The organism is Ancylomarina euxina, assembly GCF_003863355.1.
Taxonomy (GTDB): Bacteria; Bacteroidota; Bacteroidia; order Bacteroidales; family Marinifilaceae; genus Ancylomarina; species Ancylomarina euxinus.
The window spans coordinates 115,343-173,013 of sequence record NZ_QQWG01000009.1 but is presented as its reverse complement, the minus strand read 5'-3'; the positions used below and the strand labels follow the sequence as shown (position 1 = coordinate 173,013).

Sequence of the window (57,671 nt, the reverse complement as noted above, 5' to 3'; positions counted from 1 at the left end):
CCTACGAAGACGAAGTCAGCGGAGTTACAGTCCGCCCCAGTTGGCCACTTTGGTATCTCCCCAATATATTTACAATAAAATTGAGCGGGAAACGAGACTCAAACTCGCGACCCTCAGCTTGGAAGGCTGATGCTCTATCAACTGAGCTATTCCCGCAGATCTTTAGCAATTCATCGATCGTTATCGAATAAATTTTGTTGCTTCAGAATGTTGTGGGAAGAGCAGGATTCGAACCTACGAAGACGAAGTCAGCGGAGTTACAGTCCGCCCCAGTTGGCCACTTTGGTATCTTCCCCAATCACAATGTTTATTGGGTGATCGTTATCTCCCTATTGCGATGCAAATATAGATGCTTTCCCCGAATATACAAGTCTCCTGGAAATATTTTTTTGATAAAAAAGTGTCAATTTTATGTAAGTGTTTGATTCCCTAGAGACTATTTTTTGAACTTTTTTTTGAAAAAAATGAAATTGTATCTCTTTACTTAATTGATAAGGCTTATTTCAGCTATAATTGATGGGATAAGCTCGTTTATTTTTCAATAATTTATTTTTTTTTAAGTTTCAATTTATAAAGCATCATGAGAACTCAAGGCAAATTCAAATTGAAAACTTACTTTAGCGGATATTGACCGACTTAAAAAAACGATACTATGAATTATAAAAGACTTGTCCTGATCCTAGCATTGATTTCATTTACCCCATGTTTATGGGCACAGGATATGAATTATGCACGAAAAGTAATCAAAGAGCTGAGTTCTGATGATTACTTTGGACGTGGATACATTAATAAAGGTGATAGTATTGCAGCAGCCTATTTATCTGCAGAGATGAAAGAGCTTAAATTAAAAAACTTTGAATCGAATTATTATCAAACTTACTCAACACCTATAAATACCCTTCCTGAAGATCCAATTCTGAAGCTTGGTAAAAATAAGCTTGAATCTGCTAAGGATTTTATTGTCTACCCAGATTCACCATCCTGCGAAGGAACTTTTGATGTGCTCTGGTTGAATACAGAAATTCTAACTAAGAATAAGATTCGCGAGGAATTTCTTAAGAAGGATTTATCTCAAACATTTTTGGCCATAGATTCAGTAGGTTTGAATAATAAGGAACTATACAATTTTGCGTCAGATCTTGTTTCTGCTAATCTCTTTGGAGCCAAAGGTGTAATGTTGAGAAAGAATAAATTGAAATATACAGCAAGAACCTTCTTAAAGGAATTCCCGACACTTATCGTAAAAAACTCTAAGCTTGATACGACAACAAGTAAAATTACCGTTAAAATAAAGAATCAATTTATCGACAATTATAAAACTCAGAATTTATTGGGCTACATTCAAGGTAAGACGGATACTTGTCTTGTTTACTGTGCACATTACGATCACTTAGGGATGATGGGATCAAAAATTTATCCGGGAGCTAACGATAATGCAAGTGGTGTGGCTATGGTATTGAATTTAGCCAAGCATTATAAGAACGCTAGAAAGAAACCTCACTACACTCAAGTGTTCTTATTGTTTAGTGGGGAAGAGGCTGGTTTGTTAGGATCAAAACACTATGTAGATCATCCATTGTTTCCCCTTGAAAAAACTAGAATGGTCATGAATTTCGATATGATTGGAACAGGATCTCAAGGGATTTATATTTTTAATGGGAAAGCATTCCCCGTAGAGTTGGCTCTTTACGAGAAAATTAATAAGAAACACGAGTATGTTTCTAATATGAGAGGAACTCAACCTGTACCATCGTCTGATCATGCGAGTTTCTATAATAAAGATGTAAAGGCTGTTTTCTTTTATGCTGATGGAGACAATGCCGATTATCATGAAACAACGGATACTTATGAGAATTTGAAAATCGGTCAGTTTGAAGGCGTATTTAAATTGGTTCGTGATTTCTCGGATCAATTAAAATAAAGACCTTAAATAGATATAATGAAAAAGCCGCAATCCATAAGATTGCGGCTTCAATGTTTTTTATTTTAGTCCTTTAAGAGAATTCAAGAAAGTTTTGCATTGACCCAAGGTAGTAATCTTTCCAACCTTCAACAATTTCATCATAGGCTTCATCAGGAATATTTGTGTGTGACAACTCTATCGATGTATTCTTTCCTGCTTTCTTAAGAGTAAAACTTACTATCGATGGGTTTTCTGTTTCCCCGAAAAACCATTCTTGCACCAATTTGTAATCTTTCACAACCTGAATATTACAACCTGAAATATCACCTTCCCATAAGGAGAAAACAGTCCCAACTTGATCGTCCATAGTAGCAGGATAACCCGTCCATAATTCAATTTGGAAAGAATTGGTCAGCGCATTAAATACTTCTTCTTGATTAGCTGAAATCTCCAGAGTATAATTAAAATCTTTCATGATGCTTTGTTTTATTTAGTGCAAAAATAATTTGAATAATAGATTTCACTAATTATTTGAGCATATATTTTTAAAATAGGCTATAGAGTCTGATTATCACGCCTTTTTTCGCTAATAAATATTCTTTAGTTTGTTAGAAGGGGAATTGTAAATTGCTGGTAATCAATAGTCTCTTGATTTTTGTTATCTGGAGATTGCAGAAAACTTAAATTTTAAGGAGTCTAAATAAAAATAAATAATATATTTGTTTTATTATTTATATCGATTCTAACTAATAATCAAAGAATATATGTCAAGTTTTGAAATTCTAATGCCCAAGTTGGGAGAGAGTGTTCAGGAGGCAACCATCACCAAAATGTTTGTAAATCTTAACGATGTCATCGAAGAGGATGATATGCTTTTTGAGATCGCAACCGATAAGGTGGACTCTGAAATTCCTTCTCCTGTATCTGGTAAAGTTATTGAGATTCGCTTCAAAGAGGATGATGTGGTACCCGTAGGAGAGGTCGTTGCTATTATTAATATGAGCGAGGATGCTGCGGATGCTGAATCCGTATCTCAGATAAAAGAGGAAGTAGCTGTTGAAGTTGTTGAAGAGAAAGTCGTGAACGAAGCTTCTGAAATTAAATCTGATTCAGATCGGTTTTATTCTCCTTTAGTTAAGGCCATTGCTCAGAAGGAAAACATTTTACAAGCAGAGTTAGATGCTATTGTGGGACATGGCAAAGATGGACGTGTTCAGAAAGAAGATGTTTTGAAGTTTGTAGCTGAAAGAGGAGCTTCTTCGCAAGTACAATCAGCATCAGTCAGTGCTACTAAAGTTGAAAAAGCTTTAACTAGCACTCAAAAACCAAAAGTGTCTATGTCAGTTGGTGCAAATGACCAGATTATTGAAATGGATCGTATGCGTCGAATTATTGCTGATCATATGGTGATGTCTAAGCAAACTTCGCCTCACGTTACTGCAATGGTTGAGGCTGATGTAACCGATATGGTGAATTGGAGAAATAAGGTGAAAGATGAATTCTTTGCAAAAGAGAAAACTAAAATCACTTTTATGCCTATTATCATTGAAGCCGTTTCAAAAGCTTTACGCGAATTCCCAATGATCAATTCATCGGTTGATGATTATAAGATTATTGTGAAAAAGGATATCAATATTGGTGTGGCAGTTGCTTTGCCATCAGGTAATTTGATTGTTCCGGTTATTAAAAATGCAGACCAAAAGAATCTATTAGGTTTGACTGTTGGTATGAATATCTTGGCTGATAAGGCTAGAAACAACAAATTGGACGCAGATGATATTCAAGGTGGAACTTTCACAATATCAAATTTTGGATCGTTTAAAAATGTAATGGGAACACCGATTATCAATCAGCCTCAGGTTGCTATTTTAGCAGTGGGTACTATTGAAAAGAAACCTGCTGTATTGGAAACACCTGATGGTGATGTTATTGTTCCACGTCAGAAAATGTTCTTATCTCTTTCTTACGACCACCGTGTGGTTGATGGGGCTTTGGGTGGTGCTTTCTTGAGAAAGATCGCTGACTATCTGGAGGAGTTTGATCTTAACAGAGCATTTTAATTGCCTGTCTTAAGACAGGCATTTGAAGACGGATTATTAATATATTAATGACTTTAACAATGACAAATAAGAAAAAATATAGCATAAAAGAGACTCCTAAAGAAAGGCTTGCTGAGTGGTTTAACTTAATGACTTTAGGACGTGCTCTTGATGAAAAAGCACCCAATTATTTGAAACAAGCAATTGGTTGGTCGTACCATGCACCTTATGCAGGACACGATGGTATTCAGCTGGCTATTGGACAAACTTTTGATAGAAAAACAGACCATTTATTTCCTTACTATCGTGATATGTTGACTTCATTATCAGCTGGACTGACAGCTGAAGAGGTTATTTTTAATGGGATATCAAAGGATACTGATGTTGCAGGTGGTGGACGCCACATGTCGAATCACTTTGCAAAACCAGAGTGGAATATTCACAATGTATCTTCATGTACGGGTAATCACACTTTGCATGCAGTTGGTATTGCACGAGCATTGAAGCATTATAAAGGTAAAGGTGTTGCCATTAGTTCTCAAGGTGAGTCTTCGGTTTCTGAAGGTTACGTTTACGAAGCGATTAATGGTGCTTCAAAAGAACAGCTTCCTGTCATCTTTGTATTCCAGGATAATGGTTACGGTATTTCTGTTCCTAAAAAGGATCAAACTGCTAACCGTAAGGTTGCCGATAACTTTAAGGGACTAAAATACCTGAAAATTTTCCATTGTAATGGTAAGGATGTATTCGATTCGATGAATACAATGGCTGAGGCGAAAGCTTATGCGACCGAAAATCAGATGCCAGCTATCGTTCAAGCGAACTGTGTTCGAATGGGATCTCACTCAAATTCAGATAAACATGAATTGTATCGCGATAATGCTGAATTGAATTACGTGCAGAAATACGACCCATTGGCTAAATTTCGCCGATTGTTAATTCGTTACAAGCGTTTTACTGAGGAGGAATTGCAAGCAATTGAAGCAGATGTGAAATTGCAAGTTAAAAAGGCGCACCGTGCTGGTTTAACTGCTCCGGATCCGGATCCAAATTCGGTTCACGACTTTGTCATTCCAGGTGCTTATCCGGCAGCTAAATATCCAGAAGGACTTCATACCGAAACGGGAGAACCAAAGAAATTAATCGAAGGATTAAATGAGACCCTGAAGGCTGAGTTCCGTCATAATCCAGATACGTTTATTTGGGGACAGGATATTGCTAATAAAGATAAGGGTGGTATTTTCAATGTGTCGAAAGGCATGCAGCAGGAGTTTGGTATTGAACGGGTGTTTAATGCACCTATTGCCGAAGACTTCATTATGGGAACTGCCAATGGAATGAGTCGTTTTAACGACAAAATTCGTATTGTTGTTGAAGGTGCTGAGTTCGCTGATTATTTTTGGCCAGCTATGGAGCAGTTTGTAGAAACAACTCACGAATATTGGCGTACAAAAGGTCAATATTCACCTAATATTACTGTGAGACTAGCTTCTGGTGGTTATATTGGTGGTGGTTTGTATCACTCTCAAAATATTGAAGGTGCTTTGGCAACTTTCCCAGGGGTTCGTATTGTTTATCCATCTTACGCGGATGATGCGGCAGGATTACTACGTACTTCTATTCGTTCTAAGGGTATGACCGTATTTATGGAGCCAAAGGCTTTATATAACGATCCTAAAGCGCAAGCTGTTGTTCCTGATGATTTCGAGGTGCCATTTGGTAAAGCTCGTGTTCGTCGTGAAGGTACAGACTTGACAATCGTTACTTATGGTAACACAACACATATGTGTGTTGAGGTCGCTGATCAAATTGCTAAGGATTTTGGAAAAAATATTGAGGTGATTGACCTTCGTACACTAGTGCCTTTAGACAAGGAAACTATTATTAAGTCGGTTGCTAAGACCAATAAGGTTTTGGTTGTGCATGAAGATAAGGTGTTCGCTGGGTTTGGGGGTGAAATTGCTGCGACTATTACAGAGGAAGCTTTTAAACATTTGGATGCTCCAGTAAGACGTGTTGGATCGACCTTTACTCCAGTAGGGTTCAATCGAATTTTGGAAAAGGCAACTCTTCCAAACACTGAGAAGATTTATGCTGCTGCTAAAGATTTGTTAGACTACTAAAATTAAGATGATGACTAAAATTGGATTAATATATAGCTTCAATACCATTAAGACTTCGAAGAATGCTGAGAAGGTGAAGAAAGCTTTCGGTAAGGATTTCGATATTGAAATGGTAAATGCTGAGGAGATTGATGAGGACTCTTTCTTGTCTTATGAAAATATGGTATTAGGTGTCCCAACTTGGTTCGATGGCGAATTACCAAACTATTGGGATGAGTTTATGCCAGCTATCGATGATATGAAGCTTAAGGGAAAAAAAATCGCTTTTTTCGGATTAGGCGATCAGGTAGGTTATCCTGAAAATTTTGTTGATGCGATTGGTTTATTGGCAATAGCATTGGAAGATAGAGGAGCTAAGTTGATTGGTTTAACTAGTCCTGAAGGTTATACATTTGAGCGTTCTGTTGCTTTGCGCGATGGTAAATTCTTAGGTTTGGCCTTGGATATTGAAAATCAGGCTGCTTTAACTGATGAGCGCATTAAGGCTTGGGTGGAGCAACTGAAGAAGGAATTCTAAGCTTATCGTCTTTTCTTTTAGAGAGAATTAAGCCCAAGGGGCTTTAATTTTAATAGCCCGGGGTAAAGTCACCTAGTGACTGCAACCTCGGGTTATTAGCATCATTTCAATCCGTCGTACATCTAGTCGTTGATCAAAGAACTTGTTTTCTTCAAGACGGAATATATCTATAACAAGGGTAGAGTAATTGAGAATGAATTTTAAGCTGTCAATATTGCCATAAACGAAAAAAGATGATTCAATTCAGAACCATCTTTTTATATGTTGAAATCTAATTTCTTAGATCTCTTATTTCAGCTCTAATTTAAAGCATTTGCATATCATTAAGCTTCTTGTATGTTCCATCAAGCTTAATCAGCTCATCGTGTTTACCACGTTCAACAATCTCACCTTCGTGGAAAACACAGATGAGATCTGCATTCTTAACGGTAGATAAACGGTGAGCAATCACAACAGAAGTTCTGTTTTGCATTAACTTATCTAAAGCATCCTGTACCAAACGTTCCGATTCTGTATCCAAAGCAGAAGTCGCTTCATCCAAAATCATAATTGGAGGATTCTTAAGGACAGCACGGGCAATACTCAATCGCTGACGCTGACCACCAGAAAGTTTACCACCACGGTCACCAATGTTGGTATAATACCCCTCTTCAGTAGCTGTAATAAAGTCGTGGGCATTGGCAATTTTTGCAGCTGCTTCAACTTCTTCTAATGTGGCATTTTCCACACCAAAAGCAATATTGTTGAAAATCGTATCATTAAATAGGATAGATTCCTGATTCACATTACCCATTAGGTTACGCATGTCCGCAATTTTGAGATCGCGAATATCCTCGCCATCAACAAAAATCCCTCCTTCCTTCACATCGTAAAAGCGAGGCAATAGATCAACAAAAGTTGTTTTACCAGAACCTGATTGACCAACTAAAGCGATGGTTTTTCCCTTTGGAATTTCGAGGTTAATATTCTTAAGGACTTGCTTCTCCCCATTATAAGAGAACCCTACATTACGGTATTCAATTGCTTTTTCAAATTTATCAACCGACTTCGCATTAGCCTTATCAACGATTGTTGACTCAGCGCCTAAAATCTGATCAATACGTTCCATAGCAGCTAAACCTTTTTGAATACTGTATAGGGCTTTTGAGAATGCTTTAGCTGGATTGATGATGGAGTAAAAAACAACCAAGTAAGCAATGAAACCAGCTCCATTTAAGCCACTTTCACCATTAAGTATTAAACGACCTCCATACCAAAGAACAATCACGATAACAATGGTTCCCAGGAATTCACTTACAGGATGTGCTAATATTCGTCTACGCATCAGGCTATTCATGATACGACGGTAATCATTATTTTCTGCTGCAAAATGCTCTTTCACTTTTTCTTCAGCAGTAAAGGCTTTAATAATGCGAAGACCAGAAAGGGTTTCTTCAATGGTTGATAAAAGATCGCCCATTTTATTTTGTCCCAATCGTGATGTCTTTTTCAAACTACGACCAATTCTACCAATAATAAAACCAGCGATAGGTAGAAGAATAAAAGAAAAGAGTGTCAACTGAGGACTCATGATAATCATAGTCGTCAGATAAACAATAATAAGAATAGGGTTCTTGATGAACATGTCCATCGAATTCATTACGGAATTCTCAACTTCTTGTACATCACCTGTTGATCGTGCAATAATATCACCTTTCTTTTCTTCTGTGAAGAAAGGAATTGGCAAGCTTACAATCTTATCGTAGATCTGCTTTCTCATATCTCGAACTACAGAATTTCTAATTCCGACAGTATGATATGAACCCAAATATGTAAAAGTCACCTTAAATAATGCAGTTATTACTAATACAACACCTACAAATAGGAGAGCAGAATCAGCTCCATATTCTGCTTTCATTTGAGTTGTGTAGTAATAAAAATTGTGTTTTACTGCATCTATACTAGCTTCCCATGGTACAAGCTCTTTTATAGGTTTTGCCATTTCGAAAAGAATTTCGAGTACCGGTTGCATCATGACAAAGGAGAATACTCCAAAGACAGCTGCAAGTAAATTGTACACAAAACTCATGATTAAATCACTCTTGTATGGAGGGAGGAATCGTCTTAATATCTGAATGAAATCTTTCATTTATGCTTTTAAATAGTTTCTAGTTTGAATTGATTTTATTTTGTTTTTCAGAACTGAAGTAAAACAAAATAGCTGGTAAAAATACGATTCTTACAGCTATTTACAAAGATTTAACAATATTTAGTGGCAGTTGTTATGGGAGCGATATTCAAAATGAAAGGCCACAGAAGTTATACTCCTGCAGCCTTTCAATTAAATGTATTTTGATATTAAACTCCTGTATAGTTAGATGGAGTAATAGTCTTCAATTCAGCTTTTAGGCTGTCTGAAATTTCAAGTGTATCGATAAAATCAGAAATACTGCTTTGAGTAACTGTTGTGTTTGTGCGGGTTAAAGCTTTCAATGCCTCGTATGGGTTTGGATAAGCTTCTCTACGTAAAATAGTCTGGATTGCTTCAGCTACAACAGCCCAGTTTGCTTCTAAATCTGCTTCGAAAGCATCAGGAGAAAGAATCAATTTGTCTAAGCCTTTTAATACCGATTTAAAGGCAATGATCGAGTGAGCAAAAGGAACTCCAATATTTCTTAATACAGTTGAATCTGTAAGGTCGCGCTGTAAACGAGAGATAGGCAATTTGGCTGATAAATGCTCGTAGGTTGCATTCGCTAATCCCAGATTACCTTCCGAATTTTCGAAATCGATAGGGTTCACCTTATGAGGCATAGCTGAAGAACCAACTTCACCTTCTTTAATTCTTTGCTTGAAGTAATTCATGGAAATATAAGTCCAGAAATCACGGTTCATATCAATTAAAATGGTGTTGATTCGCTTGAAATTATCGAAGATCGCACCCATATTATCGTAGTTCGAAATTTGAGTGGTGTATTCTTCACGCTCAAGTTTTAACGACTCGTTTACGAATTTGTTACCAAATTCTTTCCAATCGATTTGTGGGTAAGCCACATGATGCGCATTGAAATTACCTGTAGCTCCACCAAACTTAGCTGAACAAGGAACTGATTTCAATAGGTCTAATTGCTTCTTAAGACGGTAAACGTAAACCATCACTTCTTTACCCAAACGAGTTGGAGAAGCAGGCTGTCCGTGAGTACGAGCAAGAAGAGCAATGCCATCCCAGTCCTTAGCTAAACTCTCAAGCTTAGCGATCAATTCTTCCAAAACAGGGTAATACACATCGTGTACTGCATCTCTTAGAGAATATGGAGTTGCTGTGTTGTTAATATCCTGAGAAGTCAATCCGAAGTGGATGAATTCTTTATATTGTTGTAGGTTTAGAGCGTCGAATTTCTCTTTGATGAAGTATTCAACTGCTTTGACATCGTGATTGGTTACAGCCTCAATGTCTTTAACTTTCTGTGCATCTTCAACAGTAAAGTCAAGGTATAAACTGCGTAGTTCATCAAAATTGTTGGTATCGAAATCGGCCAGCTGAGGAAGTGGGTGCTCGCAAAGCGAAATAAAATATTCTACCTCTACCAATACTCGGTAACGAATAAGCGCATACTCCGAAAAATACTCTCCCAATACGTCAACCTTATCACGGTAACGTCCATCGATAGGCGAAATAGCTGTTAAACTGTGCATTCTATAAAAATTAAGTTGTAAAATGATTATTTAGTTTTGCAAAGATACAATATTAAGTGAATGGGCATAAAGGTAATTTTACGAATCTCTTTTAAGATTCAGAATTTATTACGGAACCTCAGACACAAAAAAAGACACCCCTTTGGGATGTCTTTAAAATCTTATCGTTTCATAGTGGCGATAAAGGTGTCGGAATCTAAAAAGAAATCTAATGCATCGATAATCGATGGCATAATTACATCGACATGATCGATAATATCTTTGTGAATGCCTTCTGCCTGAAGCGTAGCAATCGAAACTTTTGATTGAACAAAAAGGCCAATATCTGTTCTAGCATTACCAATGGAAGCTATATTTTTACTTCCCAGTGAAAGAAGGATATCTTCTTTTTCGCGTGCATTGCTTGCTTCGTAGTAGGTCATGCCACTAACACGTGCTAGATGGTTAGCAGTACCACGTTGATCAGCTGATACCATTACTACATTAACACCATGTGATTGCAACTGATGAATTTTCTCGATAACGCCAGGAACAATTTCTCCTTTAATTGAGATAGTTCCATTTGAGTCGACAATTAAGGTGTCAATCTCAATTACTCCTACTCCTGAAACATCGTAAATCATACTCATAATCTGAATTTATTAGTTTTTAATTCAATATCTTATAATTATGGGTCGAGTTCCGTGTATAGAACTCATTTTTTTAAAATTGATATCTAACTCCTACTGCCAGGTTCTCCTTAAACTGAATCTTCGATCCAGTATCATCATCAGAAATGAGATAGGTCGATATGGTAGTTGTGAGGTATTGGTTGATGGGAAGGTTAAGAATAAATTGCCAGTCAATATCAACATTTTTGGGTGTGTTGGTATAACTGGAATAGAATTCTAACTTGTTTTCCATGCTTATATCTTTTGTAATTTTCCATTTATGTAAAAGCTTCATATAGGCTCCGACCTCTTTTTTAACTTTCTTATCAGCATCAATACCAAAGGCGGTTTGATCAATATTCGCCGTATCGCTTACGATGGTATATTTAGCTGTAAATGGCGAAAGCAGAATAGAAAAATCTTTTTTAGGCTTATAGTCCAAACCCATAGAACCTAGGATATAGGCTGGAGCAAAAAAGGTTGAAATCAGTTTGCGATCTTCATTAGCAGGATAATTGTAACCTCTAACAAATTGAGTTCTCAGGTTAAACATGGAGGTGTAATACCATTTCCCGAAAGCCAAATGTCCAAACTTGGTATTGAGCTCTAACTTATCCTGATTTTTTCTAAACTCATTGTCACCCGATTTTAAAAGGCCATATTGCATATCAATGGTACTTTCCCAAGTGGTTTTGTTTTTTTGATATTTGGCAAAAGATTTAACACCAGCTAAGGCAGATATAGAACTTTCTCCTCCTTCAGCCCAACCTTTACTCACATGACCTTGGTTGAAATCTAATTTAATGATGGTTCCAAACTTCCATATATCCACATAACGTCTATATTTTTTCAACTTTGCAAGCTTGAATCCATCGGGGGATAATCTTTCTTCTAGGCGAACTTTTGCTCCTTTTCGTTTGGTGTTTTTAACAGACTCTTGATAGATATCATCATCATATAAAATCCGGATACCCTTACTTGGTGTATTTTGAAGCCAGATACCTATGGAATCTCGCTTGTTCTTTTTTAACCAAAAACGTTTAAAATCTGATTTGCCATTATTAATCCAAAAGGCCAAAGAATCATTCATGGCATTTTTAACAGCAAACGAAACTGAATCGCGACTAATTTCTCTGATCCATTGATGTACCGAATCTTTCTCTATATAATTAAATAGGTCAGTATATTTTCTTGCATCATCTTCCAATTCGAATTTCTCATCTTTCGAAAGGCTATCAATTTGTGCAGTCCTCAGGTTTTCCAGCTCTATTTTCTTAGTTAGTTCTCTTAATGCATCTTCAGTTTGACGATGTTCGATATAGGATTTTAAGTAATTTACCATATTCCTAATGCTGTCATTCTTAACATAGTCGAGCAGTGTGTTTACGGCTTTATCTACATTTTTATCCTCTTTGCTTTTTGCTTCAATTTCGAGCTCCCCAAGCAAATATTTGAAGCTAATATTATCAATATGTCCTAAAGGATCATTAAATTTTGTAGTTTTTATTGAAAAATTAAAATAGCGATTCAGATCAGATTGATTGTGGGCAATACTATAATAATATTTTGGAAAAGTCTTCGCTTTAATTTGGATAGAATCCCGTTCAATTGTTTTGGACGATGTTGCTGGCGTACTGTTGAATGCACCCAAATCTTGATGATCTATGTACAGTGAGTCGTTGACTTGATGAAAGATAGGTTCGGCCTTACTTTCCGATGTAAATATGAATGTTGATTGTAGTAATAAGAATAAGAGGAAAAGGTTGCGGTTCATCCTTGTAGTTTTGTCTTTTGGTTTCGTATAAGTTGTAAGTGATAATTGGCTAATTAGATCTGAACGTTTTTGATCTAAATTTTAATTACCTATAGAACAAAAATGAGAATAAATTTCATTAAAAAAAGCAAAAAGCCCGTATAAATAACTTCAATCGTTTGCGAAAAATTGTGTCAGTTCTTTTTTTAGAATTTAAAAAAACTTATTTTTGGAGCAATGGTAAAAATTGAGACTATGAAAATGCATAATCAACCATCGACACCTACACAGAACATCTTTCTTAATATTAAGAACCGCGACGGATACCACTATTAGTCGTTAGGACAATTATTGTCCAAATACCAGGCTTAGTTAAGCTTTCCCAAAATTAATTTTAATTACATTATTTTTTTACAGAACAAGCTGTAGATATTTGTTTTGGGTACCTGCTATTTGCGAGGGGTTTATTTCAATATCTGTAGTTTAATTCTTTAATCACAAGTCACTTACTTATTTGTAAGAGGATAAATGTGATACTTATTTTAAAAATATAAAAAGCATATAATCATGGAATTACCTTTTTCAGAATCATTTAAAATTAAGATGGTTGAAACCATCAGAAAAAGTACTAGAGAAGAAAGAGAAGAGTGGCTTAAAAAAGCAAACTATAACCTATTCAACCTTAAAAGTGATTACGTATTTATTGACTTGTTGACTGATTCAGGAACAGGTGCGATGAGTGATAAACAGTGGTCAGAATTGATGTTGGGTGACGAATCATATGCAGGAGCAAGATCGTATTATAAGATGAAAGAGGCTATCCAAAACATCTTAGGTTTCGATCATTTCTTACCAACTCACCAAGGACGTGCGGCTGAGAATGTCTTGTTTTCTGTTCTTGTAAAAGAGGGTGATATCGTTCCTGGAAACTCACATTTCGATACAACCAAAGGGCATATCGAATTTAGAAAAGCTAAAGCAGTTGATTGTACAATTGATGAAGCTTTTGATACATTAATCGATCATCCATTTAAGGGAAACCTAGATCTTGTAAAACTAGAGGCGGTTCTTTCAACTTATCCAAAGGAGCAAATCCCGATGATTATTGTTACTGTAACTTGTAACACATCAGGTGGACAGCCTGTTTCTATGGCGAATATGAAAGCGGTTAAGGAGTTAGCCAATAAGTATGATATACCTGTATGTTACGATTCGGCTCGTTTTGCTGAAAATGCTTATTTCATTAAGATTCGTGAAGAAGGATATCAGGATAAAACAATCAAAGAGATTGTTGCAGAAATGTACTCATATGCTGATATGGCTACAATGAGTTCTAAGAAGGACGCTATTGTTAATATGGGTGGTTTCATTGCGATGAGAGACGAAAAGCTTTGGAAAGCAGCTTCTACCTATAATATCATGTTCGAAGGGTATGTTACTTATGGTGGAATGTCAGGTCGTGATATGAATGCTTTGGCTCAAGGTCTTGATGAAGGAACTGAGTTTGATACTTTGGAAACCAGAATCAAGCAAGTTGAATACTTAGGAGAAAAGCTATTGAGTTTTGGTATTCCTATTCAAATGCCAATTGGTGGACACGCTATTTTTGTAGACGCTAAAAAATTCTTAAGCCATATTCCAAAAGAGGAATTTCAAGCTCAGACTTTAGGTTGCGAATTGTATCTTGAAGCAGGTATTCGTGGTGTTGAGATTGGCGCAATCTTAGCTGATAGGGATCCTGAAACTCGTGAGAATCGTTACCCTAAATTAGAGCTGTTGCGTTTAGCAATTCCTCGTCGTACTTATACTAATAACCATATGGATGTTGTTGCTGTAGCACTTAAAAATGTTTGGGACAGACGTATGGATATCAAACACGGTCTTAGTATTGTGGATGAAGCTCCAATTATGCGTCACTTTACTGTTCAACTTGAAAAAGTGGAGTAAGGTCTGAATTATCATATTTTTATTGAGCCCCTTTTTAGGGGCTTTTTTGTGCTTAAATAGTCCGTTTTCTTAATTTACAGCGAATTTAAATAATTGTAGTTTTCAGTGATGATAGGGCATAAGAGCTGTGTTTTTCAACAATTTATTATGCTCTACCTCGTCATGAGTTATATATCAGTATTTATATCTAAATATATTTATATATTGAGACGTCCAAATATTTACTATTTATTTAAATCGACCCAAAATGAAGAAAATTAGTCTTGTTTACATCTTTTGCCTTATTGCCAGTATGGCTTTTGCTCAAGATGGAAAACTATCTCCCTTTTACAAATTAAATACCACGCAAAGTTTTGATTTGGAACAAGCCAAAACCGATGTTGAAAATGCTTTTGTTGGAAAATCCTTTGATTTAATTGGTGACTATCACCCTGAGAATAACGAAGGCTTCAGTGTGCTTTGTTTTACTCGCAAAGATCTTTCAGAATTGTGTTTAAAATCGAAAGATCGTGGTGCTTTGGCATCGGTTATTCGTGTTGGAATCTCTAAAAAAAAAGACGCTGTTAATTTAAGCCTCCTGAATCCACAATATGTGTTTTGTGCATATTTGTCGAATTACGAGAGTGATAAATCAGGCTTGATGGCAATTGCTAATGAGGCTAAAGAAGCCCTTACTAGCTTAGGTGGTAATCTTGAGGATTTCGGTGGTGTTTTAACTGAAAAGAGCTTAAAGAAATACCATTATAAAATGATGATGCCTTATTTCAGCGATCCTGTTGAGTTGAATACGTTTACTTCATTTGAGGATGGTTTGGCGAAAATTCGTAAGAATTTAAACAGTGGAAAAGGCAATACCACTTTGGTTTATGAGCAAGTTTTTACTGATGAAAAAGTCGCTGTTTTTGGAGTTGGACTAATGGATACTGAAGATGGAGAAGGGCATTTTCTTCCTATAATTGGCCAAGATCATATTGCAGCTATGCCTTATGAGATTATTCTTCAGGGGAATGAGGCGACTATGCTACATGGTAAGTATCGCTTTGCATTATATTGGCCAGAGTTGACCATGGGAACATTCATGAAAATTATGAGTACGCCTGGTGATGTTGAAGAATTTTTAGAGGGAATTACCCAATAAAAAAATAGCATAAAAAAAAGCGAAGATCATTGATCTTCGCTTTTTTTATATCTGAATGACTTGATTACTTCAAGTTCAATTTTGCACGAGTAATGTATTTTTCAATGTCACGAGCTTCTGAAGACTTTTTAAAATCTTTCTCAATTGTTTCGTAAGCAGCTAATGCATCTTTGTAGTTACCTGTCAACTCATAAGCAATACCTGCTTTTTGAAGATAGATAGGAGTTGTAAAGTCATTTGTGTTAAAAGTGCTTGCAGACATATAGTTTGAAGCAGCTTTCTCGTTATTACCAAGCTCCATATAAGCATCACCAATAGCAGCTTTTGCTAAAGTAGAAAGAATGAAATCTGAAGAAGAAAAATCTTCTAAATAGTTGATTGCATTTTGATACTCACCTAAGTGAAGGTATGAAATACCTGTATAGTAAGATGCTAAATTACCAGCTTCGGTTGATCCAAAGTTATCAATGATATCAAGAAAACCATCATAGTTACCGTCGCCGTTGATAGCAAGGTTAAATGAGTCTACTTCGAAGTAACGTTGTGCCTGAAACATTTCAGCTTGAGCGTTCAACTCACGAGGAGCTTTATAGTATTTCTGGTATGCGAAGATACCAACTGCTACTATGATAATAGCTAAAGCGATAAAAGTTAATTTCTTTTGGTTTTTCTCGATATATTGTTCGGTTCTACCTAAAGCTTCTTCTAAATTTTCAAAATTATCTTCGTGAGCCTGATCGTTTTTGTTTGTAGACATATTAGAAATATTTAATGTTTTATTTTTTGCTAACGCAAATGTAATTTTTTTTGTGAATATTACGACAACTTTTGATTAAAAAGTGAATGCACTTCACCTTTGATTAATGTGTGAATTTAAGTCTGTATCTGAATTTATTCGTATTTTTGATGCGGAATTAAAAATCTGAACATAAATTTAGATTGTTTAGTCCTTAAAGCAAAAATAAAATATATGCATTTAGAGCGTTTGTCCCTTATAAATTACAAGAACATAAAAGAGTTGGAAATAGAACTTTCGCCTAAGATCAATTGTTTTATTGGTAATAATGGAATGGGGAAAACCAATTTACTTGATGCGGTTTATTATTTGAGTTTTTGCAAAAGCTACTTTCACTCTACCGATCAGTTAAACATTAAACACGAAGAATTGTTTATGGTTCTCGAAGGCAACTACAAGCGTCAAGGTATGGACGAGCTGATTTATTGCGGTGTGAAACGTGGACAGAAAAAAAATTTCAAGCGAAATAAGAAAGAATACAAAAAGCTTTCGGAGCATATAGGACTTTTACCCATTGTGATGGTTTCGCCAGCTGATGTGCGATTGATTACGGATGGGAGTGAGGAGCGACGTAAGTATATGGACAGTGTGATATCGCAATACGATAGGAAGTATTTGGATGATTTGATACGATACAATCGTGTGATTTTACAACGTAACAAGTTGCTAAAGGATTTTGCTCGCCGAGGTAAGTTCGAAGAGGATAGTTTGAGTATTTGGGATGAGCAGATGATTATTCTTTCGGCGTCGATACACGAAAAACGTAAAGATTTTTTGAATAAGCTCATGCCAGTTTTTCAAGAGTATTATAATGTCATTTCTCAAGGGAATGAACTTGTGAATCTGGAGTATAAATCTCAATTGAACGATCACGAAATGAGAGATTTGTTGCGCCATGCCCGTTTAAAAGATCAGGTGATGCAATACACAACTGTTGGTATTCATAAGGATGACTTAACCCTTTCATTGGGTGACTATCCCATAAAAAAGATGGGCTCTCAAGGCCAGCAAAAAACTTACTTGATTGCCCTTAAGTTGGCACAATTTGAATTCATCAAGAAATTATCGGATTACAATCCGATCCTGCTGTTGGATGACATCTTCGATAAATTAGATGCCGAGCGTGTCGAGCAAATTGTTCATTTAGTTTCTGAGGACCGATTTGGACAGATCTTTATTTCAGATACCAATCGCGATCATTTGGATCAAATTTTATCTTCGTCGAACTTAACCTATAAGCTCTTTGGCTTGGATGGAGGCTCTATAACCAACTTGTAAGTTCAACTACTTATCAACCTTATCCTTTTTCCCTTTAACTTCATTACTTTTAAGCTTTATATGCGCCGATCGAAAACACAGAAAATAGAAGAACTTGTTAAGCTTGTTTTAAAAGAACAGGGCTTGGATGTGAAATTAAAAGAATTGGAGTTGATTAAGGCTTGGGAGAATGTGATTGGGAAGAATGTGGCAAATGCGACTACAGATCTCTATATCAAGAATCGAAAGCTGTTTGTGCATGTACGTTCATCTATTGTTCGCAGTGAGTTGATGCTGATTAAAGCAGGTTTAATTCAGGCTTTAAATAAAGAAGTCAAGGATAAAATTATTGATGATATTGTGATAAGATAAAAGGTTCAAAAAGTTGTGGTCCTTTTTGAACCTTTCAATTTCTTTTTCTGATGAATGCTTAATAAATCTCGCAACCTGAAAAGTGGAATGCACCTTCGATACAAGCATTCTCGTCGCTATCAGAACCGTGAACGGCATTTTTTGACATCGACTCAGCAAACTGCTTACGAATAGTTCCTTCTTCAGCCTCAGCAGGATTGGTTGCACCAATTAATTTTCTAAAATCAGCCACTGCATTTTCTTTTTCGAGAATAGCAGCTACAATTGGTCCTGAACTCATGAATTCAGTCAGCTCTCCATAAAATGGTCTGTCCTTGTGAACTTCGTAAAATACTTCAGCTTGTTTCTTGCTGATATGAGTATATTTCATAGCTGCGATTCTAAAGCCACCCTTGGTAATTGCGGCTAAAATATCACCAATATATCCATTGGCTACAGCATCTGGTTTTATCATTGTAAAAGTTCTATCACTTCTCATAATTCTTCTATTTTGGTTAGTGAAACAAATTTAATCAATCTAAATAAAAATGCAAGAAAAATGAGACTGATCTTCTAATGGTCTGGCAGAGTACTGCATTAGATGCTTTGATTGATTGTTGTATCATTCAAAACAAGCTGATGAATTGCCAAATTTCAAGGCATTTACGACTTGTCTTATGTCTACTTCACTCAAGTGAAATTTATTCCAGATTCTTTTAAAATAATGAGTAATTTAGCAAACTTGAATCAAAAGAGAGAAAAAATAGGATCATGCAAAACAGAATAAACTTAGAATTGAGCTTATCAGCCAAAGAATACATCCAAAAAGCAACACAAATTGTAATCGTTCCTCACGCGGGGCCAGATGGTGATGCAATAGGGTCGTCATTAGCATTAATGCGTTATTTGAAAAAGCTGGGCAAGCAAGTGAAGGCGATTTGTCCCAATGCCTATCCTGAGTTTTTGACTTGGCTGCATGGCGAAGAGGAGCTGGATGTTTTCGAAAAAGCAGAAGAAGCTTGTATAACTTATATCGAGGAGTCTGATTTGATTTTTATTCTCGATCACAATTCGTTTAAGCGTTCTGGTGATGTAGGAAAGCTATTAGAGAAGCATACAGCTACTAAAATCATGATCGATCATCACCCAATGCCTGAGGATATTGCAGATATCACTCTTTCGGATACGGCAATGTGTTCGACCTGCGAAATGATTTATGAATTTATTGACGCTCTGGATGGGAATAATCAAATAGACCAGGGAATTGCTGAATGTCTTTACACAGGAATCATTACCGATACGGGAGGATTAAGCTACAATTCCTCGAATAAGCGTATCTATCAAATTGTAGGTGATTTGATGGATAAGGGAATTGATAAGGCCAAGGTTCATGGCAAGATTTACGATAATTTTTCGGCTAATCGCATGAAACTTTTGGGCTATTGCTTGAATGAGGGAATGGAACTTGTGCCTGAGTATGAGGCCGCTATTATTCACTTGACTAAAGAAACCTTGGAGGCCTTTGAATATCAGGATGGCGATACCGAAGGATTTGTCAATTACCCTTTATCAATAAAAGGAATCAATATTTCTGTCATTTTTATGGAAAAGGACGATTCGGTAAAGATCTCTTTCCGATCGAAAGGTGATATTCCAATTAACCAAATGGCTCGTGACTTCTTTAACGGTGGAGGTCATATTAACGCAGCAGGTGGTCGTACTTACGAAAGCTTGCCAAAAGCTATTGAAAAGTTTAAGAAAGAATTACCTGCCTTTTATAAGAGTATGTAAGCACTGAATTGATATAAACAACAAGCCCACTCTTGTAATAGGAGTGGGCTCATCTTGTATTTAATTAGGCCTGATTTTCTTTTGAAATTCCGTCCCTTATTCCTTTAATTAGTGGCAACCAAATAGGAATGATAAATAAGAATACAATTGGCGCAGATAATACATTAGCAGCTATATTAGCACCGATTATTATTCCCGTTCCAAAGCATCCCAGTATGATGTGCAGAATAGCCTTTTTTGAAATAATATAGTGACCTATCTTAATTGTCATAAATAATTGTATTTAAAATATTTGTGCTTTTTTTTGAAAAATCCATGTAATTTGTATTTTATCTCTTGATTGTGCTTTTATAACTTTTAAGCGAGGTGAAATCATGACTGTTAGAAAGGCTGTAATTCCTGTAATATAAGCTCTATTAATTGAATCTATAAAATAGAGTAAAGGAAAATACAAACACATATAAATAAAAAGGAAAAATAAGAAATGTAAGCCTTTAGCTTTTATTTGATTTTTCATAAACGAATTTTTATTGATTAGTAAATATAGTAGTTGTTTACATACTATTCTAATTTGAGAAACAAAAAAAGCTGCCAATTGTCTTGACAGCTTTCTGTAAATTCGTTTTTAAATAGCTTTACTTATCCTTATGCAAAAGGAAGATGGTAGGTCGTTTGTGTAATTCTGGCATTTGATTTTTCCACTGTTTTGCAGGAAGGGTTTTGATAAATTCCGTTTCCAAAGTGATATCCACCGCCACACATATTTTAGTCCCCGCACTACATTCTTTGGCTAAATCTTCCAGTAGTTTCATGTTCCGGTAAGGCGCCTCGATGAAAATCTGAGTTTGGTTTTCGCCAACAGAGCGATTCTCCATTTGTTTGATTCTTTTTACTCGCTCGCCATCCTTAATGGGTATGTAGCCATTAAAAGCAAAACTTTGTCCGTTGAAACCCGAAGCCATCAGCGAAAGCAAAATAGACGAAGGTCCAACTAAAGGGATAATTCGGATGTTTTTATCGTGAGCTAATTTTACCACATCGGCCCCAGGGTCGGCAACTCCAGGGCAACCAGCCTCTGATATAATGCCCATATCGTGATCTTTTATGGCCTTTAAATAATCTGAAATAGCATCAGGCGAACTGTGTTTGTTTAGCTCATAAAAACTCAGTTCTTCGATATTGATGCTGCGATCAACTTGTTTCAGGTAACGACGAGCCGTTCTGATATTTTCAACAATAAAGTGTTTGATTGTTGGAATTAATTCTTGAATATCTTTTGGAATAACAGCATCAAGGCGCGAATCGCCAAGAGTGGTTGGTATTAAATATAGTTTACCTTTCATATGTTTATGAATTTATATTTTTGCCATATGGAAGTCGCCCTTGGACATTTCCTGTGAGAGAAAAGGTTTAAGCAGGGCTCGTTTCATATGCTTTGTGATGGAATGTGCGAACTTGCTCTATTAATTTTGTTGGGCAAATGTACGAATATTTAAGTATTACTTGCTCCGTACGACTCATCCTATTTATAGATCTATATTTGAATGCTTCCGTTCGCCATTTTACCTGTTCAGTTTGCAAACTGAAGGGTATCTACCCCGAACTGAACACCTCCCTATACGAACTGAAGGACTAAATCTCCGAACTGAGAGGTTCCCTAGGCGAACGGAGCACCTCCCATCACGAACGGAAGGACTCAATTTCCGAACGGAACACCTCCCATGGCTAACGGAACACGTTTTTGCTATATATAATCGATATTATCAGTCAAATGCTATAAATTTGTGAGATGGAAAAAATAAAGGCAGAACAGGAAAAGGAATTTATATCGCGAATCTTTATCGATGAGATTGGTCGATTACAGAAAGAAGGCTTTTATTTCTTTTCGTTTATCTTGATGGGGCAAGCGATTGAAGCCCTAGGTTGCTTTCTCGACAATAAGCCAATGAAGGCAAAAGCTCAATCGTCCAAACGGTTCTCAAAAGCATTAAATATATTGATGGGTAATAAATATCGTGTTGTTAATAACGACCATTGGTTGTACGATAGATTAAGAAATCAACTGACCCATTCTTTCGTACCAAGCAAGTCGCTTCATTTGCTTTCGCGCGATAAACAAACGGATGAGTTGCAACATTTGCAGTGGCATGACGATCGTTTGGTTTTGGTCGCTGAGGATATGTACGACGATTTAAAGGGAGCTTGCAAGCATTTGTTTTCGATGATAGATAAGGGAAAAGTACCTTTGAAAAATATTGCAGCTTCGCCTGAAGATTTACTTTTACAAGGTTAATCTAAATGATAAAATATCGTAAATGATTAAAAATATTGTATTTATTGGTGCCGGAAATCTGGCAACACATTTGGCTTTGGCTTTAAAACAAGCGAGCTATAATATTCTTCAGATTTATAGTAGAACACGGCTTTCTGCTGATATTTTGGCTAAGCAGGTTGATGCGGATTCTTGTTCTGATTATGCTGAGGTGAGGCGTGATGCCGATTTGTATGTTTTCGCTTTAAGTGATAAGGCTTTACCTTCTGCATTAGAGGCTTTGAAACTGAAAAATAAACGACTTGTACATACGGCTGGCAGTTTGCCGATGTCTGTATTCGAAGGCTATTCCTCTTGTTATGGGGTGTTTTATCCTTTGCAAACTTTCTCAAAAGCTCGTGAGGTTGATTTTTCAAAGATACCTCTATGTATTGAGGCTATAAGTATTGATCTGGAATCAGAACTGTTGCTTATGGGGAATAAAATTTCGAACTCAGTTCAATTACTATCATCCAATCAGCGTAAGCAACTGCATTTGGCAGCAGTGTTTACTTGTAACTTCACCAATCATATGTATCATATTGGCCAGGAATTGCTTCAGGAAGAGGGGATGGATTTTGATCTATTAAAGCCACTGATTTTAGAGACGGCTGAAAAGGTTCAGGAAATGCCAGCCCAAGCTGCCCAAACTGGACCAGCTGTTCGGTTTGACGAAGATGTTATAAAAACACACGAGGAAAGCCTTAATATGCATCCTGATTTTCAAAAATTGTATAGATTTGTCAGTGAAAGTATTTATCACTTGCATTCTAAAAAAAAATAAAAAGTTAATGAATGATTGGGAATTGATTTAATGTGTAAAACTGATATCAAGTCTCAAATCTAATATCTCAATATTAAATATATATGGCCTTTTTTAAAGAAGATTTAATGAAAGTTAAGGCTTTCGTTTTCGATGTGGACGGGGTATTGTCTACTGAGTGTATTACCATCGATTCTGATGGGGAATTGTTGAGAACAGCGAATACAAAGGATGGCTATGCTATTCAGTATGCTGTGAAAAAAGGTTATCCTGTTGCGATTATTACTGGAGGAACATCAGATGCCGTTGAGAAACGTTACCGTGGTTTAGGTGTTCAGGATATCTATATGTCATCGAAAGATAAAATTGCCGATTTCGAAGATTTTCTATCAAAGCACAATATTGAGGAAGATAATATCATGTATATGGGTGATGATTTGCCTGATTACGAGGTGATGATGCGAGTAGGTGTGCCAACCTGTCCAAAGAATGCAGTGACTCAGATCAAAGAAATTTCATCTTATATTTCAGATATGAATGGTGGTTGTGCATGTGTTCGCGATGTAATGGAGCAGGTGCTTCGTGCTCATGGCAATTGGTATGCAACTGATACTAAGATTCAAAGTATTTAAGGTTCTCGGTTATCAGTTTTTTGTTGACGAATAAAACCACTTCTTTACTTTAACCTTTTCACTTTAACCTTATTTGTAATGCTCAGCTTTTTAAAATTGATTCGCTTACCCAATCTGATTATTATTGCTCTAACACAATATGTGATGCGATATTTTATTATTCAGCCTATTTTGGCGATTAATAGAATTCACCTGCAACTGAGCGATATTGATTTTTCAATTTTGGTGATAGCAACGCTTTTTATAGCAGCTGGGGGTTATATTATTAACGATTATTTCGATTGCAAAGCCGATCGTTTAAACAAGCGTGAGGTGATAGTAGGAAGACGAATTAGTCGTCGTATTTCACTTATGTTGCATCAGGTTTTTAGTTTTATTGGTCTTGTATTGGGTGGCTATGTGTCATACAAAGTAGGGCATTGGCAATTTGTCTTGATCTTTTTTATGGCAGGCGGCTTGTTGTGGTTTTACTCAACTTCATATAAGAACCATTTTATACTTGGGAATTTAGTCTTAGCTTTTATATGTGCAGCTATTCCATTTTTGGTGGTTATCTTCGAGATTCCACCTTTAAACAAAACTTATGCTGAAGTTCTGGTAGCTTCAAAAACAAACTTCGATTACCTCTTATATTGGGTAGGCGCTTTTTCATTTTTCTCCTTTTTTGCAGTGCTGATTCATCAGTTTATTCGAGATTTAGTTTCAGTAAAAGGTGATAAGGAAATAGGACGAAAAAGTTTACCTTCTATCATTGGTTTTAAATGGACTAAAACAGTTATTGTCGGTTTGATTTTGTTTTTAAGTGTGTCAGTTTTTGGTGTTTGGTACCAATTTCTAAATGCACCAATGGACAAGATTACCCCCTGGTATTTTTGTCTGTTAATTATCGCCCCACTGCTTTTGCTGGCCTATTTAGTTATTAAACTGAAAAAGGATGAAAGCTTGAAATTCGGGGTGTTTTTATTACGAATGGCTATACTAGCAGGTATTTCATATGCTTTTGTAGTCAATCATATCTTGGGAAAATTATGAATTATAATTTATAAGTGATGAATGAAAATACGATTAAGACAAAGTCGTTTCAATTCGCTATACGTATAGTTCATTTGTACAAATATCTATGCGATGAGAAACGGGAGTATGTACTTAGCAAACAAATATTAAGATCCGGAACATCTATAGGAGCTAATGTTAGAGAAAGTCAAAATGCAGAGAGTAAAGCCGACTTTATTCACAAACTTGGAATAGCACAGAAGGAAACAGATGAAACACTTTATTGGCTTGAATTGCTTGAAGCTACAAGTTATCTTGATGAAGAGGCATTTTTATCAATGCATAAAGATGCTAATGAGATTTTAAAATTAGTTCGTAGTATAATTATTACAAGTAAGAAGAATAAGGATTAGAAAAGGAATCTAATTTATCATTTATAATTCATCATTAAAAAAAACATGCTGAATAATTTAAAAAACTATCATATCATATTGGCTTCTCAGTCGCCTCGACGTCACCAGATGTTGAAAGAATTGGGCCTCGATTTTAAAATTCAAACTAAAGATGTTGAGGAAGTTTATCCCGATCATTTAAAAGGGGAAGAGATTCCTGTTTATTTGGCTAAGTTAAAAGCTGAAGCTTTTGTGCTTGATTTGAATGAAAAGGAATTGGTCATTACGGCTGATACCATTGTATGTGTTGACGATATGGTTTTGGGAAAGCCTAAAGACAGAGCTGATGCAGTAGAGATGCTAAAGACTTTATCCGGCCGATCACATCAGGTGATTTCTGGTGTTTGCTTGAAATCGAAACATAAAGAAGCGAGTTTTTCAACCACAACGCATGTTCATTTTAAGGAACTAAGCCTTGATGAAATTGATTATTACATCGATAATTATAAACCATTCGATAAAGCTGGGGCATACGGTATTCAGGAATGGATTGGCTTTGTAGGGATAGATGGAATTGAAGGTTCTTATTTTAACGTAGTAGGTTTGCCTATTCAGCGCTTATATCAAGAACTAAGTACTTTCTAATTATGAATTAGGAGTTATGAATTATGACTGTTTTTAATAAGAAATTAATAATTACGATTGATTTTAATTAGGAATTAGGAGTTATAAATTATGAATGGAAAGGTAATCAAAGAAAAGTCGTTTAGGTTTGCAGTAAGGGTCGTAATGCTTTATAAGTATCTTAAAAGTGAAAAGAAAGAGTACATATTAAGTAAACAGCTTTTGTGTTCTGGGACTTCGATTGGTGCTAATGTACGAGAAAGTCAAAATGCAGAAAGCAAAGCCGATTTCATTCATAAACTTGCTATATCTCAAAAAGAAGCTGATGAAACTTTGTATTGGTTAGAGTTACTTAAAGAGACAGATTATATCACAAGAGAGGAATTTAATTCTTTAGAATCAGATGCAACCGAATTATTGAAAATTATTCGAAGTATCATATTAACAACAAAGAATAATAAAGGAATTAAAGGTTAGATGGCGAAGTTAATTCATCATTCATAACTGATAATTAATAATTACAAACAAACTCACAACAAACCATGTTAAAAAAAATGACACTATTCCTGACGGCCGTACTATTATTAGTTGGTAATCAGGTAAAAGCAGATGAGGGAATGTGGATTCCTATGCTTCTGAAAAAGTACAATATTGAAGATATGCAGAAGGCTGGATTTAAGTTGACTGCTGAGGATATTTATGACGTTAATCAGGCTTGCTTGAAAGATGCTGTAATAGGACTTGGACGTGAAGGTAGACCATTTAGTCATTTCTGTACTGGAGAATTGATTTCAGATCAAGGTCTTATTGTAACCAATCATCACTGTGGATATGGTGCTATTCAGGCTCACTCAACATTAGAGAACGACTATCTGAAAGATGGGTTTTGGGCAATGAACAAAGGCGAAGAGTTGGTAAATGAAGGTATTACTGCTTCTTTTCTAGTTCGTATGGCTGATGTAACGGCTGAAGTTCTAAACGGTGTGAATGATGACACGAATGAGGAAGAACGCACTAAAATAATCAAAAAAAATATCAAGCAAATTGAAGTGGATACCGAGAAAGATTCAGAGTACCGTGCTAATGTAAAAGCTTATTTTGCAGGGAACCAATTCTTCCTTTCGGTTTACGAGATATTCAAGGATGTTCGTCTAGTAGGTGCACCTCCATCAGCTATTGGAAAATTTGGTGGTGATACTGACAACTGGATGTGGCCTCGTCATACTGGTGACTTCTCGATGTTCAGAATTTATGCCAATAAGGATAATAAGCCAGCTTCTTTCTCGAAAGAAAATGTGCCTATGAAGCCTAAAACTTCTTTCAAAATTTCTTTGAAAGGTGTGGATGAAGGTGATTTCACAATGGTATTTGGTTACCCTGGAACAACAACTGAGTATTTGACATCTTATGCTCTGGAATTGATGACTCAGGTCGATAACCCTCATAAAATTAAGTTGAGAACGAAGAAGCTTGACTTAATGCGTGCTGATATGGATGCTTCACCAATGGTGAGAATCCAGTACTCTGCGAAATATGCAGGTGTTGCTAACTCGTGGAAAAGATGGCAAGGAGAAATCACAGGTTTGAACCGTTTGAGTGCTATCGCTAAGAAAAAGGAACTTGAAGCGAGATTTGAAGCCTGGGCTAATTCAGATGCTCAGTTGAAAGCTAAATATGCTGGAATTCTTGCTGAGATGAAAGGTATCTACGAAGAAATGACACCATATAGCTTGGCTCGTGATTATGCTCTTGAAGCTGGCTTCTCAGGATCAGAAGTTGTGAAATTTGCAGGTGACTTCAAAAAGCTTGTTTCTTTGGATAAGAAAGAAACTGAAGCAATTGCAAAAGAGGTAAAAGGCTTGCAAAAGAAAGCTGCTGCTTTTTATAAGAACTACAATCAGTCAACCGATCAGAAGTTATTGGAAGCAATGATGGGCATGTATCATGATAATGTTGAAGCTAAATTTTTACCAGAAGAGTTGAAGGTAATCGCTAAAAAATATAAAGGCGACTTTAAAGCTTACGCGAAAAAAGCAATGGCTAAGTCAGTATTGGCAAATCAAGACCAACTTGAGAATCTATTGGCTAATTACAAGCCATCGAATGCGAAGAAAATTGCAAAAGATCCTGCTTATGTTTTAGCAATGAGTATTGATGATCTATATAAGCTTATAATTAGTCCTAAGTATTCTGAGTTATCGAATAAGGTGAATAAATTGCAACGTACTTATTTGGCTGGTTTAATGGCTATGGAGTCGGATAAGGTTTTCTACGCTGATGCTAACTCAACTTTCCGAGTTCACTTTGGTAAAGTTGCAGGTTACAAGGCTCGCAATGCAGTAAATTACGATCACTATACAACTCTTGAAGGTATTATTGAGAAGGATAATCCAAACATCTTCGATTACGATGTGCCTCAAAAGTTAAGAGATTTGTATGCGACTAAAGATTATGGTCGTTATGGACAAAATGGACAAATGAATGTTTGTTTTGCAGCAACGAATCATACTACAGGTGGTAACTCTGGTTCTCCAGTATTGAATGCAAATGGTGAGTTAATCGGATTGAACTTTGATCGTGCATGGGAAGGTGTGATGTCTGATTTAATGTATGATGCTACAATCTGTAGAAACGTATCATTGGATATTCGTTACGTGTTATTTATCGTTGATAAATTTGCAGGTGCAGGGTATTTACTTGACGAAATGAATATTGTGGAGTAATCCCAATTTGAATTTATAATGAAGGCTGTTGGAGTGATCCAACAGCCTTTGTTTTTGATCTAACTTAAAGCTTGAACTTACATCATTTAAAGAATGGATTTACGGAAACTGAGAACTGCTATGATCGTTAATCTAATTCCAATACCTAGATGTACAAGTACATTAGGAATAAGATCGATAATAGGAAGATGTCTCCAGAAAATATCGAATTCAACGAATTGTTTTACTATGGAAAATTCCAATGCAAATAATCGGTAAAGGGAAGAAATATAAGAGTGAAATATTATTCTAATATGGGTGGTAATTATTTAAGAAGAGCAAATTTACCAGTCTTTGTTCTAATAACACCATTGGTGTAGGTGATATCTAAATTGTAATAGTAGCTATCCATGTCTTGAAAATGACCATTGTGAGTCCCATCCCATCCCTGATTAACATCAGATGTTTCAAACACTTTTTTACCACTTCGATTGTATATCGTGAGCTTGATTTTATTGATATCAGTGCCGCGTACAAAAAGCAAATCATTATGGCTATCTCCATTGGGAGAGAATGCTTTGGGTAAGCCAACAAAGGGGTAATCGTTTAAGAATTTCACATAAATGGAGTCGCGTGCAGAACATTGAGCTTCATCAATAACTTCTAACCAGTATGTACCTGTCTTTTCTATGGTAATCGATTTTGTGATTTCACCAGTAGACCAGTTGTAGCTTACCTTATCAACATTAGCTATTAACTCTTGTTCGAGATTTGGAGAATCAATAATGTCTTCGCCTAGATTTACGATAGGAAGTGGTAGAATTGTGATATGAATTTGAGCACTTTCAGTATTACCTAAGTTATCTGTTACTTCTAATGTGTAATCACCATCTTCTTTCAAATAAATTTCAGCTTCAGTATGATTTAGATCGATCCAATTATAGATCAAAGGAGCTATAGGATGACCAATTATCTCAGGAATAATCAGAATCGAGTCTCCCTGGCAAATCGATTTGTCTTCTCCCAATTCTACTCTAAACTTTTCTCCATCCCGATAGTCAACAAAAATGGTATCAGCATTCGCACAACCGTATTCATCTATAACGTTTACCCAAAAATCACCTCCAGAGTTCACCGTGATTACCTGACTTGTTTCAAGTGTATTCCACCTGTAACTTGCACCTGCATTTTGAGCATCGAGTTGTTTTGATTCTCCATCCCAAAGAATGAAATCAACTCCTAAATCAACTATGGGTTTTGAATGGTAATAAATTTGAGAACTGGCTGTTTGAGAGTATCCATTGGGGTCAGTAGCAGTGAGTGTATATATACCTTCACTACTGATCTCTATTTCTCTTTTAGTTGAACCTGTGCTCCATAAATAGGTGTAGGTTTGATTAATATCCATATAAGGGCTCAAAGTCATTGTTTCTTGAGCGCACATATGTATAATATTCGGTAGACTTAGGGTGAAAAACGAAGACTGATCTTTAACCGTGAATGATTTAGAATTGCTACATCCATATTCAGAAGTAATCATAACTGAATAATCGCCAGGGCTTGCAATTTCAATTTCACTTGTTGTTTCTCCTGTTGACCAAAGGTAAGTGCATCCTTCCTTTTGAATGTTGACTTGAATTGGAGCACCATCCATCATAATAATGTCAGCAATATCTATTTCTGGTGCATTATGGACTGTAACTATAATTTGATCAGTTATTTTTTGATTGTCCTTAAGATCGGTAACGGTTAATTCGTATTCTCCTGATTGATTAACTTCAATGGTTTCGGTTGTTTCACCCGTTTCCCAAAGGTAGGAATAGTCTGATTTAAGATTGATAGTTGGGCTTATAGTAATGGCATCACCTGAACAGATGTTTTTATCCTCGCCTAAATCAAGACTAAATTCACTTTTAAGCTCAATATCACTATAGATTGTATCGCTATTACAACCAAAACCAGTCTTTTCAATCGATTTGAAAGTCGTAATCCCAGCTTCTGCCTGCCACTTTACTCTAAAATTGATGTACTTGTAGGCATCAATAATTTCGGTTTGATAATTTATCTGATTTGCTCCGGCTGGTAGTTCTCCAGTATACGTGGAGTTCATTCCGATTATGACCGTGTAATCATATTCAGAACTTGTTTTGATTTTACTCTCATAGGCTTGTACACTGGGGATGGTTAAAGGATAGACCGTTATATCTCTTGTTCGATCATCAGTTGAAATGTCAAGTTGAGTTCCATCTTCCAACCATGCCTTTTCAATAGTTATACTGAAGGTCTTTAGTTTTTGGCTATCATTTCTAAAACTAATCTCAAAATCGAATGTGTCTGTGTTTATGCCCATGCTTCCATTCATATTCTCAGCAGGTCCTCCATTTACAGAATATGAGGCAAACCAAGTTTTATCAGTAGGACCTGATATTTCTAAAGATGAAGTTTGTAGAGAAGTGATAATTCCATTGTTTAAGGGGCAAAGGGTCTTATTCGAATTATTGATGAATGCCACAACCGGATCTTGCGAGTAAACATGCGAAAAGATACTGAGTAATAGTGTGATACTCAGTATTCTGATCGCTATGTTTGCTGTTGACCTCATAAGTAATTGAATTTATTTTGACCAATGAAATCTGACTATGATATATATAGTTGCTCTAAAGATACAAAATAATTAGCCTTTATCTAAGTAAAAAACGTGTTCGTCAGGCTTATGTGGTTATTTATCATTAGTTAATAGAAGACTTAAAAGAAATGGAAATGAGAGTAGTTGATTGTTTTTTAGAAAAAAAACGTTTAGTGTAACATTGGTTACATTTTAAAACTTGACTCAAGCGTACATTTGCAATAGAAAATTAAATAAAAGCTCACTGATATGGAGAATCAATATTTTAAGAATACCGATAGTTTACTAGATATTTGTACACGTTTCCCTGAAACAATTAAGATTTTTGTTTCAAATGGATTCAAACAGCTCGAAGATCCTAAGAAAATAGAACTTTTCGGTAAATCTTTAAGCTTGGAGATGGCTTTGAAGATGAAAAAGTTAAATGTTGACGCTTTTGCTTCTTTGTTAGTTGAGGGTATTGATTTGACAAGAAATCAGGTTGATGCAGATCTAAACCAGAAACCTACTAGTACGGACGTTGATGCCATTCATGTTCAAGGATTATTACCTTGTCCAGTTCGTGTGCCCTTGGTTGAAGGTATTGATGCTTTTATTGAAGAATATAAGAAAGAGAATAATCGTGAAATCGTATATGATCTAAAGGCTGCTTCAATGGGACTTGATTGGTTAATGGGTGATGTGATTAATGAAGATAATCCAGATAAGTTAGCTGATATCTTTATTTCTGCGGGATTCGATTTATTCTTTGACGAAAAGTTGATGGGGAAATTCAAAAAGCGTGGTGTATTTGCTGACAGTACAGGATTCGATCGTTTGAATAAGGATTTTGACAATGAAGATATCTGCTTGAAAGATCCTGAAGGACATTACTCTATGATTGGTGTTGTGCCAGCCGTATTCCTTGTAAATACTGATGAATTAGGTGATAGAGCAGTGCCACGCACTTGGGCTGATTTATTCAAGCCTGAATTTAAAAATAGTGTGAGTCTTCCAATTAGTGATTTCGACTTGTTCAACTCTATGTTACTTCACATCTATAAAGCTTATGGTGAAGAGGGTGTGAAAGGTTTAGGAGAATGTTTATTGGAAAGTATGCACCCATCTCAAATGGTGAAATCGCATACCAAAAAGAAAAATCGTCCAGCAATAACCATCATGCCTTATTTCTTTACCAAGATGATAAAAGAGGGTGGAAGTATGCTTGCAGTTTGGCCTGAGGATGGTGCTATTATTAGTCCTATTTTCATGTTAACTAAAAAAGATAAATTGGAGAAAACTCAGGATGTGATTGATTTCTTTGCTTCAAAAGCTGTTGGTGAAATTCTTTCACATCAAGGACTGTTCCCAAGTATAAATCCTGAAGTTGATAATAGACTTCCAAAGGAAAATAAATTTATGTGGTTGGGTTGGGATTATATCAACTCAAACAATATTGGAGAGTTAATCGTTAAGTGTGAAGGTATATTCAATAAAGCAATAAAGGATAACAGCTTTAAAAATATAGGCCCTTTAAGTTTTACGCCACAATCTTAATTTAGCAAGCTATCAAGCTTGTATTAACTCATAATTTTAACAGATATAACCTTAAGATATGAATCTAGTTACTGTATCAGGACCTCCTTCATCAGGGAAAACAGCCGTTATTTTAAAGACAATTGACTCCGTTCAAAAGCGTGGTTTAAAAGTTGGTGTTGTAAAATTCGATTGTTTGTATACTGATGATGACATCCTTTATGAAAAAGCAGGCGTAAAAGTGAAAAAAGGGCTTTCCGGTTCACTTTGCCCTGACCATTATTTCGTGAGTAATATCGAAGAGGTGACTCAGTGGGGTTTGAAAGAAGGTTTGGATCTTTTGATTACAGAGAGTGCTGGATTGTGTAACCGTTGCTCTCCATATATTAAGACTGTAACTGCCGTGTGTGTTATCGATAATTTGAGTGGTATTAATACACCAAAGAAGATTGGACCAATGCTTAAAACAGCTGACATTGTAATCATCACAAAAGGTGATATTGTTTCTCAAGCTGAACGTGAGGTATTTGCTTCAAGAGTAAATACGGTGAATCCAGGTGCTACTATAATGCACGTGAATGGATTAACAGGACAAGGTGCATACGAGTTAAGTACTCTTTTATATGATGATAAAGTTGAAGTTAAAACACTTGTTGGAGAAAAATTGAGATTCTCAATGCCATCTGCTCTTTGTTCATATTGTTTGGGTGAAACCCGAATAGGAGAATCTTATCAAATGGGTAATGTTCGAAAAATTGACTTAGGTGATAAGAAGTAGATTATTGACAATTACGATTAATCAATTTAGATTTAGAAGATGATTACAATTAACGATATACAGAGCAAAACTCTTACCGATTTATTTGAGAAATATCCTTTTTTACCTGGTTTTTTCGAAGAGCACACATTGGAATTGAATGGGAATTTAGATATTAAACTGGTCAATTACCTGGATTTCCTAGATGAAGAGGAAGAGCAAGAAAATAGGGCTATGGATAAGTCACAGGTTCTAGGATCAATGTGTACTTATATCGATCAGATGCTCGCATTTTTAGGTGAAGATGAGGATGATGGTGTTCATAGTATTACATTATTACCAGGAACAAATAAGTCTGGTGAAGCTGAACAGTTTGGTGAATTAACAATTAAAAAGAGCGAAATTGTTTGTATTGTAGGACCTACTGGTTCAGGTAAGAGTCGTTTATTGGCGGATATTGAATGGGTTGCTCAGGGGGATACGCCAACTTCACGTTCAGTACTTATCAATGGAGAAGCTGGCGATTCAAAATGGCGTTTGAATTCGGGTAACAAGTTGGTTGCTCAATTGTCACAGAATATGAACTTTGTGATGGACTTAACGGTTTATGAATTTATCGAGTTACATGCACAGTCTCGTTTGGTAGAGGATATCGAAAGTGTGATTAATAAAATTTTTGCACAAGCAAACGATTTGGCTGGAGAGAAGTTTGAATTATCGACTCCTATTACAAGTTTAAGTGGGGGACAGTCAAGAGCATTAATGATTGCAGATACGGCTATTCTTAGTAAATCACCTATTGTCTTAATTGATGAAATTGAGAATGCAGGTATCGATAGAAAACGAGCTTTGGATTTGTTGGTAGGTGAAGAAAAGATTGTTTTGATGGCAACACATGATCCAATTTTGGCACTTATGGGCGATAAACGTATCGTTATTAAAAATGGTGGAATTCACAAAGTGATTGAAACTAGTGATGAGGAACAAAACTTATTGAGTGATCTTGAAAGAATGGATTCTGTTGTTCAAAAAATGAGAAACAGATTACGTCAAGGTGAGATTATTAAAAAAGAAGATATTGGTTTTTAGATTACCTTTTAAATAAAAATAGAATTACGAACTAACACTAAAATATAGATATTATGCATGACGGATGCGCAGGAAGTTTCGAAAATGGTCAACAAGTAGTTGATAAGGTTAGAATGATGGGATTTGCAGAGCAGTTGATGCCAATGCCACTAGATATTGAATGTCATGGTTGTAAAGAACCTTTTACCATGGAAGAATTCGAAGGACATTGTCCTAAATGTGATATGGTTCACGGTGTAACACCTTGTCATGCTTTCGACCCAAACAACATTATGGCTGCAGGTATTGGCTATTAATATTTGGTTTTAAGCCTTTAAGGGATAAAGTAAAAAAGACCTAAAAGCATTGAGCTTTTAGGTCTTTTTAGTTAAAGGGTTTGGTAGCTTATTTCACAAGAAGTTTTCCCTTGTATATTTTTTCACCTTCAAGATTGATAAGGTGAATACCAGGTTTTAACTGTTCACGGTTTATCAATACATTATTATTAGTAATGTTTTCAATAATACGAACAACGCGACCAGAAGCATCAACAACAATTAATCTATAACTTTCATTATTTTGATTAGGAAAAGCAATGCGACTTTCATTAACCATAGGATTAGGATAAATACTAAGTTTGGCATTAGTTTCGTCTAAATCATCAATACTCACAAGTGGGCCTGCAGGGTCAATAGTTGGCTCTCCAGGTGTAATATTTGCGTGGAAAATACCATTACCGTGAGTTCCTACTACGATAAAACCATCTTTACGGGTTTTCACCATATCAACGACAGTATTCCCGATTTTATCAGTCGAAACTTGAGTCCATTGTGTATTCGGATTAAGATCAGTTGCCTTATACAAGCCAATACTTGTTGCTGCAAAGTAGATCGGTCCATTTTCAGCGTTTACAACGTTGATGTATCTAACTGAAGGTCCAATATTCTTTGTTTCTTTTGTTATTTCAAGGTTTCCTGAAACATCAGTCCATGTTTCACCGGCATCTTTCGAAAAGAATATACTAGCTACTTCATAGTTTGAAAAAGTTGCATAGACATGGCTAGCATTAGCAGGGTTAACCTCAATACTGCTTACATAACCTTCTGGCATGAAAGAAGCAGTGATTTCTTTAGTTACCGTTTGACTTGAGTGCGAGTTAATAATTTTATAGATCTTTCCTTCAGAAGTTCCAAAATACAATAAGTTAGCAGGAAGGATCGATGACTTTATTGCAGAGATTTTACCAGTAACATTAGTTCCTTCAATTTTTACCCATCCTTCAGTAGCTGCATAATTTGAAAATCTATCGATTTCATAAATATCATTATTTCTCCAAATATCAGTTCCTCCTGCATAAAACATAATTCTCTCGTTGTTGCCATCAATTTCATATGGGTTGATAAACAATACATTGTCTGAGTTTACACCTTCGGGATCAACTCTTGTCCACTCCCATTCCTTACTATCGGTATTGTATGCATTTAAATAGATACGACCTTTTTGTGAAGACGTGATGTAACCATTTAAACTGTTGTGCATACTACAATAAGAGCCATCACCACTTCCGAGTTGAATCCAACCTTTTTTATGAATTCCATTGTCCTCTCTATAAGTGTACCAAGTTCCATTGTCTTGAAAGCCTGTTAATATTTCGTAAGATGTTTCATCTTTAGCATCAATTCCAACTGTGTAGGCTTGAGTTGTCAAGTAGCCATTATTCAAAGAAACCCAATCTACCGGTTTAACTGATGGATGTTCGGGATCGTCTTCTTGTCCAGAGTCCTCAGTTTGCTTGTAATTACTGGTTTTACTGATACCACCATCATGACCACTTAATAGTGTTTTCCCATCGTTAAAGAAAGCTAAGGCGTGTTGGTCCGGATGTTGGTTGTCATATTGACTGACATTGTTCTCAGTAGCATATCCTCCTATCCAATAGGTTTTAGATTTGTTAGTAGGATCATCCTTGCCTGTTTTAACCGGATTAGCATTCGTTGCAAAGCCATCGTCACTACGGTAAAGATTGGTTCCTCCAATAAAGACCATATTTTCATCATCTGGAGCCACTTTGATGACCATATTGTAAGAGCCTTGTGATCGGTATCCCGCTACATCGTCTTCTCCTTGTGCAGGAAGATTGAGTGAACGATCTTCCCATGTATATGTATCACCATCTACTGCTAATTTCCAAATACTATGTCCTTCAAAACCTGCATTGGGTGTTTCAGAAAGGAAATAAAGAATATTCTCATTACTTGGAGCATAAGCTAAAACAATACGTGCAAAATTAGTAGGGAAGTTGTCTGGTGTTATTTTTGTCCAATCACCTGTGTTTCCAGTTACTGATTTAAATATACCATTTACAGTTCCTCCACTACTTAATGTTGCATATTTAACACCTGAAGGAGTACAAAGTATATCAGTAGTTGAAGCCCATTTATCATCGTTAGTAGGCTTACTTGTTAAAACTGTTGTTGCAACTTCACCGACATCGGTTAATCGCCAAATCTTACCATAGGTTGCTAGGTAGACGTCACCGTTTAAAGGATCAACACATATATTCCAACAGATATCGATTGTTTCTGTGAAAATAGGTGTATCATCAGTATCCGTTGCTGCAATTTTAGCCCAAGTTTTTCCACCATCGATAGATTTGAATACCCCAGCCCCTGAATAAAAGGCTCCAATAGCACCAGCTGATCCAGAATATTCACCAGTCGCATAATACCAAATATTGGTGTGCCCTTCACGAGGATCTTGAGTTACAGCTGTTACACTTTGATGCTCTGTTGTGCTTGTCGTTTTTGTCCAACTTTCACCTCCATCTTCTGAGCGCCACATTCCACCCGTAACACCACCAGCTAATATTATGTTATCATTCGTCACATCAATGGCAAGTGCTCTTGTTCTTCCACCTACATTGTATGGTCCTGTTTGTTTCCAATCAATATTTTGTGATTTAGTTCTGGATATGAATTGACTTTTATTATCTGATAGAAATTTTAATTCTCTTTCACGAAAGTTAGTTGGAAGTTCTCCTGTTTTGGGATCTTGAGTTATTAATTTTTCAAACATTATTCGTTCGTGTGGTGCATCTTTGACACGAATGATTCCTTTGCGTTTGTCTGCTTTTTTAGCCATTCTCACGTGGTTCACACCAGGTGCAGTAAGCTTTTTGTAGGTGTTTTCATTAATAACAATATTTTTTGTTTGTGCTAATCCGGATAAGGAGCAAACTACAAAAAATGCTGTACCTAAAAGTAGATGTTTTGCCATTCTTTTTTTTTGTTAGTTAGTGGTTAGTAGGTCTAAATGATTTTCTTGTAACAGACTAATACGTTTAATTTCTAGCTTATGCTGAAGTTCAGCAATTGGATTGTGTTATTACTTTATTTCCCTAATTACTTTTAAATTACTTTTATTATTACCTATAGTTTGTGTTTCCTTAAAAAGGAAACTGCGAGTTGAATTCACTTCTAGTTTAAAGTCATGTTTGCTTTCAAAGGATACTTCTTTTCCTTTTGAATACACTCCAATTATTCCAGCACCAGAACCTAATGTTTTTTCTACAGTTGAAATTATTTCATTATAACTATCATGAGGAATAATATTTATTATTTTTATGTTTAACGCAAGTGTTCCAGGTGAGAATTTGGGCTTATTGATTGAAACCTCTTTATTAACTTGAGCAGAATCTGACACGGATTTCTTATGTGTGTGTTTATTGTTAGCACATGAGAATGTGATAGATAGGATTGATATGAGTAGTGCAAAGTGCTTCATCGTATTGTTCGGTTTGGTTAGTTTGAAGCACAAGATATTAAAAATAATCTAAATTGAATCTTTTTATTGTAAATGAAAAAACCCTCTTGCCTAATAGGAAAGAGGGTTTTTAAATATGTGGATATTTAATTATTTATGTTTTGCAATCCATTTTCTTGCGTTAACAAAAGCTTCAATCCAAGGACTTAATTCATCCTCTAATCTGTTTTCATTGTAGTAAGCCCAATTCCAAGGGTAAGTTGCACGCTCCAAGTGAGGCATCATAGCTAAATGACGACCATCTTCGGAACAGATTGCTGCCGTTTCGAATGGAGATCCATTTGGATTAGCAGGATAATCTTTAAAACTGTACTTCATTGGAATCTGGTATTTGTCTTCACCATAAGGTAAGTTGAATTTACCTTCACCGTGAGCAACCCAAATACCTAAACGGCTACCAGCAAGTGTTGATAGCATGACTGAATCGTTAGCCTGAACATCAACATTCACAAAACCCGACTCGAATTTATGAGATTCATTATGAATTAGTTTAGGATGTTGATCGTGCTCAGGGTATATTAAACCTAGTTCAGAGATTAACTGACAACCGTTACAAACACCTAAACTAAGCGTATCTTCTCGTTTATAGAAGTCTTCAAGCGCTTTTTTAGCTTTATCATTATATAGGAATGCTCCAGCCCAACCTTTTGCCGAACCTAATACATCAGAGTTAGAGAAACCTCCAACAAAAACAATCATGTTAACATCAGAGAAATCTGAACGGCCAGAGATAAGATCTGTCATATGAATATCCTTCACATCCATGCCAGCTAGATGCATCATCCAAGCCATCTCTCTATCGCCATTCACACCTTTTTCACGAATGATAGCGGCTTTGATACCCGATTTGGTTTGACGCTTTGGATCGATACCATATTGCGCAAATTTACCAGTGAAATTCTCAGGGAATTTGTAGCTTAAGCTATTTTCTTTATATGATTTGAATCGCTCTAAGGCTAGATCTTTACCAGACTGACTACGATCTAATAAGTAGGATGTTTTGTACCAAAGATCACGTAATGATGCCACATCAAGAGATAAGTTTTTATCTGCTTGGGTGATTGTCATTTTGCCAGCTTCAGATGGACTTCCAATATTATGGAAAATGATTCCTGCTTCAGTAAGAGTTTTGCTTACAGAATCGAAGTCTTCTACCTGAATGATAACACTAGGATTCTCGCTAAATAGAACTTTGATTAAGTCTGATTCTTGAATTGTATCAAGATTAATTGAAGCGCCAAGTTTGTTATCCGCAAAACACATCTCAAGTAAGGCAGTAATCATACCACCAGAAGAGATATCGTGACCAGCTAGAATTTTTCTGTCCAGAATCAGTTGCTGAAGAGTTTCAAATGTCTTAGCAAAATATTTAGCGTCGTTTACATTAGGTGTTGTTTTACCTAGTTTGTTAACGATTTGAGCGAAACTACTGCCTCCTAGTTGGAAATCATCTTTTGAGAAATCGATATGTAATAGGTGTGAGTTAGCTACATTTTTCATCACTGGGCTAACCATACGATTGATGTCAATAATTTCACCTACAGTTGAAATAATTACTGTTCCTGGTGCATAAACCACATCATCCTGACCATATTTTTGAGTCATTGATAATGAATCTTTACCAGTAGGAACATTTAGTCCAAGTTCAATGGCAAACTCACTAATTGATTCAACAGCTTTGTAAAGACGAGCATCTTCACCTTTATTTTTACATGGCCACATCCAGTTAGCTGAAAGCGAAACACCTTTAATACCTTGCTCAATTGGAGCCCAAACTAAGTTGGTTAAAGATTCTGCAATTGAAAGACGTGAACCATTTGCTGAGTCAACAAGAGCTGAAACAGGAGCGTGACCAATTGAAGTTGCGATACCTTTTTCGCCTTGGAAATCCAAAGCAACAGCTCCAAGATTATTCAATGGTAATTGAAGAGGTCCAGCGCATTGCTGCATGGCAATTTTACCCGTTACAGAACGGTCGACCTTGTTAGTTAACCAGTCTTTACATGCAACTGATTCCAACTGAAGAACTTCTTCTAGGTAATCTTCAAGTTTGTCAACTTCGTATGAAACATCTTCGAAAGATTCGATTACAGTTTCATCAGTCATGACGGTTTTGGGTGGTTTACCAAACATTTCAGAAAGAGCTAAATCGATAGGATTTTCCCCAGTCTTTTTATCTTCAAAAGTAAAACGCATGTCTCCAGTTGTTTCACCAATTTCGTATATTGGAGCTCGTTCACGATCAGCAATACGAGTTAAAAGAGCAACGTCATCTTTACCAATAACCAATCCCATTCTTTCCTGAGACTCATTACCAACAATCTCTTTTGCTGATAGTGTTGGATCACCAACAGGAAGAGCGTTAAGATCAATTTTTCCACCAGTTTCTTCAACTAATTCAGATAGACAGTTCAAGTGACCACCAGCACCATGATCATGGATAGAGATGATTGGATTATTGTCTGATTCTGCCATGGCTCTAATGGCATTACAAACTCTTTTTTGCATTTCAGGATTAGAACGTTGAACCGCATTTAACTCAATAGAGTTGGCATATTCTCCAGTTGCAACTGAAGAAACAGCAGAACCACCCATCCCAATTCTGTAGTTGTCACCACCTAAAAGAATTACTTTGTCGCCTTTATTAGGGACATCTTTCTGAGCTTGCTCTAATCGGCCATATCCAACTCCGCCTGCTTGCATGATGACCTTATCGTAACCGTATTTTTTGTTGTTTTCGAAATGCTCGAAAGTCATTACCGAGCCACAAATTAATGGCTGACCGAATTTGTTTCCGAAATCACTTGCACCATTTGAAGCTTTGATAAGGATTTCTTCTGGAGTCTGGTATAACCATTTACGAGGATCCGTCGCGTTTTCCCAATTCCTTGTCGCTTCAAGTCTAGGATATGCTGTCATATATACAGCTGTTCCTGCCATTGGTAAAGACGCTTTCCCGCCCGCAATACGGTCTCTAATCTCACCACCAGTCCCGGTTGCAGCACCATTAAATGGTTCAACCGTTGTAGGGAAGTTGTGAGTTTCTGCCTTTAATGAGATGACAGTGTCAATATCTTTAGTGTAGAAAAAATCTGCTTTGTCGTGAGAAGCAGGAGCAAACTGTTCAACTCTTGGACCTTTTACAAAAGCGCAATTGTCTTTGTAAGCTGATACAATACGGTTGTGATTCTTTTTTGAGGTTTCTTTAATTAATTGGAAAAGAGAAGATTCTTTTTCCTCGCCATCAATTATGAAAGTACCATTGAATATTTTGTGGCGGCAGTGTTCTGAGTTTACTTGAGAAAAACCGAAAACTTCTGAATCGGTTAATTTACGCTCAATCTTTTTTTCAACCTCTTCAAGGTAGCTTATTTCTTCATCGTTCAGGGCCAGACCTTCTTGCTTGTTGTATGCTCTAATATCTTCGATGTAAAGAATAGGATCAGCTTGCTTTTCGATGGTGAAAATTTCTTGATCTAAATTTTCATATGAGCTTTGAAGCATAGGATCGAACAGAGGATATTCAGTATCAACTTGTATGAATTCTTCTATACGAAGGATTCCATTTAATCCCATGTTTTGAGTAATCTCAACAGCATTTGTACTCCAAGGTGTAATCATCTCTTTACGAGGACCTACAAACTTACCTGTTAATGTTGGTGTAGTTAGGACTTCAGCATCGCTAAATAGCCAAGATAATTTAGCTGTGTCAATTGCATTTAATTCGAGAGAACAATGTACTCCGTAATGAACTTTACCTTTTTTAAAGAATAGTATCATCTTAAATTTTTTATAAAATTGGTTGAAAGCAGATTTCGGTGCAAATATAGTTAAAGAGTTTGATTTTGTTGAGCCGAGATTACGGAATTTCAATGTTTTTAATGCTGATGATCTTGTCAAACAGTCTTCTTTTTTAGTGGTAAAGAATATTTTATTGATTGATTTGATTTTTAGGGTAGAACGGTAGTCAATAGCTTATTTGTTTTGCTCGTGTTGTAAAGAGGTATTAAATTGCGTTGTAAAGAAATGCCAACGAATATTAAATTCAACTTTATTTTGAGATCTTTTCGGTGGAATTTGACGTTTTTGAGATTCGCTTTTTTTTGAAATATGACTGAGTAATAAAAAAAGATTGTTTTAAAACAGTTCAGTTTGTGCTGAGCAAACTATTTTTTTTTTCAAAAAAAGGTAAAAACCGTCTTCATTTGTTTTGTCGAAAATTAAGAATAGTGCAAAGGTTTTCGAATATGCTGAATTTGAAGCAAGTTTGAGTCTTTTTGCTGGAGTTTTTAAATGTGTTTCTATTCTGTAATAGTCTTTGTATCAGAAGGGAGTGGGTGAATTTAACTTGCTGATTTGAACATGTTGAAGAACAAGTTTAATAATCAGTGAAAACGTTGATTATCGTTTTTCCTTTCAATATTTTTGTCACCAAATTATTCAATCAAAATATACTTAGTTATGAAACCGACACATATTGAGCACATCGGGATTGCTGTTAAAAGCCTAGAAGAAGCTATTCCTTTTTACGAGAAAGTATTAGGATTAGAGTGTTATGCTATTGAAGAAGTAGTTGATCAGAAAGTGAAAACTGCATTTTTCAAAGTTGGAGATGTGAAAATAGAATTGCTTGAGTCTACTGATCCAGAAGGACCAATTGGGAAGTTTGTGGAGAAAACAGGTGGCGGAATGCATCATTTAGCTTTTGCTGTTGAAGATGTTCAAGAAGCATTGAATGATGCTGCAGAGGCGGGCTGCCAACTAATTGACAAGACTCCTCGTGGAGGTGCTGAAGGTTTGAAAATTGGTTTTATGCACCCGAAGTCAACACAGAGAGTTTTGACTGAACTTTGTGGTAATAAATAAGAATACTCAATTATAATATATTATAACTAATAGAAGTTATGGCTAGTCAGGATAAAATTAAGAAGTTAATTGACTTAAGAGCTGAAGCTAAACTTGGCGGAGGTGAGAAGCGTATCGAATCTCAGCACAAGAAAGGTAAATACACTGCTCGTGAAAGAATCGACATGCTTTTGGATGAAGGTAGTTTCGAGGAATTCGATATGTTTGTGACACATCGTTGTACCAATTTTGGTATGGAGAAAACTAAATTCTTAGGCGATGGTGTTGTTACAGGTCAAGGAACTGTAGATGGACGTTTAATTTTTGTATTCTCTCAGGATTTTACTGTATTTGGTGGTTCTCTATCTGAAACTTTTGCACAGAAGATTTGCAAAGTGATGGATATGGCAATGAAAGTTGGTGCACCTTGTATTGGATTGAATGATTCAGGTGGAGCTCGTATTCAGGAGGGTGTAACAGCTCTAGCTGGTTATGCTGAGATTTTCCAGAGAAACATTATGGCGTCTGGAGTTATTCCTCAGATTTCTGCAATTTTTGGTCCTTGTGCTGGTGGAGCCGTTTATTCTCCAGCATTAACTGACTTTATCATGATGACTGAAGAAAAGTCATACATGTTTGTTACTGGTCCTAAGGTTGTGAAAACTGTGACTGGTGAAGATATTACAACTGAAGCTTTGGGTGGAGCACATATGCACGCTTCAAAATCAGGTGTTTCTCACTTCAAATTGGAAGACGAAGAAGAAGGTATCATGATTATTCGTAAGCTTTTATCTTTCATGCCTTCGAATAACCTTGAAGAGGCACCACTTATTGAGTGTACTGATCCTTTCGATAGATTGGAGGATGCATTGAACGAGATTGTACCTGAGAATCCTAACATGCCTTATGACATGAAGGATGTCATTTATTCTATTGTTGATGATGCTGAATTTTTAGAGATCCACCGTCACTATGCAAAGAATATTCTTGTAGGTTTCTCTCGTATGGGAGGTCAATCTATTGGTATTGTTGCTAATCAACCTAATTTCTTAGCGGGTGTTCTCGATATTGAATCATCAAGAAAAGCGGCTCGTTTCATTCGTTTCTGCGACTGTTTCAATATTCCAATTCTTACTTTAGTTGATGTTCCTGGATTTCTTCCTGGTTCAAGTCAAGAGTTTGGTGGTATCATTACTCATGGTGCTAAATTAATGTTTGCTTATGGCGAAGCTACTGTTCCTAAAGTAACTATTACTTTAAGAAAATCATATGGTGGTGCTCATGATGTAATGTCTTGTAAGCAACTAAGAGGTGATCTTAACTACGCTTGGCCTTCAGCTGAGATCGCGGTTATGGGTGCTAAAGGTGCTATCGAGGTTTTACATGGTAGAAAAATGATGGAGCTTAGCGATGATGAGAAAATTAAATTCATCAACGAGCAAGAGATTGAGTATAACGAGAAATTTGCTAATCCATACAATGCAGCTTCATATGGTTACATTGATGATGTAATTGAACCTCGTAACACACGTTTCAGAGTAATTCGTGCATTCCAGTCGTTACAGACTAAGAAGCAATCTAATCCTCCTAAGAAGCATTCAAACATTCCATTGTAAAAAATAATAAACTATGAGTTATATCAATTTATTATCGATTGGAAGCCAGGGAGGATGGACAATTGCCTTGGTTGGATACGGCATCGTGTTTGTCGCATTGGTATCCCTGGTTATTGTTTTTGTAAATCTTCCTAAGCTTTTACAAATCAAGCTTAGATCGAAGCTTAAAAAGCAAGGTAAACCTACTGCTAATATTGGGGAATTGGATATCGAAGGTAGTGTAAATGCAGCTATTGCAATGGCTCTGTTTATGCATTTCGATCAGATTCACGATGAGGAAAGCAACATTATTACCATTAAAAAAGTTACTAAGAATTATTCTCCATGGAGTTCTAAGATTTATGGAGTAATGAATCAACCAAGATAAGACGATGAAAAAGTTCAAATTTACAATACGCGGACAAGAATTCGATGTTGATATCAAAGAGATCGAAGGTGCAAACGCTCAAGTTGAAGTAAACGGTACTGTTTACGATGTTGAGATCGAAGCTAAAGAGAAAGTAAGCAAAACTCCTCAATTGATTCGTAAGCCTGTTATTAATAAACCAGGTGAGGGTCAGATTAAGAAGTCAGCTGGTGCTGTGAGTGTTAAGGCGCCACTTCCTGGAACCATCATCAAAATTGGTGTTGCTGTTGGCGACGCAATTAATGTTGGTGATACTCTACTTGTAATGGAAGCCATGAAAATGGAAAATAACGTATTAGCTGAAAAAGCAGGTACTGTTAAAACTATTAAGGTAAATGTAGGTGATAGTGTCCTTCAGGATGATGTACTTATTGAGTTAGCGTAAATCAATTTAAGTCAAATTTAACGTAATGAGAAATCTCTATAAAATGATATTCTCACTTGTTTTGATGTTAGGGATGTGTTTTTCATCCCTGGCTCAAAATACTGGGGCTATTGAAAAACAATTAACCGAGGGGAAATGGATTAATCATCAAGATGGTTATATTCCTAATGCTCTGGGTTTATCGGATAAGACGGTTAAAAGGTATAAGATTTTTGAATTTAAAGAAGAGAATAAAGCCTTTTCAATGGATTCAATCAAGCAACGTTTTACAGGACATTGGACTGTTGAGGGGAATAATGTAATCTTGACCTTTAATCCAAAGAATGTAGAACGATTAAGTAAGAATACCAATCCGAATTCAGGATCTGGATCATATTGGGTAACTTCTGAAATATTGGATTTAGGTACTCGTGTAGGAACTATTTCTAACGATGTTATTAAATTTGGAAACAATAGCGACTACGATTGCAGTCACGAATCGAGTGCGGTTGTTGGTTTGAGAAATTTTTGGGAATTTACAGGATTTTCTAATGTAACTCCAGGTCACCTATTGATGATGCTTATTGGTATCTTCTTTATTTTTCTAGCTATTAAATACGATTACGAGCCTCTATTGCTTATTCCTATCGGAACAGGTATTTTAATTGGTAATATCCCAATGTTTCAGGCGGTTGATTTCAACCTAAAGCTAGGTATTTATGAGCCTGGATCGGTAATGAGTTATCTGTATTCTGGTGTATTACAAGGTTGGTATCCTCCTTTGATTTTCTTAGGGATTGGAGCAATGACTGACTTCTCATCTTTGATTTCGAATCCTCGATTGATGATTTTAGGAGCAGCAGCTCAGATAGGTATCTTCGTTACTTTTCTTGGTGCACTTTGGTTGGGTTTTGCTCCACCAGAAGCTGGTGCAATTGGAATCATTGGTGGTGCTGATGGCCCTACGGCTATTTTCCTATCGTCTAAATTGGCTAATGGTGTGAACGTTATGGCTAATGGGGTTACGGTTAAGAATCTGATCGGTCCTATTGCGATTGCGGCTTATTCATATATGGCTTTGGTTCCTGTGATTCAGCCTCCAATCATTAACTTGTTGACCACTAAGAAAGAGCGATCAATTAAGATGAAGCCTCCTCGTGCGGTATCTCGTCTTGAAAAAATCATGTTCCCGATTATTGCATTATTGTTAACAGCATATATTTCGCCTACATCTGTACCTTTGTTGGGTATGTTATTCTTTGGTAATTTACTGAAAGAATCAACAGTAACAGGTCGATTGGCTGAAACGGCTAGTAATGCATTAATTAACATTATTACTATTCTTTTAGGTATATCTGTGGGAGCTTCAACTCAAGCAGATGTCTTTTTGACAAAGGATTCAATGTTAATCTTCGGACTTGGAGCTGCTTCCTTTATAGTTGCAACAGCAGGTGGAGTTATCTTTGGTAAGGTTATGAATTTGGTTTCTCCAAAAGATCGACCTATTAATCCTATGATTGGTGCCGCTGGAGTTTCAGCTGTTCCTGATAGTGCTCGTGTAGTACAAGTTATGGGATTAGAGAATGACCCTACAAATCACTTGTTGATGCATGCAATGGCACCAAACGTTTCTGGTGTAATTGGTTCAGCCGTAGCTGCAGGTATCTTATTGAGTTTCTTAATGTAAGACTTGTTCTACATTTTGATAGATATATTCAAAAACACCTCTGAATTTCAGAGGTGTTTTTTTATTGTCATTTTTCGATTTAAAAACTTGCTGAAACGCTGAGAATGCCTATATTTGCATCGCAATTGACAAGGATAAGACTCTAAGATTATTCTTGATTCAAGTTTCTCAATAACAATTGAGAATAAAGCATAAAATGCGAGAATAGCTCAGTTGGTAGAGCACAACCTTGCCAAGGTTGGGGTCGCGAGTTCGAGTCTCGTTTCTCGCTCAAATCAGTTTTTCTTTTCTGATTAAATTAAAAAAAAAGAAATGCGAGAATAGCTCAGTTGGTAGAGCACAACCTTGCCAAGGTTGGGGTCGCGAGTTCGAGTCTCGTTTCTCGCTCAAATCAGTTTTTCTTTTCTGATTAAATTAAAAAAAAGAAATGCGAGAATAGCTCAGTTGGTAGAGCACAACCTTGCCAAGGTTGGGGTCGCGAGTTCGAGTCTCGTTTCTCGCTCGGTCAGTTTTTCTTTTCTGATTAAATAAAAAAAAGAAATTGCGAGAATAGCTCAGTTGGTAGAGCACAACCTTGCCAAGGTTGGGGTCGCGAGTTCGAGTCTCGTTTCTCGCTCAGAAAATTCATTTAGAATTTAATGCGTATAAAAATATTAGGATTGTTTCTTCGGAATTGATCCTATTTTTTTTGCCTAAATTTTATAGGAAGATGAGTTTTAAACAAAAAAAAGCGATACCTGATGGTATCGCTTTTACTTATATCAATGGTGTGCTTATTGCTTGAAGATATCAGCAAATTTTTCGTTGCTATATTTTCCTTCTTTCAATTTTGTAGCGACATCTTTAAATGCGTTAACAGTGTACTCAACATCTTCAAGAGTATGAGTTGCTGTCGGGATCAAACGAAGTAGTAATTGTCCTTTAGGAATTACAGGATACACAACGATAGAACAGAAAATATTATAATTTTCTCTAAGATCCATAGTTACCTGAGTACCTTCAGCAACGCTACCAGAAAGATAAACTGGAGTAACTGGAGATTGAGTACATCCAATTTCCAAACCAGCTTCAGTTAAACCTTTTTGAAGAGCATTTGAAATGGTGAACAGTTGCTCACGAAGCTCTGGTTTAGTTCTAAGTAACTCTAAACGTTTGATAGATCCTTCAACGATTGGCATAGGAAGTGACTTCGCAAAAGTTTGTGAACGCATGTTGTAGCGTAAGTAGCCACAAACATCTTCATCACAAGCAACGAATGCACCAATTCCAGCCATAGCTTTAGCGAAAGTACCGAAAAGAACATCGACACCATCTTGAACACCGAAATGCTCAGGAGCACCAGCACCTGTAGGACCCATTACACCGAAACCATGAGCATCGTCAACTAATAAACGGAAGTTGAATTCTTCCTTCATTGCAACAATCTCGTCCAATTTACCTAGATCGCCAGCCATACCGAACACACCTTCAGTGATAACTAAGATACCACCACCTGTGTTTTCAGCCCACTTAGTAGCACGCTCAAGCTGCTTGTGAAGGTTTTCCATATCGTTATGAGGGTAAACGAAACGTTTCCCTTGGTGAAGTCTTAAACCATCCATGATACATGCATGTGACTCTGAGTCATAAACGATAACATCATGACGATTAACTAAAGCGTCGATGATTGAAAGCATACCTTGGTAACCAAAGTTCAAAAGGAAAGCATCTGGTTTACCAACAAAATCAGCAAGCTGAGCTTCTAATTCTTCGTGACGACTAGTTTGCCCAGACATCATACGAGCTCCCATTGGATAGGCTAGTCCCCATTTTTCAGCTGATTCAGCATCGGCTTTTCTTACTTCTGGGTGATTTGCTAGTCCAATGTAGTTATTCAAACTCCATGTTAAAACTTCTTTCCCTCTAAATGTCATTCTAGAGTTAATTTCGCCTTCTAGTTTTGGGAATGCGAAGTAGCCATGAGCTTGCTTTGCGTATTGTCCAATATTCCCTTTTTGGTTGTTAACTTTGTCAAAAATATCCACGTTATATGTTTTTTTGAGTTTTCAAATATTCTGAATGGAGTTATGGAATTCAGAACGGAAAATTTCTCGAAATGGATTCATAACTGTGCAAAAGTAACATTTTATAAAAATATATCAAGCGATAGATACAGTAGATTTTACTCTCTATTTAATAATAAATGATATGACGCTGAGAACACTATGTTTATAGCCTTCTTTACTTATTGTGTTACAGAACAAGTATTGGTTTAAACCATTGAAAAAATATTGTAGGTATCTATCTGCTTGATAACCTTGTTAAAAAAATATAATTGCAACAATATGATAGTGTGAAATGTTCAAAATTGGCGGAAAATTCTATCTTTGCATGATACAAAATAGTAGAGTCCATATACCTATGAGAAAAATCCTTTTGTTGATTGTGCTTCTTTCTACGCTTTTAGCTGGATGTAGCGAATATCAAAAACTTCTAAAGAGTAATGATACTACTCTTAAATACAAGAAAGCCATTATATATTATAATGAAGAACAATATGTAAAAGCAGCTACGCTTTTCGAAGAGTTGATACCTGTATTTAGGGGCACAAGTAAAGCGGAAACCGTGAGTTACTATATGGCTTACTGTAACTATGGAATGAGTGACTTTATCACTGGAGGATACTATTTCCGTAATTTCATTAAGAGTTTCCCGGATAGTCCATATGCTGAAGAGTGTTTGTATATGAGTGCTTATTGTTATTATAAAGAATCACCAAAACCTCGATTGGATCAAACTTCAACAAAAGATGCTATCGATGCCTTGCAATTGTATATTAATCGTTATCCAAACTCAACTCGAATTGAGGAAGGGAATAAATTGATTGATGAATTACAAGATAAATTGGTTTATAAATCATATTTAAGTGCTCGTAACTATTTCGATAGAGAGCACTATCCTTCAGCTATAATCGCGTTAGAAAATGCAATTAAAGATTATCCAGGTTCTTCTTATCGTGAGGAACTCATGTTTATGCTTTTAGATTCTCGCTACCAATATGCAATAAAGTCGATTGACGAAAAGCAAAATGAGCGTTTCAATTTGGCTAAAGAAGAATACTTTGCTTTTGTCGATGAGTTTCCAAAAAGTAAGTTTCAGAAGGATACTGAGCGTATGATCAAGGAGATTGAAGCCTATTTTGGAAAAGATAAATCTGCAAAAGAAGATAATTAGTTATAAATTAGAGGAAAACTCTTAAAAAATTGTATTTTTGCAAGCTGAACTAAAAATAAACCAATAGATAATAATTCTTTGACAGTATGGATTACAAAAAAACGAATGCAGCAGGTTCAACTATTACACGTAACGTTACAGAGTTGAGCAGGGAAGTAGGAAATGCTTACGAATCAGTGATGATTATGGCAAAGCGTTCCAATCAGATTGCTGTAGAGCTTAAAACAGAACTGAATAAGAAACTTCAAGAATTCGCATCTTTTACTGATAATTTAGAGGAAGTTTTCGAAAATCGCGAGCAGATCGAGATTTCGAAATATTATGAGCGCTTACCAAAACCGACTTTAATAGCGGTTGAAGAATTCATTAATGGTGACGTTTATTACAGAAATCCTGCTAAAGAAAACAATACGGATAAGTAAAATTTTGCTTTAATATTTAAGTTCCCTCGAAACAGGGAACTTTTTTAGTTTTACGGCTTATGTTAAAAGATAAGAAGATTATACTTGGAGTTACAGCAAGTATCGCTGCATACAAGGCTGCAACTTTGGTGCGCTTACTTGTAAAAGAAGGCGCTGAAGTAAAGGTGTTAATGACACCATATGCCAAGGAGTTTATTTCTCCGGTAACAATGGCTACACTTTCGAAAAATACGGTATTAAGTGACTTTTTTAAGCACGATGATGGTGAATGGAATAGCCATGTTGATTTGGGTTTGTGGGCAGATGTTCTTTTAGTTGCACCAACTACAGCCAATACTATGGCTAAAATGGCTCATGGTATTTGTGATAACCTTTTGTTGACAACCTATTTGTCGGCTAAATGCCCTGTGATTCACTCCCCAGCTATGGACTTGGATATGTTTAAGCATCCTGCGACACTTCGTAATATGGATATCTTAAAATCATATGGCGATAGCTTTATTGAGCCTTCAAGCGGTGAGCTTGCTAGTGGTTTATATGGCAAAGGTCGAATGGAAGAACCTGAAATAATTGTTGAGAAGCTCAAGGAATTCTTTGCTTCAAAAAAAAAAGACTAATTAATAAAAAGGTCATGATAACAACAGGGCCGACTTACGAAAAGATCGACCCTGTTCGTTTTATTGGTAATTTCTCCTCAGGCAAAATGGGTTTTTCAATTGCTGAAAAACTAGCAGAAGAAGGTGCTCTAGTTACTCTCATCTCTGGGCCTTCTGTATGCCAAACTAATCATCCCAACATTCATAGAATCGATGTTATCTCAGCACAGGAAATGTATGATGCTTCTGTTGAGCATTTTCCGCATTGTGATGGAGCTATCATGACAGCAGCTGTTGCTGATTTTACGCCTCTTAATCCTGTTGATGCTAAAGTAAAACGTGAGAAGGAAAACTACACGATTGAGTTAACGCCGACACAAGATATTGCTGCATCGCTAGGACAGATTAAATCTGAAAAACAATTTTTAGTAGGCTTCGCACTTGAAACTAATAATGAGGAGCAAAATGCACAAATAAAGCTTGAGAAAAAGAATCTGGACTTAATTGTGCTGAACTCATTAAATGATTCTGGTGCCGGTTTTCAGCACGATACTAATAAAATCACAATTTTTTCTCGGAATGGTGAAGTGAAAAAGTTTGAGTTGAAACCAAAGTCTCAGGTTGCAAAAGATATTGTTGATGAGTTAATTCGGAATCAGAACTTCTAGAACTCATTTGATGTGTTATGTCTAAACAATAATTGAATGTTTTTTTAGTTAGGTTTATTAAGCTTGACTGCTCATTTGTTTTGATTAACTTTAGTCTTAATTTTGAAAAATTCGGATATGCGTAAACTACTTTTTCTAATTCTCGTTATACTCTCTGTTGCAAATGTGAAATCACAAGAATTACAATGTAATATACAGGTTGTGAGTCAGCAAATACAGGGGACTAATAAGCAGGTTTTTAGAACCATGCAGACAGCAGTGTATGAGTTTATTAATAATAGGAGTTGGACAGATCATGTTTACGATCAGGATGAGAAAATAGAGTGCAATATTCTAATTAATCTCACAGATCAGATTTCTTCGGATGAATTTAAGGGAACAATGCAAATTCAGGCTCGTCGTCCTGTTTTTAACTCATCATTTAATACCGTTCTTCTAAATTTTAAGGACAACGATATTCACTTTAAATATGCAGAGTATCAGGCTTTGGATTATAACGAGTCTAATACTCCTACTAGTTTAACTGCACTTTTAGCTTTTTATGCCAATATTATTGTTGGACTCGATTACGATTCGTTTGCCTTAGAGGGGGGAACACCCTATTTTACTAAAGCAGAGGCTATCGTCAATAAGATGCAAAATGCAAAATATCCAGGTTGGAAATCCTTTGAGAGTAAGAGTAATAGATATTGGTTGATCGAAAATATATTGAATAATTCCTATCGTCCTGTTCGAGAATGTATTTATCGTTATCATCGTTTGGGATTAGATAAAATGTCAGATAAGTTGACTGATGGGCGTTCTGAGATTGCTGAGTCTTTGCGCTTATTGCAGAAAGCTCATCGTGCTAAACCAGGTTCTTTTATTCTTCAGATATTTTTCGATGCAAAAGCAGATGAATTGGTTAAAATATTTACTGAATCGTTTAATGATGAGAAAAAGCGTGCTTACAATATTTTAAGCGACATCGACCCTGCAAACCTGAATAAGTATAAGAAGATCCTTGAGTAAGCGGAGAGATCTTTTTTCAATTATTGCTTTAAAACTTATATTTTAAATATAATATGCTTCAATCCTTAGCTATACGAAACTATACTCTAATCAATCAGATTGAGATTGATTTCAATAACGGATTTTCGATTATAACAGGTGAGACAGGATCTGGTAAATCTATTTTACTAGGTGCTTTGGGCTTGGTTTTAGGTCAACGACCAGAAACGAATATCCTTAAAGATAAAGACCTTAAATGTGTTGTAGAGGCTCATTTTAATATTTCAAAGTATCACCTGCAAAAGTTCTTTGCTGATGCTGAAATGGAATATGAGGAAGAAACAATTTTACGACGTGAAATTTTACCTAATGGTAAAACTCGTGCTTTCGTAAACGATTCACCTGTTAGTGTCAAGCTTTTAAAAGAGTTGGGGCTTAGGCTAATCGATATTCATTCTCAGAACCAAAATTTATCTTTAGGTGACTCTGAGTATCAAATGGGAATTGTAGATACTTATGCACAACATGCTTCATTGTTGAATGATTATCAAGTTCAGTTTGAAAATTATCAGCATATCAAAAGAGAATTGTATCGTAAAGAACAAATTGCTCTAAAAGAAAAATCTGATTTGGATTACTATCAATTTCAATTGGAGCAATTGCTTGATGCAAATTTGGTAGATGGAGAACAAGTTGAAATGGAATCAGAACTTGAAACTCTAAACCATGCCGAAGAGATAAAAACGAATTTATTTAAGGCATCAAACCTGTTAAGTGAGGGCGAAGTAGCAATTATTTCTTTATTGAAAGAGGCTCGTTCAGCCATTGGTCAAGTGCAGAATGTTTTTTCTGATGGGGAGAATTTTTACGAGCGTTTTGAAAGCTCATGTATTGAATTGCAAGACTTGGCCTCTGAACTTGAAAGGAGTTATGAATCGATGGAGTTCGATCCATCTAGGATTTCTTTTCTCAATGAAAGACTAGATACTATTTATAGTTTTCAGCAAAAACACCGCGTAGAGTCTGTTGAGGAATTAATTAAGATACGTGAAGACTTGGATCAGAAAGTTCAGGATATTTCATCCAGTGATGATTTGATTGAAGAATTAAAGGAGCAATTGCAGAAGCAGGAATTAAATCTTGTGAAGGTATCTGAAAAGCTCAGTAAGAGTAGGAGGTCTGTGATTCCAGATATTGAAAAAGCTTTGGAATCTCAACTGATTCAGTTGGGGATGCCTCATGCTAAAATTAACTTCGAACAAAGTATTGCTGAAGAATTTCAGTATTTAGGGAAGGATTTAATACGAATTTTATTCTCTGCAAATAAGAATGGACAGCTTGAAGAAATTTCAAAAGTTGCTTCAGGTGGAGAAATGTCGCGATTAATGTTGAGTATTAAATATTTAATCTCAGCTTCTACAGCCTTGCCATCTATTGTCTTTGATGAAATTGACACTGGTGTTTCTGGAGAGATTGCAGATAAAATGGGAGTCGTTATGCGTGATATGGCTGAAAATATTCAGGTAATCAGTATTACTCATTTACCACAGATTGCAAGTAAAGGAAATTATCATTATAAAGTTTATAAGGCTGATGATGAGTTGGAAACTTACTCAAATATAGTCCTTTTGGATAGTGAAAGCCGTATTGAAGAGTTAGCCAAGATGCTTAGTGGAGCTGACATGACTCAAGCTGCTATGGAAAATGCTAAAGTCTTGCTATATAGATAGATCAGTGGGAAGGTGTTTGATTAACGAATTTATTCAGTCTTAATAAATGATCTTTTTTTGATTTATTCTAAATAATATTGGTTAAATTTGTAGCTGATAAAATTGAAAATTTCAAATTATGTCTTATAACTTATTAAAAGGAAAAAAAGGAATCATCTTTGGTGCCTTAAACGAAATGTCAATCGCATGGAAAGTTGCTGAATTGGCTGTTGAAGAAGGTGCTGAGATCGTCTTAACAAATACACCCGTTTCCATTCGTATGGGAACTATTGATGAGCTAGCAAAAAAATGTAATGCACATGTTATTGCTGCTGATGCAACTAATCCTGAGGATTTGGAGAATTTGTATAAGGAATCTATGGAGCTTTTAGGAGGTCCTGTTGATTTCATTCTACACTCTATTGGGATGTCACCAAATGTTCGTAAAGGAAATTCATACGATGAATTGAACTATGAATACTTAAAGAAAACACTTGATGTTTCGGCTATCTCTTTCCACAAAGTGATTCAGAAAGCTAAAGAAATGGATGTCGTTGCCGAATACGGATCAATTGTTGCCTTATCTTATGCAGCAGCTCAAAGAACGATGTACGAATACAATGATATGGCCGATGCAAAAGCCATGTTGGAATCTATTGCACGTAGTTTTGGTTACATCTATGGTCGTGAGAAAAGCGTTCGAGTGAATACGATCTCACAATCACCTACGATGACGACTGCTGGTAGTGGTGTAAAAGGTTTTGATAAGCTGATTGATTTCTCTGAGCGTATGTCCCCACTGGGAAATGCCTCTGCTCAGGAATGTGCAAATTATTGTATCACTCTATTTTCAGATCTAACTCGAAAAGTAACCATGCAGAATTTATTCCATGATGGTGGATTTTCAAATATGGGAATGAGTTACAGAGCTATGCAACAGTATAATAAGAGTTTTGATGAGAAATGTGACTGTAAATAGTCAAATCATCTAGCTAATAATTTTAAAAGCTCCCTTTGTAGGGGGCTTTTTTTATACTTATTATTCAAGTCTTTGAGCCTATATTACTTTATTTTAAATAAAGGATACATGCTTCTTTTTTTACTGTAGAATCTTGCTTGTGTATTCCTAGTCTAAAATTTTTATAATCATCTTAGAAATTGTACATTTGTGTCTGATTTTTCGGAAGGACTCAATCTAAAATTGATTAAAATCTTTCATAAATTAAGAAATTGGGAACTCTTCATCAGCTACTGCTGAATGGGTGATTGAAATCGTATAGTTAGTTCGATTCTATCATGGCAAAAAGTTTAATAATAGCTGATTCGATTCATATAAAACAGATTAATGATCAGTAAAGCAACTAATATACATCCAGTTTTCGATCGAATTGTTGGTCGAGAAGAGAAGGAACAAATTTTAAATCAAAAAGCTCGTGTTATTTGGATGACAGGACTCTCTGGATCTGGAAAAACAACTATCGCAATTGGATTAGAAAAGGCACTTCAGAAAAGAGGGTTTTTAACTCAAATTCTGGATGGGGATAACATTAGAACAGGTATTAATAAAAATCTAGGTTTTTCTGAAGAGGATAGAACAGAGAATATTCGTCGTATTGCCGAAGTTTCAAAGCTGTTTGTTAATTGTGGAATCATTACAATAAATTGCTTTGTTAGCCCTACTCTTGCGATAAGAGAACAGGCTAAAGAGATTATAGGTGATGATGATTTTAGAGAGATCTACGTTAATGCATCGTACGAAGAGTGTGAGAAGAGGGATGTAAAAGGCTTATATAAAAAAGCTCGCAATGGTGAGATTAAAAACTTTACAGGTTTGGACGCACCTTTTGAAGCCCCCGAAAATGCTTTCTTGGAAATTAAAACGGCAGATATATCAATTGAAGAATCTGTAAAATGTTTGGTTGATGCTATTCTATCTGATATAAAGCAGGCATAGTTAAATTAGAGAATATAAAATACAAGATACTAGTGATCGGGTTTGATCACAGAAAAGTAAATAAAATTTTTTCGAATGAATGAATACAATATAAATCACTTAAGAGAACTGGAAGCTGAATCGATTTATGTGATTCGTGAAGTTGCAGCTCAATTCGAGAATCCCGTAATGTTATTTTCGGGAGGAAAGGATTCTATTATCATGTTTCATTTAGCAAGAAAAGCTTTTGCACCTGCAAAAGTACCTTTTGCATTAATGCATGTTGATACAGGCCACAATTTCCCAGAGACAATTGAATTTCGTGATAGATTGATGGAAGAGACAGGTACTCGTTTGATTGTACGTTACGTTCAGGATTCTATAGATCAAGGAAAAGCTATCGAGGAAACAGGTTTTGATGCAAGTAGAAACAAGCTACAAACTGTAACTCTACTTGATGGACTTGAGGAGTTGCAAGTAGATTGTGCTATGGGTGGAGGTCGTCGTGACGAAGAGAAAGCTAGAGCAAAAGAACGTTTTTTCTCTCACCGTGATGAGTTTGGACAATGGGATCCAAAAAATCAAAGGCCTGAGCTTTGGAACCTTTTCAATGGTAAAAAGAATATGGGGGAGCACTTTAGGGTTTTCCCAATTTCAAATTGGACTGAGATGGATGTGTGGCAATATATCTATTTAGAAAATATTGATATCCCTAATATCTATTTCTCTCATGAGCGTGAAGTTTTTGTGCGTCATGGTAATTTATTATCAGTTTCTGATTGTATTCCAATGCGTGATTCTGAAAAAGTAGAGAAAAGAATCGTTCGCTTTAGAACGATTGGTGATGCAACTTGTACTGGAGCTGTTGAGTCAGAAGCAAATACTCTTGAAGATATTATTGAAGAAGTAGCTGCTACAAGAACGACAGAACGTGGTACACGTCATGATGATAAGCGTTCTGAAGCTGCCATGGAAGATCGTAAAAAAGAAGGGTATTTTTAAGCCACTTCAAAGCTTTAAATATTATTTCAAGTACTGAATGTATTTGAATCAAGAAATAGATTAGAGATTAATTTC

Annotated in this window: 50 protein-coding genes and 7 tRNA genes (1 of these 57 cut by a window edge); 39 read left to right on the top strand and 18 right to left on the bottom strand. The window is 36.1% G+C overall.

The window, feature by feature from the left end:
* From DWB61_RS10785 to DWB61_RS10775, 3 genes are all read right to left on the bottom strand, one after another.
* Positions 1-62: transfer RNA gene (locus DWB61_RS10785), tRNA-Tyr, on the bottom strand; it reaches 20 nt to the left of the window's first position.
* 21 nt (positions 63-83) lie between these two features.
* Positions 84-156, bottom strand: a tRNA-Gly gene (locus DWB61_RS10780).
* Between the two features lie 57 nt (positions 157-213).
* A tRNA-Tyr gene (locus DWB61_RS10775) sits at positions 214-295 on the bottom strand.
* A 357-nt stretch (positions 296-652) separates the two neighbouring features.
* Here DWB61_RS10775 and DWB61_RS10770 point away from each other — a divergent pair.
* Positions 653-1,921 (top strand): M28 family metallopeptidase, encoded by a 1,269-nt coding sequence (locus DWB61_RS10770; protein ID WP_125030918.1) that lies wholly within the window; start codon positions 653-655, stop codon positions 1,919-1,921.
* A 73-nt stretch (positions 1,922-1,994) separates the two neighbouring features.
* Here the strand turns inward: DWB61_RS10770 and DWB61_RS10765 are convergent, their stop codons facing one another.
* Complete coding sequence (locus DWB61_RS10765) at positions 1,995-2,378, bottom strand: SRPBCC domain-containing protein (protein ID WP_125030917.1); 384 nt, start codon at positions 2,376-2,378, stop codon at positions 1,995-1,997.
* Between the two features lie 289 nt (positions 2,379-2,667).
* On the opposite strand from DWB61_RS10765, the gene DWB61_RS10760 reads away from it, so the two are divergent.
* Genes DWB61_RS10760 through DWB61_RS10750 form a run of 3 tightly spaced genes read left to right on the top strand, consistent with a single transcriptional unit; the run spans position 2,668 to position 6,582 of the window.
* Positions 2,668-3,963: a dihydrolipoamide acetyltransferase family protein gene (locus tag DWB61_RS10760; RefSeq protein ID WP_125030916.1), complete on the top strand. Its 1,296-nt coding sequence runs from the start codon at positions 2,668-2,670 to the stop codon at positions 3,961-3,963.
* A gap of 59 nt (positions 3,964-4,022) precedes the next feature.
* Complete coding sequence (locus DWB61_RS10755) at positions 4,023-6,065, top strand: alpha-ketoacid dehydrogenase subunit alpha/beta (RefSeq protein ID WP_125030915.1); 2,043 nt, start codon at positions 4,023-4,025, stop codon at positions 6,063-6,065.
* 10 nt (positions 6,066-6,075) lie between these two features.
* Positions 6,076-6,582: a flavodoxin gene (locus tag DWB61_RS10750; RefSeq protein WP_125030914.1), complete on the top strand. Its 507-nt coding sequence runs from the start codon at positions 6,076-6,078 to the stop codon at positions 6,580-6,582.
* A gap of 304 nt (positions 6,583-6,886) precedes the next feature.
* On the opposite strand, the gene DWB61_RS10745 is transcribed toward DWB61_RS10750, so the two are convergent.
* From DWB61_RS10745 to DWB61_RS10730, 4 genes are all read right to left on the bottom strand, one after another.
* Positions 6,887-8,710 carry an ABC transporter ATP-binding protein gene (locus DWB61_RS10745; protein WP_125030913.1) on the bottom strand — a complete coding sequence of 608 codons (1,824 nt, stop codon included), beginning with the start codon at positions 8,708-8,710 and terminating at the stop codon, positions 6,887-6,889.
* A 209-nt stretch (positions 8,711-8,919) separates the two neighbouring features.
* The gene (gene purB / locus DWB61_RS10740; protein ID WP_125030912.1) at positions 8,920-10,257 is read right to left on the bottom strand and encodes an adenylosuccinate lyase; all 1,338 of its coding nucleotides are present in this window, start codon (positions 10,255-10,257) and stop codon (positions 8,920-8,922) included.
* Between the two features lie 161 nt (positions 10,258-10,418).
* Entirely contained in the window at positions 10,419-10,886 is a 468-nt protein-coding gene (locus DWB61_RS10735; RefSeq protein ID WP_125030911.1) for an HAD family hydrolase, read from the bottom strand.
* A gap of 73 nt (positions 10,887-10,959) precedes the next feature.
* Positions 10,960-12,681 carry a DUF3078 domain-containing protein gene (locus DWB61_RS10730; protein WP_125030910.1) on the bottom strand — a complete coding sequence of 574 codons (1,722 nt, stop codon included), beginning with the start codon at positions 12,679-12,681 and terminating at the stop codon, positions 10,960-10,962.
* Between the two features lie 546 nt (positions 12,682-13,227).
* On the opposite strand from DWB61_RS10730, the gene DWB61_RS10725 reads away from it, so the two are divergent.
* Together DWB61_RS10725 and DWB61_RS10720 are read left to right on the top strand one after the other, a co-directional pair.
* A complete protein-coding gene (locus DWB61_RS10725; RefSeq protein WP_125030909.1) occupies positions 13,228-14,607 on the top strand; it encodes a tryptophanase in 1,380 nt (459 codons plus the stop codon).
* A gap of 247 nt (positions 14,608-14,854) precedes the next feature.
* Entirely contained in the window at positions 14,855-15,745 is an 891-nt protein-coding gene (locus DWB61_RS10720; protein ID WP_125030908.1) for a hypothetical protein, read from the top strand.
* 64 nt (positions 15,746-15,809) lie between these two features.
* Here the strand turns inward: DWB61_RS10720 and DWB61_RS10715 are convergent, their stop codons facing one another.
* Positions 15,810-16,502 carry a tetratricopeptide repeat protein gene (locus tag DWB61_RS10715; protein WP_125030907.1) on the bottom strand — a complete coding sequence of 231 codons (693 nt, stop codon included), beginning with the start codon at positions 16,500-16,502 and terminating at the stop codon, positions 15,810-15,812.
* 213 nt (positions 16,503-16,715) lie between these two features.
* On the opposite strand from DWB61_RS10715, the gene recF reads away from it, so the two are divergent.
* Together recF and DWB61_RS10705 are read left to right on the top strand one after the other, a co-directional pair.
* Positions 16,716-17,819, top strand: a complete 1,104-nt coding sequence (gene recF / locus DWB61_RS10710) for a DNA replication/repair protein RecF (protein ID WP_125030906.1) — start codon at positions 16,716-16,718, stop codon at positions 17,817-17,819.
* Positions 17,820-17,879: 60 nt separating this feature from the next.
* Positions 17,880-18,170: a DciA family protein gene (locus tag DWB61_RS10705; RefSeq protein WP_125030905.1), complete on the top strand. Its 291-nt coding sequence runs from the start codon at positions 17,880-17,882 to the stop codon at positions 18,168-18,170.
* Between the two features lie 58 nt (positions 18,171-18,228).
* Here the strand turns inward: DWB61_RS10705 and DWB61_RS10700 are convergent, their stop codons facing one another.
* Positions 18,229-18,648, bottom strand: coding sequence for a nucleoside-diphosphate kinase (locus DWB61_RS10700; protein WP_125030904.1), 420 nt, complete (start codon positions 18,646-18,648; stop codon positions 18,229-18,231).
* Positions 18,649-18,920: 272 nt separating this feature from the next.
* Between DWB61_RS10700 and DWB61_RS10695 the strand changes: the two genes are divergently transcribed.
* Positions 18,921-19,940 (top strand): DHH family phosphoesterase, encoded by a 1,020-nt coding sequence (locus tag DWB61_RS10695; protein ID WP_125030903.1) that lies wholly within the window; start codon positions 18,921-18,923, stop codon positions 19,938-19,940.
* Positions 19,941-20,004: 64 nt separating this feature from the next.
* Here the strand turns inward: DWB61_RS10695 and DWB61_RS10690 are convergent, their stop codons facing one another.
* The 3 genes from DWB61_RS10690 to DWB61_RS10680 all read right to left on the bottom strand — a co-directional run bounded on the left by DWB61_RS10690 (position 20,005) and on the right by DWB61_RS10680 (position 21,283).
* Positions 20,005-20,211: a hypothetical protein gene (locus DWB61_RS10690; RefSeq protein WP_125030902.1), complete on the bottom strand. Its 207-nt coding sequence runs from the start codon at positions 20,209-20,211 to the stop codon at positions 20,005-20,007.
* Positions 20,212-20,223: 12 nt separating this feature from the next.
* Positions 20,224-20,457 carry a hypothetical protein gene (locus DWB61_RS10685; RefSeq protein ID WP_125030901.1) on the bottom strand — a complete coding sequence of 78 codons (234 nt, stop codon included), beginning with the start codon at positions 20,455-20,457 and terminating at the stop codon, positions 20,224-20,226.
* A 118-nt stretch (positions 20,458-20,575) separates the two neighbouring features.
* Entirely contained in the window at positions 20,576-21,283 is a 708-nt protein-coding gene (locus tag DWB61_RS10680) for an SAM-dependent methyltransferase (protein ID WP_125030900.1), read from the bottom strand.
* 446 nt (positions 21,284-21,729) lie between these two features.
* On the opposite strand from DWB61_RS10680, the gene DWB61_RS10675 reads away from it, so the two are divergent.
* The 8 genes from DWB61_RS10675 (at position 21,730) to DWB61_RS10640 (ending at position 28,378) form a co-directional block, all read left to right on the top strand.
* The gene (locus tag DWB61_RS10675) at positions 21,730-22,233 is read left to right on the top strand and encodes a hypothetical protein (protein ID WP_125030899.1); all 504 of its coding nucleotides are present in this window, start codon (positions 21,730-21,732) and stop codon (positions 22,231-22,233) included.
* A 22-nt stretch (positions 22,234-22,255) separates the two neighbouring features.
* Positions 22,256-23,035, top strand: a complete 780-nt coding sequence (locus tag DWB61_RS10670) for a Rossmann-like and DUF2520 domain-containing protein (RefSeq protein ID WP_125030898.1) — start codon at positions 22,256-22,258, stop codon at positions 23,033-23,035.
* A gap of 83 nt (positions 23,036-23,118) precedes the next feature.
* Positions 23,119-23,646, top strand: coding sequence for a KdsC family phosphatase (locus tag DWB61_RS10665; protein WP_125030897.1), 528 nt, complete (start codon positions 23,119-23,121; stop codon positions 23,644-23,646).
* A 78-nt stretch (positions 23,647-23,724) separates the two neighbouring features.
* Positions 23,725-24,678, top strand: coding sequence for a UbiA family prenyltransferase (locus tag DWB61_RS10660; RefSeq protein ID WP_125030896.1), 954 nt, complete (start codon positions 23,725-23,727; stop codon positions 24,676-24,678).
* A gap of 17 nt (positions 24,679-24,695) precedes the next feature.
* Complete coding sequence (locus DWB61_RS10655; RefSeq protein WP_125030895.1) at positions 24,696-25,052, top strand: four helix bundle protein; 357 nt, start codon at positions 24,696-24,698, stop codon at positions 25,050-25,052.
* A gap of 45 nt (positions 25,053-25,097) precedes the next feature.
* Complete coding sequence (locus tag DWB61_RS10650; protein ID WP_125030894.1) at positions 25,098-25,676, top strand: Maf-like protein; 579 nt, start codon at positions 25,098-25,100, stop codon at positions 25,674-25,676.
* Between the two features lie 90 nt (positions 25,677-25,766).
* Entirely contained in the window at positions 25,767-26,132 is a 366-nt protein-coding gene (locus tag DWB61_RS10645; RefSeq protein WP_125030893.1) for a four helix bundle protein, read from the top strand.
* Between the two features lie 77 nt (positions 26,133-26,209).
* The gene (locus DWB61_RS10640) at positions 26,210-28,378 is read left to right on the top strand and encodes a S46 family peptidase (RefSeq protein ID WP_225423381.1); all 2,169 of its coding nucleotides are present in this window, start codon (positions 26,210-26,212) and stop codon (positions 28,376-28,378) included.
* A 304-nt stretch (positions 28,379-28,682) separates the two neighbouring features.
* Here DWB61_RS10640 and DWB61_RS10635 read toward each other — a convergent pair whose 3' ends face one another.
* Complete coding sequence (locus DWB61_RS10635) at positions 28,683-30,959, bottom strand: T9SS type B sorting domain-containing protein (protein WP_125030891.1); 2,277 nt, start codon at positions 30,957-30,959, stop codon at positions 28,683-28,685.
* A 273-nt stretch (positions 30,960-31,232) separates the two neighbouring features.
* Between DWB61_RS10635 and DWB61_RS10630 the strand changes: the two genes are divergently transcribed.
* The 4 genes from DWB61_RS10630 to DWB61_RS10615 are packed head-to-tail and all read left to right on the top strand — an operon-like array spanning position 31,233 to position 34,640.
* The gene (locus tag DWB61_RS10630) at positions 31,233-32,519 is read left to right on the top strand and encodes an ABC transporter substrate-binding protein (protein WP_125030890.1); all 1,287 of its coding nucleotides are present in this window, start codon (positions 31,233-31,235) and stop codon (positions 32,517-32,519) included.
* 58 nt (positions 32,520-32,577) lie between these two features.
* A complete protein-coding gene (locus tag DWB61_RS10625; protein WP_125030889.1) occupies positions 32,578-33,276 on the top strand; it encodes a GTP-binding protein in 699 nt (232 codons plus the stop codon).
* 39 nt (positions 33,277-33,315) lie between these two features.
* Positions 33,316-34,344 (top strand): ATP-binding cassette domain-containing protein, encoded by a 1,029-nt coding sequence (locus DWB61_RS10620; protein WP_156190236.1) that lies wholly within the window; start codon positions 33,316-33,318, stop codon positions 34,342-34,344.
* A 53-nt stretch (positions 34,345-34,397) separates the two neighbouring features.
* Positions 34,398-34,640 (top strand): hypothetical protein, encoded by a 243-nt coding sequence (locus DWB61_RS10615; protein ID WP_125030888.1) that lies wholly within the window; start codon positions 34,398-34,400, stop codon positions 34,638-34,640.
* 88 nt (positions 34,641-34,728) lie between these two features.
* Here the strand turns inward: DWB61_RS10615 and DWB61_RS10610 are convergent, their stop codons facing one another.
* From DWB61_RS10610 to purL, 3 genes are all read right to left on the bottom strand, one after another.
* Positions 34,729-37,599: a T9SS type A sorting domain-containing protein gene (locus DWB61_RS10610; RefSeq protein ID WP_125030887.1), complete on the bottom strand. Its 2,871-nt coding sequence runs from the start codon at positions 37,597-37,599 to the stop codon at positions 34,729-34,731.
* A gap of 108 nt (positions 37,600-37,707) precedes the next feature.
* Positions 37,708-38,025 (bottom strand): M14 family metallopeptidase, encoded by a 318-nt coding sequence (locus tag DWB61_RS10605; RefSeq protein ID WP_125030886.1) that lies wholly within the window; start codon positions 38,023-38,025, stop codon positions 37,708-37,710.
* A 210-nt stretch (positions 38,026-38,235) separates the two neighbouring features.
* Positions 38,236-41,925: a phosphoribosylformylglycinamidine synthase gene (gene purL, locus DWB61_RS10600; RefSeq protein WP_125030885.1), complete on the bottom strand. Its 3,690-nt coding sequence runs from the start codon at positions 41,923-41,925 to the stop codon at positions 38,236-38,238.
* Positions 41,926-42,606: 681 nt separating this feature from the next.
* Between purL and mce the strand changes: the two genes are divergently transcribed.
* From mce to DWB61_RS10555, 9 genes are all read left to right on the top strand, one after another.
* On the top strand, positions 42,607-43,011 hold the full coding sequence (gene mce / locus DWB61_RS10595; protein WP_125030884.1) for a methylmalonyl-CoA epimerase: 405 nt from the start codon (positions 42,607-42,609) through the stop codon (positions 43,009-43,011).
* Between the two features lie 38 nt (positions 43,012-43,049).
* Positions 43,050-44,606 carry an acyl-CoA carboxylase subunit beta gene (locus DWB61_RS10590; RefSeq protein WP_125030883.1) on the top strand — a complete coding sequence of 519 codons (1,557 nt, stop codon included), beginning with the start codon at positions 43,050-43,052 and terminating at the stop codon, positions 44,604-44,606.
* A gap of 13 nt (positions 44,607-44,619) precedes the next feature.
* Positions 44,620-44,973, top strand: a complete 354-nt coding sequence (locus DWB61_RS10585) for an OadG family protein (RefSeq protein ID WP_125030882.1) — start codon at positions 44,620-44,622, stop codon at positions 44,971-44,973.
* A 4-nt stretch (positions 44,974-44,977) separates the two neighbouring features.
* Positions 44,978-45,397, top strand: coding sequence for a biotin/lipoyl-containing protein (locus DWB61_RS10580; RefSeq protein ID WP_125030881.1), 420 nt, complete (start codon positions 44,978-44,980; stop codon positions 45,395-45,397).
* Between the two features lie 25 nt (positions 45,398-45,422).
* On the top strand, positions 45,423-47,063 hold the full coding sequence (locus DWB61_RS10575; RefSeq protein ID WP_225423380.1) for a sodium ion-translocating decarboxylase subunit beta: 1,641 nt from the start codon (positions 45,423-45,425) through the stop codon (positions 47,061-47,063).
* Positions 47,064-47,261: 198 nt separating this feature from the next.
* Positions 47,262-47,334: transfer RNA gene (locus DWB61_RS10570), tRNA-Gly, on the top strand.
* A 43-nt stretch (positions 47,335-47,377) separates the two neighbouring features.
* Positions 47,378-47,450: transfer RNA gene (locus DWB61_RS10565), tRNA-Gly, on the top strand.
* 42 nt (positions 47,451-47,492) lie between these two features.
* Positions 47,493-47,565: transfer RNA gene (locus DWB61_RS10560), tRNA-Gly, on the top strand.
* 41 nt (positions 47,566-47,606) lie between these two features.
* Positions 47,607-47,679, top strand: a tRNA-Gly gene (locus tag DWB61_RS10555).
* Positions 47,680-47,836: 157 nt separating this feature from the next.
* On the opposite strand, the gene DWB61_RS10550 is transcribed toward DWB61_RS10555, so the two are convergent.
* A complete protein-coding gene (locus DWB61_RS10550) occupies positions 47,837-49,087 on the bottom strand; it encodes an aminotransferase class I/II-fold pyridoxal phosphate-dependent enzyme (RefSeq protein WP_125030880.1) in 1,251 nt (416 codons plus the stop codon).
* A gap of 376 nt (positions 49,088-49,463) precedes the next feature.
* Here DWB61_RS10550 and DWB61_RS10545 point away from each other — a divergent pair, with 376 nt between their 5' ends.
* The 9 genes from DWB61_RS10545 to cysD all read left to right on the top strand — a co-directional run bounded on the left by DWB61_RS10545 (position 49,464) and on the right by cysD (position 57,596).
* On the top strand, positions 49,464-50,276 hold the full coding sequence (locus DWB61_RS10545; protein WP_125030879.1) for an outer membrane protein assembly factor BamD: 813 nt from the start codon (positions 49,464-49,466) through the stop codon (positions 50,274-50,276).
* Between the two features lie 86 nt (positions 50,277-50,362).
* Complete coding sequence (locus DWB61_RS10540) at positions 50,363-50,698, top strand: DNA-directed RNA polymerase subunit omega (protein WP_125030878.1); 336 nt, start codon at positions 50,363-50,365, stop codon at positions 50,696-50,698.
* Positions 50,699-50,757: 59 nt separating this feature from the next.
* A complete protein-coding gene (locus tag DWB61_RS17790) occupies positions 50,758-51,315 on the top strand; it encodes a flavoprotein (RefSeq protein ID WP_225423379.1) in 558 nt (185 codons plus the stop codon).
* 14 nt (positions 51,316-51,329) lie between these two features.
* Entirely contained in the window at positions 51,330-51,962 is a 633-nt protein-coding gene (locus DWB61_RS17785) for a phosphopantothenoylcysteine decarboxylase (protein WP_225423378.1), read from the top strand.
* A gap of 117 nt (positions 51,963-52,079) precedes the next feature.
* Positions 52,080-52,973 carry a type IX secretion system protein PorD gene (porD, locus tag DWB61_RS10530; RefSeq protein ID WP_125030877.1) on the top strand — a complete coding sequence of 298 codons (894 nt, stop codon included), beginning with the start codon at positions 52,080-52,082 and terminating at the stop codon, positions 52,971-52,973.
* A 53-nt stretch (positions 52,974-53,026) separates the two neighbouring features.
* Positions 53,027-54,682, top strand: coding sequence for a DNA repair protein RecN (recN, locus tag DWB61_RS10525; protein WP_125030876.1), 1,656 nt, complete (start codon positions 53,027-53,029; stop codon positions 54,680-54,682).
* Between the two features lie 118 nt (positions 54,683-54,800).
* Positions 54,801-55,640 (top strand): enoyl-ACP reductase FabI, encoded by an 840-nt coding sequence (locus DWB61_RS10520; protein WP_125030875.1) that lies wholly within the window; start codon positions 54,801-54,803, stop codon positions 55,638-55,640.
* Between the two features lie 366 nt (positions 55,641-56,006).
* A complete protein-coding gene (gene cysC / locus DWB61_RS10515; protein ID WP_125030874.1) occupies positions 56,007-56,615 on the top strand; it encodes an adenylyl-sulfate kinase in 609 nt (202 codons plus the stop codon).
* A gap of 75 nt (positions 56,616-56,690) precedes the next feature.
* On the top strand, positions 56,691-57,596 hold the full coding sequence (cysD, locus tag DWB61_RS10510; RefSeq protein ID WP_125030873.1) for a sulfate adenylyltransferase subunit CysD: 906 nt from the start codon (positions 56,691-56,693) through the stop codon (positions 57,594-57,596).
* The last annotated feature ends 75 nt before the right edge of the window (positions 57,597-57,671 follow it).

Coding starts and splice junctions, on each gene's coding strand:
- DWB61_RS10720 (WP_125030908.1), top strand. CDS start 14,855: ATGAAGAAAATTAGTCTTGTTTACATCTTTTGCCTTATTGCCAGTATG.
- DWB61_RS10665 (WP_125030897.1), top strand. CDS start 23,119: ATGGCCTTTTTTAAAGAAGATTTAATGAAAGTTAAGGCTTTCGTTTTC.
- DWB61_RS17785 (WP_225423378.1), top strand. CDS start 51,330: ATGATAACAACAGGGCCGACTTACGAAAAGATCGACCCTGTTCGTTTT.
- DWB61_RS10520 (WP_125030875.1), top strand. CDS start 54,801: ATGTCTTATAACTTATTAAAAGGAAAAAAAGGAATCATCTTTGGTGCC.
- DWB61_RS10735 (WP_125030911.1), bottom strand. CDS start 10,886: ATGAGTATGATTTACGATGTTTCAGGAGTAGGAGTAATTGAGATTGAC.
- DWB61_RS10755 (WP_125030915.1), top strand. CDS start 4,023: ATGACAAATAAGAAAAAATATAGCATAAAAGAGACTCCTAAAGAAAGG.
- DWB61_RS10625 (WP_125030889.1), top strand. CDS start 32,578: ATGAATCTAGTTACTGTATCAGGACCTCCTTCATCAGGGAAAACAGCC.
- porD (WP_125030877.1), top strand. CDS start 52,080: ATGCGTAAACTACTTTTTCTAATTCTCGTTATACTCTCTGTTGCAAAT.
- DWB61_RS10715 (WP_125030907.1), bottom strand. CDS start 16,502: ATGTCTACAAACAAAAACGATCAGGCTCACGAAGATAATTTTGAAAAT.
- DWB61_RS10690 (WP_125030902.1), bottom strand. CDS start 20,211: ATGACAATTAAGATAGGTCACTATATTATTTCAAAAAAGGCTATTCTG.
- DWB61_RS10760 (WP_125030916.1), top strand. CDS start 2,668: ATGTCAAGTTTTGAAATTCTAATGCCCAAGTTGGGAGAGAGTGTTCAG.
- DWB61_RS10675 (WP_125030899.1), top strand. CDS start 21,730: ATGGAAAAAATAAAGGCAGAACAGGAAAAGGAATTTATATCGCGAATC.
- DWB61_RS10590 (WP_125030883.1), top strand. CDS start 43,050: ATGGCTAGTCAGGATAAAATTAAGAAGTTAATTGACTTAAGAGCTGAA.
- DWB61_RS10575 (WP_225423380.1), top strand. CDS start 45,423: ATGAGAAATCTCTATAAAATGATATTCTCACTTGTTTTGATGTTAGGG.
- DWB61_RS10640 (WP_225423381.1), top strand. CDS start 26,210: ATGACACTATTCCTGACGGCCGTACTATTATTAGTTGGTAATCAGGTA.
- DWB61_RS10765 (WP_125030917.1), bottom strand. CDS start 2,378: ATGAAAGATTTTAATTATACTCTGGAGATTTCAGCTAATCAAGAAGAA.
- DWB61_RS10650 (WP_125030894.1), top strand. CDS start 25,098: ATGCTGAATAATTTAAAAAACTATCATATCATATTGGCTTCTCAGTCG.
- DWB61_RS10540 (WP_125030878.1), top strand. CDS start 50,363: ATGGATTACAAAAAAACGAATGCAGCAGGTTCAACTATTACACGTAAC.
- DWB61_RS10770 (WP_125030918.1), top strand. CDS start 653: ATGAATTATAAAAGACTTGTCCTGATCCTAGCATTGATTTCATTTACC.
- DWB61_RS10685 (WP_125030901.1), bottom strand. CDS start 20,457: ATGAAAAATCAAATAAAAGCTAAAGGCTTACATTTCTTATTTTTCCTT.
- recN (WP_125030876.1), top strand. CDS start 53,027: ATGCTTCAATCCTTAGCTATACGAAACTATACTCTAATCAATCAGATT.
- DWB61_RS10730 (WP_125030910.1), bottom strand. CDS start 12,681: ATGAACCGCAACCTTTTCCTCTTATTCTTATTACTACAATCAACATTC.
- DWB61_RS10610 (WP_125030887.1), bottom strand. CDS start 37,599: ATGGCAAAACATCTACTTTTAGGTACAGCATTTTTTGTAGTTTGCTCC.
- recF (WP_125030906.1), top strand. CDS start 16,716: ATGCATTTAGAGCGTTTGTCCCTTATAAATTACAAGAACATAAAAGAG.
- DWB61_RS10655 (WP_125030895.1), top strand. CDS start 24,696: ATGAATGAAAATACGATTAAGACAAAGTCGTTTCAATTCGCTATACGT.
- DWB61_RS10585 (WP_125030882.1), top strand. CDS start 44,620: ATGAGTTATATCAATTTATTATCGATTGGAAGCCAGGGAGGATGGACA.
- DWB61_RS10705 (WP_125030905.1), top strand. CDS start 17,880: ATGCGCCGATCGAAAACACAGAAAATAGAAGAACTTGTTAAGCTTGTT.
- DWB61_RS10680 (WP_125030900.1), bottom strand. CDS start 21,283: ATGAAAGGTAAACTATATTTAATACCAACCACTCTTGGCGATTCGCGC.
- DWB61_RS10620 (WP_156190236.1), top strand. CDS start 33,316: ATGATTACAATTAACGATATACAGAGCAAAACTCTTACCGATTTATTT.
- purL (WP_125030885.1), bottom strand. CDS start 41,925: ATGATACTATTCTTTAAAAAAGGTAAAGTTCATTACGGAGTACATTGT.
- cysC (WP_125030874.1), top strand. CDS start 56,007: ATGATCAGTAAAGCAACTAATATACATCCAGTTTTCGATCGAATTGTT.
- DWB61_RS10615 (WP_125030888.1), top strand. CDS start 34,398: ATGCATGACGGATGCGCAGGAAGTTTCGAAAATGGTCAACAAGTAGTT.
- DWB61_RS10700 (WP_125030904.1), bottom strand. CDS start 18,648: ATGAGAAGTGATAGAACTTTTACAATGATAAAACCAGATGCTGTAGCC.
- DWB61_RS10580 (WP_125030881.1), top strand. CDS start 44,978: ATGAAAAAGTTCAAATTTACAATACGCGGACAAGAATTCGATGTTGAT.
- DWB61_RS10630 (WP_125030890.1), top strand. CDS start 31,233: ATGGAGAATCAATATTTTAAGAATACCGATAGTTTACTAGATATTTGT.
- DWB61_RS10750 (WP_125030914.1), top strand. CDS start 6,076: ATGACTAAAATTGGATTAATATATAGCTTCAATACCATTAAGACTTCG.
- DWB61_RS10725 (WP_125030909.1), top strand. CDS start 13,228: ATGGAATTACCTTTTTCAGAATCATTTAAAATTAAGATGGTTGAAACC.
- DWB61_RS10635 (WP_125030891.1), bottom strand. CDS start 30,959: ATGAGGTCAACAGCAAACATAGCGATCAGAATACTGAGTATCACACTA.
- DWB61_RS10645 (WP_125030893.1), top strand. CDS start 25,767: ATGAATGGAAAGGTAATCAAAGAAAAGTCGTTTAGGTTTGCAGTAAGG.
- DWB61_RS10545 (WP_125030879.1), top strand. CDS start 49,464: ATGAGAAAAATCCTTTTGTTGATTGTGCTTCTTTCTACGCTTTTAGCT.
- purB (WP_125030912.1), bottom strand. CDS start 10,257: ATGCACAGTTTAACAGCTATTTCGCCTATCGATGGACGTTACCGTGAT.
- DWB61_RS10660 (WP_125030896.1), top strand. CDS start 23,725: ATGCTCAGCTTTTTAAAATTGATTCGCTTACCCAATCTGATTATTATT.
- cysD (WP_125030873.1), top strand. CDS start 56,691: ATGAATGAATACAATATAAATCACTTAAGAGAACTGGAAGCTGAATCG.
- mce (WP_125030884.1), top strand. CDS start 42,607: ATGAAACCGACACATATTGAGCACATCGGGATTGCTGTTAAAAGCCTA.
- DWB61_RS10745 (WP_125030913.1), bottom strand. CDS start 8,710: ATGAAAGATTTCATTCAGATATTAAGACGATTCCTCCCTCCATACAAG.
- DWB61_RS10670 (WP_125030898.1), top strand. CDS start 22,256: ATGATTAAAAATATTGTATTTATTGGTGCCGGAAATCTGGCAACACAT.
- DWB61_RS10695 (WP_125030903.1), top strand. CDS start 18,921: ATGCAAAACAGAATAAACTTAGAATTGAGCTTATCAGCCAAAGAATAC.
- DWB61_RS17790 (WP_225423379.1), top strand. CDS start 50,758: ATGTTAAAAGATAAGAAGATTATACTTGGAGTTACAGCAAGTATCGCT.